This is a genomic window from Pseudomonas batumici (assembly GCF_036585405.1).
GTDB lineage: Bacteria > Pseudomonadota > Gammaproteobacteria > Pseudomonadales > Pseudomonadaceae > Aquipseudomonas > Aquipseudomonas batumici.
In genome coordinates this window covers 2,846,999-2,904,669 of the sequence record NZ_CP144470.1, presented here as the reverse complement: position 1 = coordinate 2,904,669, position 57,671 = coordinate 2,846,999, and the positions used below count along the sequence as shown (strand labels likewise).

The 57,671-nt window shown below is 60.4% G+C and carries 48 protein-coding genes and 2 tRNA genes (2 of these 50 running past the window's edge); 26 read left to right on the top strand and 24 right to left on the bottom strand.

The genetic code is table 11. From position 1 onward, the window contains the following. The 5 genes from NUH87_RS13145 to NUH87_RS13125 form a co-directional block, all read right to left on the bottom strand. Positions 1-769, bottom strand: the 5' portion of a protein-coding gene (locus NUH87_RS13145) for a TauD/TfdA family dioxygenase (protein WP_338526276.1). The gene continues 173 nt to the left of window position 1, outside the view; the window shows 769 of its 942 coding nt (coding positions 1-769); the start codon lies at positions 767-769; the stop codon falls past the left edge of the window. A 156-nt stretch (positions 770-925) separates the two neighbouring features. After that, positions 926-2,767 (bottom strand): carbamoyltransferase, encoded by a 1,842-nt coding sequence (locus NUH87_RS13140; protein WP_338526275.1) that lies wholly within the window; start codon positions 2,765-2,767, stop codon positions 926-928. Beyond that, positions 2,764-4,875 (bottom strand): iron-containing redox enzyme family protein, encoded by a 2,112-nt coding sequence (locus NUH87_RS13135; protein ID WP_338526274.1) that lies wholly within the window; start codon positions 4,873-4,875, stop codon positions 2,764-2,766. Before NUH87_RS13135 ends, NUH87_RS13140 begins: the two co-directional genes overlap by 4 nt. A gap of 111 nt (positions 4,876-4,986) precedes the next feature. Further along, complete coding sequence (locus NUH87_RS13130) at positions 4,987-6,036, bottom strand: hypothetical protein (protein WP_040070892.1); 1,050 nt, start codon at positions 6,034-6,036, stop codon at positions 4,987-4,989. A 617-nt stretch (positions 6,037-6,653) separates the two neighbouring features. Beyond that, complete coding sequence (locus NUH87_RS13125) at positions 6,654-6,983, bottom strand: DUF6124 family protein (protein ID WP_338526273.1); 330 nt, start codon at positions 6,981-6,983, stop codon at positions 6,654-6,656. A gap of 274 nt (positions 6,984-7,257) precedes the next feature. On the opposite strand from NUH87_RS13125, the gene NUH87_RS13120 reads away from it, so the two are divergent. Continuing rightward, a complete protein-coding gene (locus NUH87_RS13120; protein ID WP_338526272.1) occupies positions 7,258-7,653 on the top strand; it encodes a hypothetical protein in 396 nt (131 codons plus the stop codon). 236 nt (positions 7,654-7,889) lie between these two features. On the opposite strand, the gene NUH87_RS13115 is transcribed toward NUH87_RS13120, so the two are convergent. Continuing rightward, a tRNA-Met gene (locus NUH87_RS13115) sits at positions 7,890-7,966 on the bottom strand. A gap of 115 nt (positions 7,967-8,081) precedes the next feature. After that, entirely contained in the window at positions 8,082-9,236 is a 1,155-nt protein-coding gene (locus NUH87_RS31255) for a methyl-accepting chemotaxis protein (RefSeq protein ID WP_422393937.1), read from the bottom strand. Between the two features lie 1,399 nt (positions 9,237-10,635). Between NUH87_RS31255 and NUH87_RS13105 the strand changes: the two genes are divergently transcribed. The 6 genes from NUH87_RS13105 (at position 10,636) to NUH87_RS13080 (ending at position 17,880) form a co-directional block, all read left to right on the top strand. Further along, the gene (locus NUH87_RS13105) at positions 10,636-12,576 is read left to right on the top strand and encodes a methyl-accepting chemotaxis protein (RefSeq protein ID WP_338526270.1); all 1,941 of its coding nucleotides are present in this window, start codon (positions 10,636-10,638) and stop codon (positions 12,574-12,576) included. Between the two features lie 196 nt (positions 12,577-12,772). After that, positions 12,773-13,750 (top strand): 2-dehydro-3-deoxygalactonokinase, encoded by a 978-nt coding sequence (locus NUH87_RS13100; protein ID WP_338526269.1) that lies wholly within the window; start codon positions 12,773-12,775, stop codon positions 13,748-13,750. A gap of 31 nt (positions 13,751-13,781) precedes the next feature. After that, positions 13,782-14,402: a 2-dehydro-3-deoxy-6-phosphogalactonate aldolase gene (locus NUH87_RS13095; protein WP_338526268.1), complete on the top strand. Its 621-nt coding sequence runs from the start codon at positions 13,782-13,784 to the stop codon at positions 14,400-14,402. Between the two features lie 48 nt (positions 14,403-14,450). Further along, positions 14,451-15,599 (top strand): galactonate dehydratase, encoded by a 1,149-nt coding sequence (gene dgoD, locus NUH87_RS13090; protein WP_338526267.1) that lies wholly within the window; start codon positions 14,451-14,453, stop codon positions 15,597-15,599. Positions 15,600-15,703: 104 nt separating this feature from the next. After that, on the top strand, positions 15,704-17,014 hold the full coding sequence (locus NUH87_RS13085; protein ID WP_338526266.1) for an MFS transporter: 1,311 nt from the start codon (positions 15,704-15,706) through the stop codon (positions 17,012-17,014). A 62-nt stretch (positions 17,015-17,076) separates the two neighbouring features. Then, positions 17,077-17,880: an IclR family transcriptional regulator gene (locus tag NUH87_RS13080; protein WP_338526265.1), complete on the top strand. Its 804-nt coding sequence runs from the start codon at positions 17,077-17,079 to the stop codon at positions 17,878-17,880. Between the two features lie 12 nt (positions 17,881-17,892). Here the strand turns inward: NUH87_RS13080 and NUH87_RS13075 are convergent, their stop codons facing one another. Further along, a complete protein-coding gene (locus tag NUH87_RS13075) occupies positions 17,893-18,615 on the bottom strand; it encodes a FadR/GntR family transcriptional regulator (RefSeq protein WP_040070876.1) in 723 nt (240 codons plus the stop codon). 90 nt (positions 18,616-18,705) lie between these two features. Continuing rightward, entirely contained in the window at positions 18,706-20,442 is a 1,737-nt protein-coding gene (locus NUH87_RS13070) for an IlvD/Edd family dehydratase (protein WP_040070875.1), read from the bottom strand. A gap of 273 nt (positions 20,443-20,715) precedes the next feature. Here NUH87_RS13070 and araD1 point away from each other — a divergent pair, with 273 nt between their 5' ends. From araD1 to araH, 6 genes are all read left to right on the top strand, one after another. Then, entirely contained in the window at positions 20,716-21,708 is a 993-nt protein-coding gene (gene araD1 / locus NUH87_RS13065; RefSeq protein ID WP_338526264.1) for an AraD1 family protein, read from the top strand. Positions 21,709-21,718: 10 nt separating this feature from the next. Beyond that, positions 21,719-23,299, top strand: a complete 1,581-nt coding sequence (locus NUH87_RS13060; RefSeq protein WP_338526263.1) for an aldehyde dehydrogenase (NADP(+)) — start codon at positions 21,719-21,721, stop codon at positions 23,297-23,299. Positions 23,300-23,350: 51 nt separating this feature from the next. Beyond that, on the top strand, positions 23,351-24,226 hold the full coding sequence (locus NUH87_RS13055; RefSeq protein ID WP_338526262.1) for an SMP-30/gluconolactonase/LRE family protein: 876 nt from the start codon (positions 23,351-23,353) through the stop codon (positions 24,224-24,226). A gap of 64 nt (positions 24,227-24,290) precedes the next feature. Beyond that, a complete protein-coding gene (locus NUH87_RS13050; protein WP_040070869.1) occupies positions 24,291-25,298 on the top strand; it encodes a substrate-binding domain-containing protein in 1,008 nt (335 codons plus the stop codon). 63 nt (positions 25,299-25,361) lie between these two features. Beyond that, entirely contained in the window at positions 25,362-26,906 is a 1,545-nt protein-coding gene (gene araG / locus NUH87_RS13045; protein ID WP_338526261.1) for an L-arabinose ABC transporter ATP-binding protein AraG, read from the top strand. Between the two features lie 9 nt (positions 26,907-26,915). After that, the gene (gene araH, locus NUH87_RS13040; protein WP_338526260.1) at positions 26,916-27,884 is read left to right on the top strand and encodes an L-arabinose ABC transporter permease AraH; all 969 of its coding nucleotides are present in this window, start codon (positions 26,916-26,918) and stop codon (positions 27,882-27,884) included. A 181-nt stretch (positions 27,885-28,065) separates the two neighbouring features. On the opposite strand, the gene NUH87_RS13035 is transcribed toward araH, so the two are convergent. Beyond that, positions 28,066-29,214 carry an aldose epimerase family protein gene (locus tag NUH87_RS13035; protein WP_338526259.1) on the bottom strand — a complete coding sequence of 383 codons (1,149 nt, stop codon included), beginning with the start codon at positions 29,212-29,214 and terminating at the stop codon, positions 28,066-28,068. 210 nt (positions 29,215-29,424) lie between these two features. Between NUH87_RS13035 and NUH87_RS13030 the strand changes: the two genes are divergently transcribed. The 5 genes from NUH87_RS13030 (at position 29,425) to NUH87_RS13010 (ending at position 33,768) form a co-directional block, all read left to right on the top strand. Next, positions 29,425-30,207, top strand: coding sequence for an SDR family NAD(P)-dependent oxidoreductase (locus tag NUH87_RS13030; protein WP_338526258.1), 783 nt, complete (start codon positions 29,425-29,427; stop codon positions 30,205-30,207). A gap of 438 nt (positions 30,208-30,645) precedes the next feature. After that, a complete protein-coding gene (locus tag NUH87_RS13025) occupies positions 30,646-31,425 on the top strand; it encodes a transporter substrate-binding domain-containing protein (protein ID WP_338526257.1) in 780 nt (259 codons plus the stop codon). A gap of 56 nt (positions 31,426-31,481) precedes the next feature. Further along, positions 31,482-32,210, top strand: a complete 729-nt coding sequence (locus NUH87_RS13020; protein WP_040070861.1) for an ABC transporter permease — start codon at positions 31,482-31,484, stop codon at positions 32,208-32,210. Beyond that, a complete protein-coding gene (locus NUH87_RS13015; protein ID WP_338526256.1) occupies positions 32,207-32,917 on the top strand; it encodes an ABC transporter permease in 711 nt (236 codons plus the stop codon). The genes NUH87_RS13020 and NUH87_RS13015 overlap by 4 nt, the downstream gene beginning before the upstream one ends. An 86-nt stretch (positions 32,918-33,003) precedes the next feature. Further along, positions 33,004-33,768 (top strand): ABC transporter ATP-binding protein, encoded by a 765-nt coding sequence (locus NUH87_RS13010; RefSeq protein ID WP_338526255.1) that lies wholly within the window; start codon positions 33,004-33,006, stop codon positions 33,766-33,768. A 62-nt stretch (positions 33,769-33,830) separates the two neighbouring features. On the opposite strand, the gene NUH87_RS13005 is transcribed toward NUH87_RS13010, so the two are convergent. From NUH87_RS13005 to NUH87_RS12995, 3 genes are all read right to left on the bottom strand, one after another. Further along, positions 33,831-35,183, bottom strand: a complete 1,353-nt coding sequence (locus NUH87_RS13005; protein WP_338526254.1) for a Fic family protein — start codon at positions 35,181-35,183, stop codon at positions 33,831-33,833. A 272-nt stretch (positions 35,184-35,455) separates the two neighbouring features. Further along, on the bottom strand, positions 35,456-38,212 hold the full coding sequence (locus NUH87_RS13000) for an HD domain-containing protein (protein WP_338526253.1): 2,757 nt from the start codon (positions 38,210-38,212) through the stop codon (positions 35,456-35,458). Positions 38,213-38,681: 469 nt separating this feature from the next. After that, positions 38,682-39,236, bottom strand: a complete 555-nt coding sequence (locus NUH87_RS12995; RefSeq protein WP_338526252.1) for a S24 family peptidase — start codon at positions 39,234-39,236, stop codon at positions 38,682-38,684. 114 nt (positions 39,237-39,350) lie between these two features. Between NUH87_RS12995 and NUH87_RS12990 the strand changes: the two genes are divergently transcribed. Continuing rightward, positions 39,351-40,253, top strand: coding sequence for a hypothetical protein (locus NUH87_RS12990; protein ID WP_338526251.1), 903 nt, complete (start codon positions 39,351-39,353; stop codon positions 40,251-40,253). Positions 40,254-40,526: 273 nt separating this feature from the next. Here NUH87_RS12990 and NUH87_RS12985 read toward each other — a convergent pair whose 3' ends face one another. The 10 genes from NUH87_RS12985 to NUH87_RS12940 all read right to left on the bottom strand — a co-directional run bounded on the left by NUH87_RS12985 (position 40,527) and on the right by NUH87_RS12940 (position 48,702). Beyond that, complete coding sequence (locus NUH87_RS12985) at positions 40,527-40,940, bottom strand: VOC family protein (RefSeq protein WP_338526250.1); 414 nt, start codon at positions 40,938-40,940, stop codon at positions 40,527-40,529. A 31-nt stretch (positions 40,941-40,971) separates the two neighbouring features. Beyond that, positions 40,972-41,694 (bottom strand): HTH domain-containing protein, encoded by a 723-nt coding sequence (locus tag NUH87_RS12980; protein ID WP_040064289.1) that lies wholly within the window; start codon positions 41,692-41,694, stop codon positions 40,972-40,974. 107 nt (positions 41,695-41,801) lie between these two features. Beyond that, positions 41,802-42,902, bottom strand: a complete 1,101-nt coding sequence (gene ychF / locus NUH87_RS12975; protein WP_338526249.1) for a redox-regulated ATPase YchF — start codon at positions 42,900-42,902, stop codon at positions 41,802-41,804. Positions 42,903-42,924: 22 nt separating this feature from the next. Next, positions 42,925-43,509, bottom strand: a complete 585-nt coding sequence (gene pth, locus NUH87_RS12970; protein ID WP_040064210.1) for an aminoacyl-tRNA hydrolase — start codon at positions 43,507-43,509, stop codon at positions 42,925-42,927. 171 nt (positions 43,510-43,680) lie between these two features. Continuing rightward, entirely contained in the window at positions 43,681-44,271 is a 591-nt protein-coding gene (locus NUH87_RS12965) for a 50S ribosomal protein L25/general stress protein Ctc (RefSeq protein WP_338526248.1), read from the bottom strand. Positions 44,272-44,405: 134 nt separating this feature from the next. Further along, on the bottom strand, positions 44,406-45,347 hold the full coding sequence (locus tag NUH87_RS12960) for a ribose-phosphate pyrophosphokinase (RefSeq protein ID WP_003171603.1): 942 nt from the start codon (positions 45,345-45,347) through the stop codon (positions 44,406-44,408). Positions 45,348-45,393: 46 nt separating this feature from the next. Then, a tRNA-Gln gene (locus tag NUH87_RS12955) sits at positions 45,394-45,468 on the bottom strand. A gap of 34 nt (positions 45,469-45,502) precedes the next feature. Beyond that, positions 45,503-46,354: a 4-(cytidine 5'-diphospho)-2-C-methyl-D-erythritol kinase gene (ispE, locus tag NUH87_RS12950; RefSeq protein ID WP_040064214.1), complete on the bottom strand. Its 852-nt coding sequence runs from the start codon at positions 46,352-46,354 to the stop codon at positions 45,503-45,505. Between the two features lies 1 nt (position 46,355). Next, on the bottom strand, positions 46,356-46,973 hold the full coding sequence (gene lolB / locus NUH87_RS12945; protein ID WP_338526247.1) for a lipoprotein insertase outer membrane protein LolB: 618 nt from the start codon (positions 46,971-46,973) through the stop codon (positions 46,356-46,358). A gap of 4 nt (positions 46,974-46,977) precedes the next feature. After that, positions 46,978-48,702, bottom strand: a complete 1,725-nt coding sequence (locus NUH87_RS12940; RefSeq protein WP_338526246.1) for a tetratricopeptide repeat protein — start codon at positions 48,700-48,702, stop codon at positions 46,978-46,980. Between the two features lie 185 nt (positions 48,703-48,887). Here NUH87_RS12940 and hemA point away from each other — a divergent pair, with 185 nt between their 5' ends. The 6 genes from hemA to NUH87_RS12910 all read left to right on the top strand — a co-directional run bounded on the left by hemA (position 48,888) and on the right by NUH87_RS12910 (position 54,243). Beyond that, positions 48,888-50,177, top strand: a complete 1,290-nt coding sequence (gene hemA, locus NUH87_RS12935) for a glutamyl-tRNA reductase (protein WP_338526245.1) — start codon at positions 48,888-48,890, stop codon at positions 50,175-50,177. Beyond that, positions 50,174-51,256 (top strand): peptide chain release factor 1, encoded by a 1,083-nt coding sequence (prfA, locus tag NUH87_RS12930; RefSeq protein WP_338526244.1) that lies wholly within the window; start codon positions 50,174-50,176, stop codon positions 51,254-51,256. The genes hemA and prfA overlap by 4 nt, the downstream gene beginning before the upstream one ends. Further along, the gene (gene prmC / locus NUH87_RS12925; RefSeq protein WP_338526243.1) at positions 51,257-52,087 is read left to right on the top strand and encodes a peptide chain release factor N(5)-glutamine methyltransferase; all 831 of its coding nucleotides are present in this window, start codon (positions 51,257-51,259) and stop codon (positions 52,085-52,087) included. Further along, positions 52,081-52,836: a molybdopterin-synthase adenylyltransferase MoeB gene (locus NUH87_RS12920; protein ID WP_338526242.1), complete on the top strand. Its 756-nt coding sequence runs from the start codon at positions 52,081-52,083 to the stop codon at positions 52,834-52,836. Before prmC ends, NUH87_RS12920 begins: the two co-directional genes overlap by 7 nt. Further along, positions 52,829-53,620 carry a glutamate racemase gene (gene murI / locus NUH87_RS12915; RefSeq protein ID WP_338526241.1) on the top strand — a complete coding sequence of 264 codons (792 nt, stop codon included), beginning with the start codon at positions 52,829-52,831 and terminating at the stop codon, positions 53,618-53,620. Before NUH87_RS12920 ends, murI begins: the two co-directional genes overlap by 8 nt. A 107-nt stretch (positions 53,621-53,727) precedes the next feature. Beyond that, a complete protein-coding gene (locus NUH87_RS12910) occupies positions 53,728-54,243 on the top strand; it encodes an acyloxyacyl hydrolase (RefSeq protein WP_338526240.1) in 516 nt (171 codons plus the stop codon). A gap of 25 nt (positions 54,244-54,268) precedes the next feature. Here NUH87_RS12910 and NUH87_RS12905 read toward each other — a convergent pair whose 3' ends face one another. Then, complete coding sequence (locus NUH87_RS12905; protein WP_040064227.1) at positions 54,269-54,574, bottom strand: YkgJ family cysteine cluster protein; 306 nt, start codon at positions 54,572-54,574, stop codon at positions 54,269-54,271. Positions 54,575-54,798: 224 nt separating this feature from the next. Between NUH87_RS12905 and NUH87_RS12900 the strand changes: the two genes are divergently transcribed. Then, positions 54,799-57,671, top strand: the 5' portion of a protein-coding gene (locus NUH87_RS12900; protein WP_338526239.1) for a dermonecrotic toxin domain-containing protein. It continues 2,008 nt past the right edge of the window; only the first 2,873 of its 4,881 coding nucleotides appear in the window; its start codon is at positions 54,799-54,801; its stop codon lies off the right edge, out of view.

Sequence of the window (57,671 nt, the reverse complement as noted above, 5' to 3'; positions counted from 1 at the left end):
CTTTGCTGTCCGGGTCGAGCGCCGCCACGATGCCGTCGTCGAAGCGCAGGCGATAACCGCTATCGCCCTGCTCCAGGATCGGCAGCACCTTCTGCTGGCCATCGAAGCCCTCGTTGGAAGCGGGGGCACCGAAGGTGTAGGCCGGTCGCTGCAGCTGGACAATCGCCCAGGCGGGCAGCTGCGAGACGATGTGGTCCACACAGACGATGTCGGTGGAGGCGCGTTCGAGGTTGCGCACGGCGGTAAAGGCCAGGAAGTTCGGCACGGATGCCGTGACATCCTGGCTCTGGTCGTCGAAGGGCCAGTTGGGATTGTCGGTGTGCCAGAAAAACTCCACGTCCGCGCCCCAGGAGCTCGTGGTACCCGCAGCCTCCGGCACCGGCACCACGTTCCTGACCAGCTTGCCGTGGTTCTCGTACTCGACCGCATGCGGCTTGACCCCCAGCAGTCGCAGCATGCCGAACTGCAGCAGGTCGAAGTCCAGGACGCACTGGGCATTGGGCAGGAAGCCATTGCACGGCGTCGCGACCTCCGTGGAGAGCGCGATGCCCCGCAGCAGCAGTGCCTTGTACGGGCTGGCGGGGAACGCCCGGATCGCCTCGACGATGTCGTTGCCCAGCACGCTGCCCAGCCAATCCCCGCCGACTTCTCCCACGCTGTCGGCACAGTGCGGCGTGTCGGCCAGCCTCGCGCGACAACCTTCCAGGCCGGTCAGGTCGGGCTCGTGGATGACCATGACCTGGACCATCGAAGCCTGCTGAACATCCATGGCCATGACGCTCATGATTTGCGGTTCAGGTATGAGCTGACCTTGGGGTCCGGTCGGTGGGCGAACGCGGTGGTTCGGCGGATAAACATCCCCAGTGGCAAGATCAGGTAGAGCAGAACGTAATTCATGGTGCACCTTCCCTAGTGAATGAAATGATCAGTCCAGCGGCACGGTCTCGCGCCAGTCCACCGCCTCCTCGAACTGCGGTTGTTCCGACTTGTCCAGGTAGAAATCGCCGATCGCCAGCACATCGATGTTGGTGCGCATGAAGCAGCGATAGGCCTCGAACGGCGTGTTCACGATGGGTTCGCCACGCACGTTGAACGAGGTGTTGACCAGTACGGGACACCCCGAACGCTGGTGGAAGCGCTCAAGCAGCGCGCGGAACCGCGGGTTGCGCTCCCGGTCCACGGTTTGCACCCTGGCCGAGAAGTCCACGTGGGTAATCGCCGGCAGCGTGCTGCGCGCCACCTTGAGCAGGTCGATGCCGGTCAGTTGCGCCTGTTCCTTCGGGATCACCTTGCGAATGGCCTCGGCCACTGGCGAGACCACCAGCATGTAGGGGCTTTCCTCGACGATGTCGAAGTACTCCGCCGCTTCTTCCTCAAGCACCACGGGCGCGAAGGGGCGGAAGGATTCGCGAAACTTGATGCGCAGGTTCATGGTCGTCTGGGTATCCGCGCGGCGTGGATCGCCGAGGATCGAACGGGCGCCCAGCGAGCGTGGACCGAACTCCATCCGCCCCTGGAACCAGCCGATGACCCCGCCGTTCTCGATGCTGGTGATTACCCGCTGGTCGACCTCCTCCGGCGAGAGCCTGTGGAAAACCGCGCCGCAGGCTTCCAGCTCGTCCCTGATCTGCTCCTCACTGTATTGCGGGCCGAGCAAGGCGCCGCTCATACCGTCGAGGACGCCAGTGGGCAGCTCGCGGCGGGTTATCCGGCGGTGTTTGCGGTCGGTCAGCAGCGCGGCGCCTAGCGAGCCACCCGCATCGCCCGCCGCGGGTTGCACCCACAGCCTGTCGAAGGTTCGCTCGCGGGAGATCACGCCATTGGCCACGCAGTTGAGGGCAACGCCGCCGGCCATGCACAGCGATGTCTCGCCGGTGAGCTCACGAGCCGTCTTGGCCAGGCGCGACACGATGATTTCCGTGACCTTCTGTACCGATGCCGCCAGGTCGAACTCGCGTTCGGTCAGTGGCGCCTCGGGCAAGCGCCGGGGCCCACCGAACAGCTGCTCGAAGGCCTCGCCCGTCATCACTTCGCCGTTGATGAACTCGAATCGGGTCCAGTCGAGCCTGAAGCTGCCATCGGGCTTCACGTCGATCAGGTTCGACAGGATCTTGTCGACGTAGGTCGTCTTGCCATAGGGCGCGAGTCCCATGAGCTTGTATTCGCCGGAGTCCACCTTGAAGCCGCAGAAATAGGTGAACGCCGAGTAGAGCAGGCCCAGCGAATGAGGGAAGGACAGCTCCGCCACCAGCTTGATGCCGTCTGCCTTGCCGTGCCATAGGGTGGTCGTCGCCCATTCGCCGACGCTGTCGATGCACAGGATCGCGGCGCTCTCGAACGGACTGGGGAAGAACGCCGACGCGGCGTGGGACGCGTGGTGGCCATGCACTTCGATCCGGCGACCGTCCCGGTCTCCCATCGCTTTCAGGTGACGCACGACCTCACGGTCCATCCGTCGCTTGGTCGACAGCCAGTCGCCAAGCGCCGGCGCATAGGTACGCACGGCCGAAAGCCCGGCCACGACGGCGGTCGAAAGCACACGGCGGAACTTGAGCGCCGGGTCTTCGTAATAGGCGACATGGTCGACGTCGGCCAGCTTGAGGCCCGCGTGCGCCAGGACGTACTCGATGGCCAGGCGTGGAAAGCCCGGGTCATGGCGGATCCGGCTGAAGCGCTCTTCCTGGGCGGCGGCAACGATCTTTCCGTCCACCACCAAGGTGGCCGCACTGTCGTGATAGAAGGCAGAGATGCCCAGCGTGCACGTCATAGCAGCGCCCTCACTTTCTTGCGAAATTTATCCAGCATTGTTTGCTCCCTGGGTGGATTGAGCGCGACGAATCCGGTACGGACCCGCGCCCACATGGCGTCACGGTCACTTCGAGGAAATGCGCTGAGGTAGGCATCCAGGCTGGCGGCAGCCCATGCCGTATGGCCGGTGGAAATGTTGTCGATGGAGTTGTGCAGGTCCACGAACATCGTCGGATAGCCATAGGCGACCAAGGCCTTGTGGGTCCGCCGATAGCCGCCACCGACACCGGAGAGTTCCATCGCCAGGTTCAGCCCGAGGATCTCCGCGCAGTAGGTTTGCGAATACCGCCTGATCGATAACCAGAACACTGGAAGTTCGAAGTCGTCGTCGTTGAAACAGGCCGCATTGGCGTATCCAGGGTCGGCGGTGGCCGGTAACTCGCCCTGTATCGCCTTGAGCAGATGGCGGTAGATGATGGGATGGTTCTGAGCCTCGATGCCGTTGCCCAGCTCATCGAAAAGCGTTTCGAACAGTCGGCTGCCGTACGCCGTGGAGGCCACCGCCGGATGGGCGAACCCGGCCAGCCAGGCACCGTCGATCATCGTCAGTGGCGCCAGGGACAGGATATCGGCCACCACGTCCTCGCGGGACGGCAGCTCTTCGTCCTGTTCCAGTGCCTGGTTGGACGCCACGTGCTGGCCCTGCAACCACTGGCGCAGAACACCGGGCGCCCATTGCTCCGGCAATGGGCAACGTCCGTCGGCGACGCCACGTGCGGCCCTGGCAAGCCAGCGCGTCACGTAGTGTCCGCTGTAGTGTTCCTCGGCCGGCGTGAGTTCCACCCGCAGCAGGCGCGGGTAGGCCTGTCGCGGGCTGAGGCTGGCCGCCAGGACCGGCGCCTCGATGTCCTCCCGGATGGCCCCTACGAGCCGGCCGTCGTCCTTCCACATCTGGCAGGCCGCGGCTTGCAGGGGCGCATCGGCATAGGGCAAGCCGGCGATCCAGCGATGAAGAATGGCGATGTCGTCGCGACTGAAGATGCGGAACATCTTTCCCCGCGGCGAAATCAGGCTGGTGAGCAGCGGACTCGACTCCGGCTGGCCCGCCCTCACGTAGGTGCTGGCGGCGAGGTGGTCGAGGAACGCCAAGGCATCGTCGACCTCCAGCAAGGGCTTCATCGGCACCTTGTTCAGTCGCGTTTTCTCATGGTACTGGCAAGCATCCAGCCGGCGACGGCTGATCAGGTGACGCGCCGCCTCCCTCGGATCGAGCCAGCGCTCAAGCACATGGAGCAGCGCCTCGCTCATCGCCTCGGTCTGCCAGCGCGCCCACAGGTAACCCTGGCGTACACCCTCGTGGCCGGAGTACCCCGCGTGCACGAGGAATTCGCGCACGGCCGTTTCAGCGAGCGCGGCGAGGTCATCGCTGCCACCGGCGGGGTCGCGACGCAGATCGAGGAATTGGCCGGCGGACGGCTCATCGTGAGTGATGAACTCGAACGAAGGCAGCAACCCGCAATGACGCAGGTACAGGTTGGCACCCAGGACCTGAGCCATCAGCGACTCCGGGAAATACCCCAACAGGACCAGAGTCGAAGCAAAGTTGAAGGCCCCATCCGAGATCCTCGGGTCAGCCCCTGCCCGCAAGAGGTCTTCGCCGGCATCCGCCAGCCCATGCTGACGCAGCAACTCCTGATAGCGCTGGATGCGACTGGCCGCCGGCTGACCGACACCCACATCCGCCGCATGGATTCTCAGCGCTGCCATTGCGTAGCGCGCTTCGTTGTTCCAGCTGCCACACAGCCCATGAATCAGGTATTGGCTGCCGATCAGCAAGGGGGCCGACTCCAGCGCCGCTTTGGCACGCAGCGCCCGGGCATCCGCTTCGTCAGCCTTGAGCGCCTGCGTCAACCTGCCAAATCCTTCGCGCACGGGGCGCAGCCGTTCGAATGCAACGCCTGGCAGCCCGGCCAGGATCGTCTCGTTGGTGAAGTCGAGGTCTGCCTGGTCTGCTCCGGGCACCGCATCGAGGCAGGTGCGCAGGGAAGCCGACGTAAACAGACGCCTGGCTTCTTCCCCGGCCTGGGCCCCGAGGAAGCTGGAAAAGATCTGCCGATTAGTCTTCATCAGTACATTGGATAAATAGAGGAATTGTTTTTCTTCTTGGCTTTTTTCTTTCTCTTGAACAGCCCGCCAAGTGCCTTGCGAATTCGCTTTAACATAAAGCCTCCTCAATCCTTATTGCAGGTTTCGATGAATGGCGCGTGCTACGACATCACTGCCAAGGTCGGTATAGTGCGCGCGGTCGACAAATAACCATTCATCGCTCGGGCGTTGACGTAAATCATCGACCAGATTACAGAATCGAATACCCCGCGCATGACAACCGCTGGCCAGGTTATCGGCGTAATGGTCCGCGACGGCGGGATCCGATATATCGCCATACAAGTTTTGCCACGTGCCAAATCGGGAAATCTGGTCAAGTTCATCGAACAGCTTCTGCTCTTCGGTGCAGGGCTTTCTTACCCAGGTCGCGAGGGGCTGCATGAGAAATGACAGTTCCGCGCCGAGGGAGTCCGCAAGCCGTTTCCACGTGGTCAGACAATTAAGCGTGTCTTCGCCGGCGCGTGCCACCGTGTGTGCAATCGGTGGTACCGCGGTTGTTTCGGTCGGCCACTTTGGAAGTTTGACAGGTGGCAGTTCGCCGCCATTTTCCTCGGCAATTTCATCGAACTTTTCATAGTAATCGCCGCAGAAGTGGTACGGCGGCAGGTCACCGCGAATGAACTCGGGAAGACGGGCCATGACCAGTGTGTTGAAGCCGCCCAGGACCACGATCTTGCGCACTTTGGGCAAGCGGTGGAGATGAAGCACGAACAACATCAGTTCCTGGGTCGAATTGAAGCAGTGTCCGGCGAAATTCAGCCATGGCGTACCGTCGGGATCCTGCGCGGCAAGGCGGCTCGCCACCGAGGCGGCATCGCTGGAGGCCCCGTATCCCAAGGCTGACGAGGCCCCGACCAGCAGATTGACGGCCTTCGGTGCGTGCGTCCCCAGGCTAGCGGCACTGATCGGTTGGCCTTGCGCATCATGGGCGATCCGAAAGCCGAGCCGATCGGTATTGATCGATGGCGAACGGTAGTCGGCGGCATTGAAGCCCATGACATAGGGCAAGTACTGGGAACGACCACGACTGGCGAATCGATCGTAGTCGAGCATCTGCGGTGTCAACTTCACACGTTCCAGACTGGGATCATCAAGTGCGATGCGCTTGCGACTTTTGAACATGGCCAAGCCACTCCTTGAGTAAGAACAGGAATTCCATTTGATCAGAACTGCTTTTTTAGAGCGAACGCCGCCCTATAACTAACGAAGTTATAATTTCGAAAATTGCGAACAGGCTAACAACGGCCAGCGGCAGGCCGGATAGCATGAATGTCAGTTATTGCGAACTAGCACTTTCTAAGGTGTGAAAGTCGAAATTAATTCAGGTGAGATGGGGGCAATGGAAGTCGCACCGCGAGGCGGTGAGAAAGAAGTGTGATGAGCGGATATTGTTGTCAGGAGGAATAATTTTGGAATATTGCATATTACAATACGGTGCTGCCGAGAGTTTTCACGCATCGGTGTATTCCTTTACTTTATTCCCTCCAGATCCCTCCAGAGGCTCATTTGTAGCATCGATTCTAGGCGTTAAATTCTGGCTGTCAATGTGTAACAAGGTGTATTTCATCGGCGAATACGAAAATTTTCGTATTTTGCTAATTGTGGACGATCGTTTCACTAACAGCGTGACTGGTTTCTAAACTTTAACGCATCGGTCAGGATATTGTTTCTTCTTCGGTCTTTTACCCCGTAGCTGCTTGGCTTTCGTCAGGATTCGATGCGCGCTGTGCAACCGCCGATCAGGCGATCAAACAGCGCGTCGACACCTGCCGCTGTGCCAGCTCGATCAGATGCACGATGCCCATCGCCACCTTGCGGTTGGCGCCCGTGAGGTTGTCGGCATTTTCATAGGTGGTGGCGGCCGCGGAGTCGAGGATTGAGCTGGCGTTGACCAGGGCGTCTTCGCGGCTTTGGGAGGTTGGTGGGTGTTTGTGCGGTGTTGTGGGGCTGGGCGGTTTTGGCGCGTGGCCTTTTGGCTGCAAGTAGTGAGACAGGGCGCGGTCGACAGCTTGTGGATCGATGCTTTCGACAGCGGATGAAACGGGTGGACTAGGCGGTACCTTGAACATGAAGAATCTCCAACGTGCGCCAATCGACTCTGGGCTGCTAAACCCGATCACTGATTTGGCAGTGACGACTCAAGGCTAGCCAGCGAAATCGGCAGGTGCAACAGGGTGGAAGATTCTAGGAAATTTCGGACGAGGGAAAGGGAGATGTCTTGCTGGTCGAGGAAAAGCACCGGGAGATAAGGTACGCATTTGGTTGGGTGGGAGCCGTCTCTTGCTGGTGCTCGGGAGACATTCACTCAGGACGACCACACGAGGAAAAATTGATACTGGGCCTATGACAGACACTCGCGACGAATTGACTTCACCCTTATTCGCCATCGAAGAGCGGATGGATAAGCGCGTTGAACGTATGGAGAGGGAAACAGATCGACGCTCTGATGAATTTCGAAAAGAGATCGGTTTGCGCGACGAGATAATTCGACGTGAGCTTGACCTGCAACGCGAGTCGTTCCTTGCTGAGCAGGCGACTCGCGATAAGGCCTGGGATGAGAAGTTTTCTGGGTTTCTTGCCGCTCAGTCAGAGCGCGACCAAAGGCTCGATGAGTCTGTAGCGAATATCAGAGACGATATATCGCACCTTGGCAGCTTGAAGCTGAACATCTGGCGCGCAATGCTGACTGCGGTCGGCATAGGCATAGCGGTTGCCGCTCTGTGTGTCACCTTCTATTAGACAGGAAAGGTGGATAAGCCCACTCCACCGCCAGCCGCGATCACGACGCCTGCAAAATAGCGATATCGGTAGAGTGGTATTGGTAGCCCGGCCTCGCGCCGGGCTTTGCGTTCTTGTCCTTCCTTGATCGCTGAAAATCACGAGACAAAACGAAAGCGTCTGTTGCGGCCCGTCCCAACCACTTTTCTCTAGGCATAAAAAAACGGCCTACCTTGCGGTAAGCCGTTTTTAGTACTTGGTGGCTACACAGGGACTTGAACCCCGGACCCCAGCATTATGAATGCTATGCTCTAACCAACTGAGCTATGTAGCCAAGTGGCGCGCATTATTCGCTGGGAACGACGTTGTGTCAAGCAAATATCTGAAAATTTTCTCTACGCTATCAAAAGCTTAAGGCCCGACGGCGAAAACCGTGGGCCAACGCCGCTTCAACTCAGGCGGAAGCGCCCGGTATTGTCGCTCAGGGCCTTGCTGCCTTCGCTCAGGCTGTCCGCCGCACGGTTGACCGCGCGGGCCCCCTCCAGCAGCCGTACCGCCGCCTGATCGATCTGCTGGATATTGCCGCTGACCTCGTCCGCCGTGCTGGCCTGCTCATCCACCGCCGTGGCGATCTGCGCCAGGGTGTCGGTGACGGTCTGCACGGCGCCGGCGATTTCCACCAGCCGCTGGCCCAGCCCGGTCACCGATTGGGCATCGGTCTCGGCCTGGAGACAGGCGGCCTCCATCAAGGTCACCGCCTGGCTGACCGTGGCCCGCAGACTGTCGACAGTGCTGGCGATCTGGGCGGTCGAACTCTGGGTGCGCTGCGACAGGCTGCGCACCTCATCCGCCACCACCGCAAAGCCACGCCCTTGCTCGCCGGCCCGCGCCGCTTCGATGGCGGCGTTCAGGGCCAGCAGGTTGGTCTGCTCGGCCACGCCGCGAATGGTGTCGACCACCAACTGGATCTGCTGTCCCTGTTCGCTGACCCGACCCAGGGCCGCGGCCGTTTCGTTCAGGCGCTGGTTCAGCTGCTGGATGCTGGCGGTGGTGCGCTGGCTGTCGCGGCTGCTGTCCGAGGCGATGCGCTGGGTGTTCTGCGCGCTGCCGGACGCCTGTTCGCAACTCTGCGCCACGCCCTGGGAAGTGGCCGCCAGTTGCGTGGCCGCCGCAGCGATCTGGCTGATCTGCGCCTGTTGTGTCTCGACCTCGCTGAGGGCACCGCTGGAATGGCTGTTGAGGGTACGCACGGCCGCGCTCAGTTGCAGCGTCTCGTGGTCCACGCCCTGCAGGCTGCTGCGCAGTTGCACCACCGCGACGTTCAGCGCGGTACTGATGGCCGCGAGCTCGTCACGCCCCTCCACCGGCACTTGCAGGCAGAGGTTGCCGTCACGCAGGGATTCGGCCAGCAGGGTGATGCCGCTGGCGCTGCGGCGGATCGAGGCTTGCAGGCAGATGAACAGGTACAGCGCCGCCAGCAGCAGGCAACCGAAGATCCCCGCCAACAGGCTGAACTGGCGGATGGCCGCACCGTGGTAATAGTCCAGGCGGCTGTCGAGGGAGGTGAGGGAGTCCTGGCGCAAGCTGGCGAGTTCACCGAGCATCTTGTCCAGGGTCTGCTCGAAACCATCGGTCTTGAGGGTGATGCTGCCGCCGAACATGCCGTCGTCGAGCGCCTTGAGGCCGTCGTCCAGGTGTTGGAGGCTGGCATGGTAGCGCTCGGCCCAGTTTTGCAGCTCGGGTGGCAGGCGGCTTTCCAGCAGGTTGCCGGTCTTGGTCAACTGGTCACGGGCATCGCCGATACGACCGCGCAGATCCTTCAATTGCAGACGGCTTTGCAGGCTGAACTGGCCGGAGACCACGGACGCCTGGCCGACACTGGCCAGGCGGCCGACCCGCTCGATCAGGTCAGGCGCGTGCTGGGTGGCGATTTGCGTGAGCAGGTAGGTTTCCATCCAAGGCGCGAGGATCAGGCGGCTGTCCATGGCGACCTGTTCGCGCAGTGCTTGCAGCGCGCTCAGGGCGGCGGTGAAGCGATCGTAGCCGTCCGGCCACCAGCCGACCTTGCTCAGGCTGGCGGAGTCGAGGCCTTCGAGGGCGGCTTGCAGGATCTGGTAGCGTTTCAGGGTGTCGGCACCGGCTCCTTCGCTTTGCAGGGTTTGGCCCAGGGTGTCGAGTGTCTGGTTGATTTCCGGTTGGGCCTTGTCCAGCGCGGCCATGGCCGCGAGGGTGGCCGGGGTCGCCTGGCGATTGGTTTCCGTGGCGCGCCAGCGGGCGGCACGGTCACGCTGGGCGGTCAGCAGGTTGTCCAGTGAGTCGAGGACCAGCAGTTGATTGACGCCGGCATGCTCTTCGGCAATCAGTGCCAGCTTGCTGCGGTAATCCTGGCCGATCAGGTACAGGCTGCCCATCAGCGGCACGATGAACAGCAGGAACAGTACCTGAAACTTGCGGGCGAACCCGAAATGGCCCAGCAGTCGAATCCCCGGTGATAGAAAAGCGTGCATGGTCGACCACTCCTTTAGGGCGCTGCGCACGATTTTGGTGCAATCGTGGCGGTTGCCATCGTTAGAAACCCCGGGAAGTTCGCCGGTGAGGCGTTGTAGGTGAACCGTTGTAGCGAAACTTCCCATTCTCGGTCCCCTTTGTAAGGGGGCGTGCTGTAAGCGCTTTAAGTACGCAAGATTCAGACCAATGGCTTTGCGCTATCAGTCATTCCGTCGGCAAAAAACCGATTGTTAGCTCTATAAGTATCCGGTCGGAGTGCACCGAAAAAAGGCACATTGCTGCACCTGCAACTGTGCAGCCATCCGTATCACGGAATCACTTCATGGATTCGGCCTTGGGTTGGTGCTGATTATCGGAACAATATTTTAATTTTTTGTATGCAAAATCATGGCGAACATTTTGCTTGATCGGCCGAGGCAGGCTTGGTAGCAAATCGCTATTTGCCCGTGTAGTCTGGCCATTCGCACCTCATTTCCGCGGATGGTGATTGTCACAATGAAAATTAAAAACAAGCTTGTCCTTGCCTTTGTATTGGTCGCTTTCATCCCGGTAAGCCTGGTGGCAGTGATATCGGTGCTGAATATACGGACCCAGGCGGTCGATCAGTTTATCGATGGCAGCACCCGTGAAATTCGCCAGATCGACGGCAACATCCGGCAGTTTTTCGACGGCACGCAGCAGAACGTCGATCAAATGGCCACTGATCCTGTATACACATCGGTCGCCAGCCTAAAGCACTATGAGACCGCCGGTGCCGCCAGCCAGCCTCTGCCAGCGGCCGCCCGCCAGGTCATCGATCTGTTCGCGCGTTATGGCGCGACGCATCCGGCGGCCGCCATCCTTTCCATCGGCCTGGAAGACGGCAGCTACGCCAAATGGCCGGATGACCCGCAACTGGCGAACTACGACCCGCGTGTGCGCCCCTGGTACAAGGCCGCCATGGCCAGCCCCGGCAAAGCAGTGCGAACCCCCGCTTACTACTACGACAAGGACAACGTGGCGCTGGTTGGTAGCGCCCGGGCACTGCTCGACGACGCGGGCAAGGCCAAGGGTGTGTTTGTCGTCAGCGTTTCGCTGAAAAACCTCACCGAGCTGGTCAAAAGCATCAAGCTCGGCGAAAGCGGCTACGTGATGCTGATCGAGGACGGCACCGTGCTGGTCGATCCCCGCGACGCCGGGCACAACTTCAAGCCGCTCAAGGACCTGGGCGAGCCCTACGCCAAGCTGGCCGCCACCGCGCAAGGGTCCACCGAGGTGCAAATCAACGGGGTCCGGTACATGGCCAATATCTGGACCTCACCCGGCCTGGGTTGGCGCTACGTCGGTTTGATCGAGTACAGCGAAGTCATGGGCGCGGCCACCCGCATGACCTACCTGACGGCGGTTATCGTGGTCGTGCTGGTGCTGTGCTTCGCGCTGCTCGCCGCGGCGTTCGCCAAGGTCATCGTCAAGCCGATCGGCCAGGTCAGCACGGGGTTGCAGTCGATCGCCGAGGGTGAGGGCGATCTGCGCCGCGATCTCAACGTGCAGGGCAAGGACGAAACCGCGGAACTGGCCGGCTGGTTCAACAAGTTTCTCGCTGCGATACGCCAGTTGATCCAGCGTATCGGCGCCGCCTCGACCAACCTGCAGGATGCCTCGCGGGTCAACAGCGAGGTGGCCAACAACATGAACCAGGCGGCCGGTCGTCAGCGTGAAGCGGTGGAGCTGGTGTCCACGGCCTTCAACGAAATGGTCGCGACCGCCAACGAAGTGGCCCGTTCCTGCAGCACGGCAGCCGACTCCGCCGAGAACGGGCACCAGCGTGTGGCCGAAGGCAAACAGCAGATCGAGTTGACCACCGAGAACGTCAGCCGCCTGGGGCGTCGCTTGAGCGAGTCTTCCCAGGCCATGGTAGAGCTGGAGGAGGGCAGCCGCAGCATCAACCAGATTCTCGGCACCATCCGCGCCATCGCCGAGCAGACCAATCTGCTGGCGCTGAACGCGGCGATCGAGGCGGCCAGGGCGGGTGACCAGGGGCGGGGTTTTGCCGTGGTCGCGGATGAGGTCAGGGCGCTGGCCAAGCGCACGTCCGACTCCACCGGGGAAATCGACCAGTTGCTCAACACCGTCGGCAGCAAGACCCAGGAAGTGTCGCAGAAGATGGAAAGTTGCCTGGAGCTGTCGCGTGCCAGTGTGTCCTCGATCGAGAGCGCCCGTGACAGCTTTGAAGGCATCCAGTTGTCGGTCAATGAGATCAGGGATCAGAACCTGCAGATATCGGCGGCGGCGGAAGAGCAGCACAGCGTGGCCGAGGAGATCAATCGGCATATCCAGCAGATCTACGACGAGGCGCGGCTGGTGGAAAGCCTGGCCAGCTCCGCGCAAGAGGACTCGGGCCGGCTTTCGCACCTCTCGGATGAGCTGAACGGGCTGGTGGGGCGCTTCAAGTCGTAGAGGTATTGGACGGCTCGAATCAGCTCACAATCAGCTCACTCATGAGCTGATTGTGAGCTGATTCAGGAGTTCTGCTTATAAAATCCCTATATATGGGATGATTATTTATATATTGAGATTTGCCGCGCGCCAGGTTTATAGTCCCCTGCATCAGCTCTACGCACTCACTGCCCAACAATAAATTCCAGGTGAAGCGATGCAGGCGCAATTGATCGCGCTCGATTGGGGGACCACCTCACTTCGGGCCTACAAACTCGCGGCTGGCGGCCAGGTGCTCGAACAGCGTTCGCTGTCGTCGGGCATCATGCAGTTGCCCAGCGTGCCGAGGATGATCGCGGGCCGGATGTGCGCCGACGGTTTCGAATTGGCCTTCGATGAGGCCTGCGGTGACTGGCTCGATGCCCAGCCCGAGCTGGCGGTGATCGCCTGCGGCATGGTCGGCAGCGCCCAGGGTTGGCGCGAGGCCGCTTACTGCGACACCCCGGCGAATGTTGCCAATCTGGGCACCTCCTTGAACCGCGTACGCAGCCTGCGCGGCGTTGATGTGCACATCGTGCCCGGCGTGATCCAGCGCTCGCGGTTGCCGAACGTGATGCGCGGCGAAGAGACCCAGGTCCTCGGCGTGCTGCAAAGCCTGCCGGCAAGCGCGGGCGACAACCTGCTGATCGGCCTGCCGGGCAGCCATTCGAAATGGGTCGAAGTGGCCGACGGCTGCATCATCCACTTCGACACCTTCATGACCGGCGAGCTGTTCGCCGTGCTCAGTGAACACAGCATCCTGGGGCGCACCCAACAGCGCGGCGCGGCCTTCGATAGCGATGCGTTCGACCGCGGCGTGCAGGTGGCGCTGTCCACCGATGGCGACATCGGTCCCCTGTCGACCGTGTTCAGTGCGCGCAGCCTCGGTCTGACGGGCGAGCTGAGCCCGACCGAACAAACCGACTATCTCTCGGGCTTGTTGATTGGCCATGAACTCGTGGCCCTCGCCGGTGTGCAGCTCCGTCGACGCAACGGCGCCACCTTGCCGTCGATCATTCTGATCGGCAATTCCCAACTCTGTGCCCGCTACCGCCGGGCGCTCGATGCCTGCGGTTTTGAGCGGGTGAGCCTGGCCGAACAGGCCACCGAACGCGGGTTATGGCACCTGGCCGAAGCGGCCGGGCTGCTCGGCTGAGCGCCTGCGTTCACCTACCAGGAGGTCTGACATGCTCAAGCAAGCACTGGCGAAAAACGGTCTGATCGCGATCCTTCGCGGCCTGAGTCCGCAAGAGGCGGCAGCCATCGGCGAGGTGTTGTACCAGGCCGGTTTTCGCGTCATTGAAGTGCCACTCAATTCTCCTGAACCGTACGAAAGTATCCGCATCCTGCGCAGCTGTTTGCCCGCTGATTGCCTGATCGGTGCCGGTACGGTGTTGACCGCGGAACAGGTCGCACAGGTGAAGGCGGCGGGCGGGCAGGTGATCGTCATGCCCCACAGCGACCCCAAGGTCTTGCGCGCGGCGAAGGCGGCGGGCCTATCCCTGTCGCCGGGTGTCGCCACGCCGACCGAGGCCTTTGCCGCGCTGGCCGAAGGCGCCGATGTGTTGAAGATGTTCCCGGCCGAGCAAATGGGCCCGGCGGTGGTCAAGGCGTGGTTGGCGGTGCTGCCGGCAGGCACGTTGCTGATTCCGGTAGGCGGGATTACGCCGGACAACATGCAGGGGTTCGTCGAGGCGGGCGTCAGTGGTTTCGGCCTGGGTTCCGGGCTGTTCAAGCCGGGGCTGGCACCTGACGAAGTAGCGGTCCGCGCCAAAGCTTATGTGCAGGCATGGAGCGCGTTGCGTTAAGACTTTCTGGCGCCCTGTGCGCTGCATCTGAACAAGAGGGACAACAAGATGAAAATCACCAAGCTGACGACCTTTATCGTTCCACCGCGCTGGCTGTTCCTCAAGGTCGAAACCGATGAAGGCGTGACCGGCTGGGGCGAGCCCGTGGTCGAAGGCCGGGCCCACACGGTTGCGGCGGCGGTTGATGAACTGTCGGATTACTTGATCGGCAAGGATCCGCGCAACATCGAGGATATCTGGACCGTGCTCTATCGTGGCGGTTTCTACCGTGGCGGCGCGGTGCACATGAGCGCCCTGGCCGGGATCGACCAGGCGCTGTGGGACATCAAGGGCAAGGCCCTGGGGGTGTCGGTCAGCGATCTGCTGGGCGGTCAGGTCCGCGACAGGATTCGGGTGTACTCGTGGATCGGCGGCGATCGTCCGGCCGACACCGCCCGGGCGGCCAGGGACGCCGTCGAGCGTGGTTTCACCGCGGTGAAAATGAACGGTACCGAAGAGCTGCAATTCGTCGACAGCTTCGAAAAAGTCGATCTGGCGCTGGCCAACGTGGCCGCCGTGCGTGATGCGGTGGGGCCGAATATCGGCATCGGTGTGGACTTCCATGGCCGGGTTCACAAGCCCATGGCCAAGGTGCTGATGAAGGAGCTCGACGCCTACAAACTGATGTTCATCGAAGAGCCGGTGCTCAGCGAGAACTATGAGGCGTTGAAAGAACTGGCGCCGCTGACCAGCACGCCGATCGCGCTGGGGGAGCGCTTGTTTTCCCGCTGGGATTTCAAACGGGTGCTCAGCGAAGGTTACGTCGACATCATCCAGCCGGATGCCTCCCATGCCGGCGGCATCACCGAAACCCGCAAGATCGCCAACATGGCCGAAGCCTACGACGTGGCGCTGGCGCTGCATTGCCCGCTGGGCCCGATTGCCCTGGCGGCGTGCCTGCAACTGGACGCGGTTTGCTACAACGCTTTTATCCAGGAGCAGAGCCTGGGCATCCATTACAACGAAAGCAATGACCTGCTGGACTACGTCAAGGATCCGCGGGTGTTCGACTATGACCAGGGCTTCGTGAAGATCCCCAACGGCCCGGGCCTGGGCATCGAGATCAATGAGGAATATGTGGCTGAGCGCGCCGCCATCGGCCACCGCTGGCGCAACCCGATCTGGCGCCATGCCGATGGCAGTTTTGCCGAGTGGTAATCCCCGGCTGATTCAACACCCGTCAACGGTGGGAAAGGCAGTGCTCGGCCAGCCGCATTTTTGCGGAGCAACGCCCTCAATAATCATAAGAAGAGGCACTCCCCATGCAACCGGAAGTCTTTACCGGGCAGGCGTCGTTGCTGACGCCGAGCCGCAAGCGTTTTTTCATCATGGTGCTGCTGTTCATCACCGTGGTGATCAACTACCTGGACCGCAGCAACCTGTCGATCGCGGCCCCGGCGCTGACCAGCGAACTGGGTATCGATCCGATCCATGTCGGGCTGATCTTCTCGGCGTTCGGCTGGACCTACGCCGCCATGCAGATCCCCGGTGGCTGGCTGGTGGACCGGGTGCCGCCGCGCCTCCTCTACAGCGTCGCGCTGCTGCTGTGGTCGGCGGCCACGGTGATGCTCGGTTTCGCCGCCAGCTTCATCGCGCTGTTCGTCCTGCGCATGGCCGTGGGTGCGCTGGAAGCGCCTGCCTATCCGATCAACAGCCGGGTGGTGACCACCTGGTTTCCCGAGCGTGAGCGCGCCACCGCCATCGGTTTCTACACCTCCGGGCAGTTCGTCGGACTGGCCTTTCTGACGCCCGTATTGGCCTGGCTGCAACATCAATACGGCTGGCACATGGTGTTCGTCAGCACCGGTGCGGTGGGGATTCTCTGGGCGGTCGTGTGGTACGCGGTGTATCGCGAGCCTCGGGATTTCAAGGGGGCCAATCTGGCGGAAATCGAGCTTATCCGTGAGGGCGGCGGGCTGGTGGATATCCAGGCCGAGACGAGTCGGCGCAAGGCGCCCTTCAGTTGGACGGACCTGGGCATCGTGTTGAGCCAGCGCAAGTTGTGGGGCATCTACCTCGGACAGTTCTGCCTCAATTCGACGTTGTGGTTTTTCCTGACCTGGTTTCCGACCTATCTGGTGAAATATCGCGGCATGGATTTCATCAAGTCCGGCCTGCTGGCGTCGCTGCCGTTTCTCGCGGCCTTCATTGGCGTGCTCTGCTCGGGGTTCTTCTCCGACTGGCTGATCCGCCGCGGCGCGACGGTCGGCTTTGCCCGTAAGTTGCCGATCATTGGCGGGTTGCTGATTTCCACCGCGATCATCGGCGCCAACTTTGTCGAATCGACGTCGTGGGTGATTGCCTTCCTGGCACTGGCGTTTTTCGGCAACGGGTTGGCCTCGATCAGTTGGTCGCTGGTCTCGACCCTGGCGCCGGCACGCCTGTTGGGGCTGACGGGTGGCGTGTTCAACTGCATCGGCAATCTGGCGGCGATCGCCACGCCGATCGTGATCGGCTTTCTCGCCAGCGGCGACTCCTTCGCCCCGGCGATCACCTATATAGCCGGGCTGGCGTTGATCGGTGCGCTGTCCTACGTGTTGCTGGTGGGCAAAGTGGCGCGGATCGAGCTCTAGCAAGCGCAAGACCGGGCGACCATAATGCCGCCGGTTCCCTCGCTCATTGTTGAAGGCCGGATATGCAGGAAGACGTCGCAAAAAACGCCAAGGACGCCGCGCCGACGGGTACCCAGACGCTGCTACGCGGTCTGGGGGTGGTTCAGGCCGTGGCCAGCGGTGCCCGCGACCTCAAGGAAATTGCCCGGCTGATCGGCACCACCCGCAGCACCACCCACCGACTGGCCAGTTGCCTGGTGGAGGAGCGCTATCTGCGGGTCGTGCCGCAAATCGGTTATCTGCTCGGGCCCAAGCTGATCGAGCTGGGGTTCCAGGCGCGCGAAGCGCTGCCGCTGGTGACCCTCGCCGGACCGTATCTGGACGAGTTGTCGGCGTTGACCGGCGATACCATTCACCTGGCGATTCGTGAAGACGACGACGTGCTGTACCTGCACAAGAATCCCGGGCGCAATGGTCCGGAAATGCGTTCGCGGGTCGGGCATCGCATGCCCTTGGCGCGCACCGGGATCGGCAAGGCGCTGATACTCGATTGCTCGCCAGAGGAGTGGCAGCGCCTGTATCGGATCAGCTTGCCGGCGGGCGGGCAAAACCTCTCATGGCCGCAACGCCCGGAGCCATCCTGGGAGCAATTTCAGCAACGCATGCTGGAGTACGTGGCGGGCGGCTACGCCTTTGACCTGGAAGACAACGAACCGTCGATCCGCTGTGTCGCGGCGCCGGTACGCGATGCCAGTCGGCAAATCGTCGCCGGGATCAGCATCGCCAGCACCGTACCCTATATGCCGCTGGAGAAAATGGCCGAGCTGATCCCGTTGATCAAACAGGCCGCTGCCCGGCTTTCCGCGGAGTTGGGGGCCAAGGCCTGAGCCGGGCCTGCGTTACAGCGGGGTGAGCACATTCATCACGGTATCCAGGGCGACACGGGTATCGTCAAGTTGCACCAGCGAGGCATGCCGGGCACCGAGGGCGTCACGGTTCTTGATGGCGGTCAGTATCGCCTTGTGCCGGGGCAGGCTGAGCCTTTGGATGTCGGGGCGTTGGTTGGTGATGCTGATTGACTCGCGCAGCGGCAGCGAAAGCATATTGCACATGTAGGCGAGCAGGTCGTTGCGGGTCGCGTCGGCAATGGCATGGTGAAAATCCAGGTCCGCCTGCAAGAGCTTCTCGTGGGTCTGTGCCGCTTCCATGGCCTGGTAGGCTTTTTCGATGACCGCGATGTCGGCGTCGGTGGCCGTGGTGGCGGCCATGGCGGCGATTTCCGGCTCAAGGATTCGGCGCACGCCCGACAAGGTGTTGAAGAACTCGCTGTGAGGCGTCGACTGCATCAGCCAGGACAGCACGTCGGGATCCAGCAGGTGCCATTTCGAACGTGGACGCACGACCGCGCCGACCCGTGGCTTGGAGTACACCAGCCCCTTGGCGCTCAGCACCCGGGTGGCTTCGCGCAGCACCGACCGGCTGACCTGATAGGTCTCGCACAGCGTTGCTTCCTGGGGCAATCGTTCTTCCGGCTTGAGGCGTCCGGAGACAATGTGCATGCCCAGTTCCTGGACGATCTGGGCATGCCGGCTCTTGCGTGGCTTGGGGGACTGCTGATCCATGACAGGGACGCTGCTCTGACGAAATACGCGGCATCATAACATCGCTGCCGTCTCTATCAGGCGCTCCTGCACGCCTGAACCGATTCACTCTCAGTGTGAATGACGCGGCACCTCGGCGCCGCGGCAACCCACCAGAAAGTCGAAGTCGCAGCCCTGGTCCGCCTGTAGCACGTGGTCGATGTACAGCTGGCGATAGCCGCCCACGATCAGGTTCTGTGGCGCTTGCAGGTCGGCCATGCGCGCCGCCAGTTCGGCGTCCGGGATGTCCAGGTGCAGACGCCCATTGGCACAATCGAGTTCGATCCAGTCGCCTTCCTTCACGGCGGCCAACGGTCCGCCGGCAGCCGCTTCCGGGGCGACGTGCAAGACCACGGTGCCGTACGCTGTGCCGCTCATGCGCGCGTCGGAAATCCGCACCATGTCGGTGACACCCTGGGCCAGCAATTTGGCCGGCAAGCCCATGTTGCCCACTTCCGCCATGCCGGGATAACCCTTGGGACCGCAGTTTTTCATCACCAGGATCGAGTGGGCATCGACGTCCAGTTCCGGGTCATTGATCCGCGCCTTGTACATGTCGAAGTTCTCGAACACCACCGCGCGGCCGCGATGTTGCATCAGTTCGGCGCTGGCGGCGGAAGGCTTGAGCACGGCGCCGAGAGGGGCCAGGTTGCCCCGCAGCACGCAGATGCCACCGTCCGCGCGGATCGGGTTGGAGAGCGTGCGGATCACTTCGTCCTGGCCGTAGATTGGTGCCTCTCGGGTGTTCTCGCCGATCGACTTGCCATTGACGGTCAAAGCGTCGGGGTGGGGAATCAGGTTGGCTTCGCCGAGGCGGCGCAGCACGGCCGGCAGGCCGCCGGCATAGTAGAACTCTTCCATCAGGAAACGCCCGGACGGTTGCAGGTCGACTATGGTCGGCATGCCGCGACCGATGCGGGTCCAGTCATCCAGCTCAAGCTCGACGCCAATACGCCCGGCGATGGCTTTCAAGTGAATCACCGCATTGGTTGAGCCACCGATGGCGGCGTTGACGCGAATGGCATTTTCGAAGGCCTCCTTGGTGAGGATCTTCGACAGTTTCAAGTCTTCGCGAACCATCTCCACCGCGCGCATCCCGGACATGTGCGCCAGGACATAACGGCGCGCATCCACCGCCGGGATCGCCGCGTTGTGGGGCAGGGAGGTGCCCAGGGCCTCGGCCATGCAGGCCATCGTGGAGGCGGTGCCCATGGTGTTGCAGGTCCCCGCCGAGCGAGACATGCCGCCCTCGGCGGCGAGGAAGTCGTCGAGGCTGATGGTGCCCGCCTTGACCTGTTCGCTGAGTTGCCACACCACGGTGCCCGAGCCGATGTCCTGGCCCTTGTGCTTGCCATTGAGCATCGGCCCGCCGGTGACGACGATGGCGGGGACGTCGCAACTGGCGGCACCCATCAGCAGCGCCGGCGTGGTCTTGTCGCAGCCGGTCAGCAGCACCACGCCGTCGATCGGGTTGCCGCGAATGGCTTCCTCGACGTCCATGCTCGCCAGGTTGCGGGTGAGCATGGCGGTGGGGCGCAGGTTCGACTCGCCGTTGGAGAACACCGGGAACTCCACGGGAAAGCCGCCGGCCTCGATCACCCCGCGTTTGACATGCTCGGCAATCTGGCGGAAGTGTGCGTTGCACGGGGTCAGCTCCGACCAGGTGTTGCAGATCCCGATGATGGGTTTGCCATGGAACTGATGGTCGGCAATGCCCTGGTTCTTCATCCAGCTGCGGTACATGAAACCGTTCTTGTCGGCGGTACCAAACCACTGGGCGGAGCGCAGGTCGGGTTTTTTATCAGACATGGCTAGATCTCTTATTGTAAGACTATATTGTTCTTTTCTGGCCTTAACATAAGCGCAAAATCTCAGGTTTGGAAGTCTTGTTGGGTAAATAGTAATACTATATAGTCGTTTGCAACTGAGGTATGACCCTGGCGGTTTTCCGCGAGAGGCGTCCCCCGAGCTTCTATAAAAACAACAATCGGAGATCGATCCCATGGGTCAGGAGCTGCGACCGATTCGTCGCATCACGCTGAAACCAAAGCTTTTCCTGAGCCCGCAATCAGGAGAAGGTGCATGCGTTTAGTTCAGTTCGAATTGAGTAACGGCGAGCGCCGGGTCGGCGTGGTCGAGGACGGTCTGGTCCGTGAAGTGCAATCCGCGCGCACGGTACGCGAGCTGGCGCTGGCCGCCATCGAGGCAGGCGTCGATCTGCGGCAGCAGGTCCAACGCCTCGGTCTGGGGGGCAGTCACGATTATGCGCAATTGCTGGCCGAACTCAGGATACTGGTGCCACTGGATCACCCGGACCCGGCGCATATGCTGGTCAGCGGCACCGGTCTGACCCACCTGGGCAGTGCGGCGGCGCGGGACAAGATGCATCAGCAGGCCGGTGACGACAGCGCGATGACCGACACCATGCGGATCTTCAAGTGGGGCGTGGAAGGCGGTAAACCCGCCGCCGGTCAGGTCGGTGTGCAACCGGAATGGTTCTACAAGGGCGACGGCAGCACGGTCGTGCGTCCGGGTCAGGCATTCGTGCTGCCGCCATTCGCCGAAGACGCCGGCGAAGAGCCGGAAATCGGTGGCCTGTATGTCATCGGCCACGACGGCAAGCCTTATCGCCTGGGGTTTGCCGTGGGCAACGAGTTCTCCGATCACGTGATGGAGCGCAGGAATTACCTGTACCTGGCCCACTCCAAATTACGCAATTGCAGCTATGGTCCTGAATTGCGGGTCGGTGAACTGCCCCGGCACCTGGCCGGCAGCAGTCGCATTTTGCGTGATGGCAAGGTCGTGTGGCAGAACGAATTCCTCAGTGGCGAAGCCAATATGTGCCACAGCCTGGAAAACCTTGAATACCACCACTTCAAATACCGTCAGTTCCTGCGGCCGGGGGATGTACACATTCACTTCTTCGGCACCGCGACCCTGTCTTTCGCGGACGGTATCCGGACGCAGCCGGGCGATGTGTTCGAAATCAGCCAGGCGGAGTTCGGCGCGCCCTTGATCAACGGCATCGCCAGCGGCGACGCGGAGCTGGCCCCCGGTCAGGTCGGCAGCCTTTAAGGAGACAGGCATGACTCGGATTCTTGGTCACAACTACATCGGCGGCCGGCGCAGTGCGACCGGCACCGTGACCCTCCAGAGCTTCGACGCGCAGACTGGCGAAGCATTGCCCCATGCTTTCCACCAGGCGACAGCGCAGGAGGTCGATGCCGCCGCCCATGCTGCCGCGACGGCCTACCCGGCCTATCGCGCCCTGAGTGCGCAGCGTCGCGCGCATTTCCTGGAGTCGGTGGCCGATGAACTGGATGCGCTGGACGATGAGTTCATCGCCCTGGTTTGCCGTGAAACCGCGTTGCCCGCTGCACGCATCCAGGGCGAGCGCAAGCGTACCAGTGGCCAGATGCGCCTGTTCGCCGACGTGCTGCGTCGTGGCGATTTCTACGGGGCGCGCATCGATCGGGCGCTGCCTGATCGCCAACCGTTGCCGCGCCCGGATCTGCGTCAGTACCGCATTGGCCTGGGGCCGGTGGCGGTGTTTGGCGCGAGCAATTTTCCGCTGGCGTTTTCCACTGCCGGCGGCGACACGGCGGCGGCGCTGGCGGCCGGTTGTCCCGTGGTCTTCAAGGCGCACAGCGGGCACATGGCGACCGCCGAACGGGTCGCCGATGCGATCATCCGGGCGGCCGAAGCCAGCAGGATGCCCGCCGGCGTATTCAACATGATCTATGGCGCCGGGGTCGGTGAGGCGTTGGTCAAGCATCCGGCCATCCAGGCGGTCGGTTTCACCGGCTCGCTCAAGGGCGGTCGAGCGCTGTGCGACATGGCGGCGGCACGCCCGCAACCGATCCCGGTGTTCGCCGAGATGTCGAGCATCAACCCGGTGATCGTGCTACCCCAGGCGCTGCAAGCGCGGGCAGACACAATCGCCCGCGACCTGACCGCCTCGGTGGTGCAAGGCTGCGGCCAGTTCTGTACCAACCCGGGCCTGGTGATCGGCGTCGGTTCGCCGCAGTTCACTGCGTTCACTCGGCAGGTCGCACAACTGATCGGCGACCAGCCCGCCCAGACCATGCTCAACACCGGCACCTTGAGCAGTTATGGCAAAGGCTTGCAAAGGCTCCTCGCGCACCCTGGCATCGAGCACCTGGCCGGCCATCCACAAGCGGGTAATCAGGCGCAGCCACAGCTGTTCAAGGCTGATGCGAGTTTGCTGGTCAATGGCGATGAAGTGCTGCAGGAAGAAGTGTTCGGTCCGACCACCGTGTTCGTTGAAGTGGCCGATCAGGCACAACTCAGCGCCGCATTGCACGGCATGCATGGCCAACTGACGGCGACGATCATTGGCGAAACCACGGACTTCGCGCAGTTCAGCGAACTGACGGCGTTGCTGGAGCAGAAGGTCGGTCGCATCCTGGTCAACGGTTATCCGACCGGTGTCGAGGTCTGTGACTCGATGGTGCATGGCGGGCCTTTCCCGGCGACCTCGGATGCCCGTGGCACGTCGGTGGGGACCCTGGCCATCGACCGTTTCCTGCGCCCGGTGTGCTTTCAGAACTACCCCGACAGCTTGCTCCCGGATGCATTGAAAAATGCCAACCCGTTGCACATTCAACGTCTGGTGGATGGACTGCCATCGCGTGAGCGGCTGTAACGCGAGCAAGCTCGTCAGCACCTTAAAAACAGTAATTATCCAGGAGGCTACATGGCGTGGACCGCAGTGACCGAGCACCGTGCGCAACTGGGCGAGGGGCCGTTCTGGGACGCGCCCGGCCAGGCCCTGTATTGGGTCGATATTGCCGGTCAGCAGGCATTACGCCTGAGTGGCGAACATCTGCAGGTCTGGCAACTGCCGGAGCCTGTGTCGGCGTTCATTCCCTGCGAAAGCGGCGATGCGCTGGTGACCCTGAGCAGCGGCGTGTATCGCCTTGACCTGGGCTCCACGCAAACGGCGCCGCGCCTGACCTTGCTCTGCGTCGCCGATCCGCAACCGGGCAATCGTCCCAACGAGGCCCGTTGCGATGCCAGGGGCAGGCTCTGGCTGGGCAGCATGCAGAACAACATCGGCGAGCAGGGCGAAGACCTGCCGGTCCTGCGGCGTTCCGGTGGCTTGTTCCGTATCGACGCCGATGCGCGAGTCACGCCTCTACTGAGTGGCCTGGGTATCCCCAATACCTTGCTGTGGAGCGAGGACGCTACGCAGGTGTATTTCGGAGACAGCCTGGACGGCACGCTGTATCGGTATTCGATCGCTATCGACGGCCAGCTCGGTCCTCCCCGGAAGTGGTTCGGGCCGCATCCGCGCGGCGTCCCGGACGGTTCGGCCATGGACGCCGAAGGCTATGTCTGGAACGCCCGCTGGGACGGCGGTTGCCTGCTCAGGTTGGCACCCGACGGCGAGGTCGACCGCGTGATCGAGCTTCCGGTCAGCCGCCCCACCAGTTGCGTGTTCGGTGGCAAGGATCTGCGCACCTTGTACATCACCAGTGCCGCCAGCCCGCTCAATCATCCGCTGGACGGGGCGGTGCTGGCCATCGAGGTCGATATCGCCGGGAAAACCTGTCACCGATTTGCAGGATAAATTTCAAGCATCAGGCTGCACTGGTTCACAACTCGCACTCACAACAACAAGAAGGAGTCACCTTATGAATCGTCGTCGTCGCGTCATCCGTTCCCTGTGCTGTATTGCCCTGGCGGCATCGGCCGTCAGCCTGAGCAGCCTGTTGCTGGCCGCCGAGCCCGCGAAGATCGGGTTTCTGGTCAAGCAAGCGGAGGAGCCCTGGTTCCAGACCGAATGGGCCTTCGCTGAAAAGGCCGGTAAGGACAAGGGCTTTACCGTGATCAAGATCGCCGTACCGGACGGCGAGAAAACCCTCTCGGCCATCGACAGCCTCGCCGCCAACGGCGCCAAGGGCTTTGTGATTTGTGCGCCGGATGTGTCCCTGGGCCCGGCGATCGTGGCCAAGGCCAAGGCCAATGATTTGAAAGTGATTGCGGTGGATGACCGCTTCGTCGATGCCGGCGGCAAGTTCATGGAGGACGTGCCCTACCTCGGTATGGCCGCCTTCGAAGTGGGCCAGCAGCAGGGCGCCGCCATGGCCGGCGAAGCGAAGAAGCGCGGTTGGGACTGGAAAGACACCTATGCGGTGATCACTACCTACAATGAGCTCGACACCGGCAAGAAGCGTACCGATGGGTCAGTCAAATCCCTTGAAGAGGCCGGCCTGCCGAAAGACCACATCCTGTTTGCGCCGCTCAAGACCCTCGACGTGCCGGGCAGCATGGACGCCACCAACTCGGCACTGGTGAAGCTGCCGGGCGCGGCGAAAAAACTGATCGTCGGCGGCATGAACGACAACAGCGTACTGGGCGCTGTGCGCGCTACCGAAAGCGCCGGTTTTGCCGCAGCCAATGTCATTGGTATCGGCATCAATGGCACCGACGCCATCGGCGAATTGAAGAAGCCCAACAGTGGCTTCTTCGGCTCGATGCTGCCCAGCCCGCACCTTGAGGGCTACAACACCGCGAGCATGATGTTCGAGTGGGTCACCACCGGCAAGGAACCCGCGAAATACACCGCGATGGACAAGGTGACGCTGATCACGCGCGACAACTTCAAGCAGGAACTGGAAAAGATCGGTCTGTGGAACTGAGGTCGGTTGCTTTCCTCGGCGGCCTTGGCAACAAGGCTGCCTGATCGGTGTGATGAGGTGGTTATGCATGCGCAATTGAACAAACAACAGCACAGTGCTGGCGCCAGTCTGTGCTTCAACGGCATTGGCAAAACCTTTCCCGGGGTCAAGGCGCTGGACGCTATCAGCTTTACTGCCCACCCGGGGCAGGTGCATGCCCTGATGGGCGAAAACGGCGCCGGCAAGTCGACCTTGCTCAAGGTCCTCGGCGGCGCCTACAGCCCCAGCAGCGGCAGCCTGCAGATCGGTGAGCAGACGATGGTCTTCAAGTGCGCCGCCGACAGCATTGCCAGCGGAGTGGCCGTCATCCACCAGGAATTGCACCTGGTGCCGGAAATGACCGTGGCGGAAAATCTGTTTCTCGGGCATTTGCCGACCCGTTTCGGTGTGATCAACCGCCGTGCTTTGCGCGAGCAGGCACTGGCCTGTCTCAAGGGCCTGGCCGATGAAATCGATCCGCTGGAAAAGCTCGGCCGCCTGTCCCTGGGGCAACGACAGTTGGTGGAGATCGCCAAGGCGTTGTCCCGTGGTGCCCATGTGATTGCCTTCGACGAACCCACCAGCAGCCTGTCGGCCCGGGAAATCGAGCGCTTGATGACGATCATCGGGCGCCTGCGGGATGAGGGCAAAGTGGTGCTGTACGTTTCCCATCGCATGGAGGAAGTGTTCCGGATCTGCGATGCGGTGACCGTGTTCAAGGACGGTCGTTACGTGCGCACGTTCGAGGACATGAGCCAGCTGACCCATGATCAGTTGGTCACCTGCATGGTCGGTCGCGACATTCAGGACATCTACGATTACCGCCCTCGTCAGCGGGGCGAGGTGGCGCTCAAGGTCGAGGGTCTATTGGGGCCTGGCTTGCGCTCACCGGTGAGTTTCGAGGTGTATCAAGGCGAGATTCTGGGCCTGTTCGGGCTGGTCGGCGCCGGGCGCACCGAGCTGCTGCGCCTGCTGGGCGGTCTTGAGCGCAGCACGGCCGGAAGCCTGCGGCTGTGCGGTGAGGAACTGAAGCTGCGCTCGCCGCGCGATGCCATTGCCGCCGGTGTCCTGCTGTGTCCCGAGGACCGCAAGAAGGAAGGCATCGTGCCGCTTTCCAGCGTGGCCGAGAACATCAACATCAGTGCACGCAGCGCTCATTCCCGGTTTGGTTGGCTGTTGCGCGACGGTTGGGAGAAGAGCAACGCCGACAAGCAGATCAAGGCGTTGAAAGTGAAAACGCCCCATGCGGCGCAGAAAATCATGTACCTGTCGGGGGGCAATCAGCAGAAGGCCATTCTGGGTCGCTGGCTGTCGATGCCGATGAAGGTGCTGCTGCTCGACGAGCCGACGCGGGGTATCGATATCGGCGCGAAAGCCGAGATTTACCAGATTATCCATAACCTGGCCGCCAGCGGGATTGCGGTGATCGTGGTGTCCAGCGACCTGATGGAAGTGATGGGCGTCTCCGACCGCGTCCTGGTGCTTTGCGAAGGCGTGATGCGGGGCGAGAAGAGCCGCGAACAGGCCAATGAATCCAACTTGCTGCAACTGGCCTTGCCGCGCCAACGCGCTGACGGCCAGGTGAACTGAGAGGTGACTATGACAACCCAAAACAACGCGTTGCCGACGACGCACAAACCCCTGGATGTGCGCGCCCTGCTCGATAATTGGGCGATGCTGTTGGCGGCGCTGGGGATCTTTGTGCTCTGCACCCTGCTCATCGACAACTTCCTCTCGCCCCTGAACATGCGCGGTCTGGGGCTGGCGATTTCCACCACCGGCATCGCCGCGTGCACCATGTTGTATTGCCTGGCGTCCGGACATTTCGACTTGTCGGTGGGCTCGGTGATTGCCTGTGCCGGGGTCGTTGCCGCGGTGGTGATGCGCGACACCGACAGCGTGTTGCTCGGTATCGGCGCGGCGCTGCTGCTGGGGCTGCTTGTCGGGCTGATCAACGGGATCGTGATTGCCAAGCTGCGGATCAACGCGCTGATCACCACGTTGGCGACCATGCAGATCGTGCGTGGCCTGGCCTATATCTTTGCCAACGGCAAGGCCGTCGGCGTGTCCCAGGACCAGTTCTTCATCTATGGCAATGGCCAGTTGTTCGGCGTGCCGGTGCCGATCCTGATCACCCTTGGCTGTTTCCTGTTTTTTGGCTGGCTGCTCAACTACACCACCTACGGGCGCAACACCATGGCCATTGGCGGCAACCAGGAAGCGGCGCTGCTGGCCGGGGTCAACGTCGACCGGACCAAGATCATCATCTTCGCCGTGCACGGGGTTGTCGGAGCCTTGGCCGGGGTGATCCTGGCTTCGCGCATGACCTCCGGCCAGCCGATGATCGGCCAGGGGTTCGAATTGACGGTGATTTCCGCCTGCGTGCTGGGTGGGGTGTCGTTGAGCGGCGGGATCGGCATGATTCGGCACGTGATTGCCGGGGTGTTGATTCTGGCGATCATCGAGAACGCGATGAACCTGAAAAACATCGACACGTTTTACCAGTACGTGATCCGGGGTTCCATCCTGCTGTTGGCCGTGGTGATCGACCGCCTGAAACAACGCTGATCGCGGTTGTTCAATGTGGGATGTGCAATGCGTTCCATGTGTTCAATGTAGGAGATGTCGAGCCTTGGCGAGGCTGCGATAGCGGTGGCTCAGACAACATCGATGTTGACTGTACCGCCGTCATCGCAGCCTCGCCAAGGCTCGACAGCTCCTACAGGTCCAGGGGCGTTCTGGGTCAGGCTCAGCCGGCGGAGAACTTCAGGACAGTGCTCTGGGTATAGGTCTGGCCGGGATCCAGCCGCGTGCTGGGAAAGCCCGGCTGGTTCGGCGAGTCGGGGTAGTGCTGGGTTTCCAGGGTGAATGCGCTCCAGTGTCCGTAGGCCTTGCCAGCCTTGCCCTTGACCGAGCCGTCGAGGAAGTTGCTGGTGTAGAACTGCACCCCGGGTTCGCTGGTGTAGAGCTGCAAGCGGCGGCCGGATTGCGGGTCACGCACGTCGGCGGCGAGTTGGCTGACATCACCCTGGGTATCCAGAACCCAGTTGAAGTCAAAGCCGCCCTGTTTCGGCTCGGCGAATTTGAGTTGCGGATGATCGTCCTTGATGCGCTGGCCGATGGCGGTCGGTTGCCGAAAGTCCATCGGCGTGCCGGCTACCGGGGCCAGTTCACCGGTGGGAATCAAGGTGCCGTTGACCGGTGTGTAATGGCTGGCGTGCAAGGTGGCGAGCTGTTTGAGCACATCCCCGTTACCGGCCCCGGCGAGGTTGAAGTAACTGTGGTTGGTGAGGTTCAGCACCGTGGATTTGTCGGTGGAGGCCTTGTACTCGATGCGCAGCTCGTTGTTGTCGTTGAGGCTGTAGGTGACCTCGACCTTCAGGTTGCCGGGAAAACCCATCTCACCGTCTGGCGACAGGTAGCTCAAGGTCACGCCGACCGAGTCCTTGGTTTTGACCGGTTGTGCTTTCCAGACGCGCTTGTCGAAACCCAGCGCACCACCGTGCAGCGAGTTGGGGCCATCGTTGAGCGGCATCTGGTAACGCTTGCCGTCCAGTTCGAAGGCACCCTGGGCCAGGCGATTGCCGTAGCGTCCGATGGTGGCGCCGAAGAACGCCTTGCCGCTCTGATAGCCCTGGACGTCGTCAAAACCCAGTACCACGTCGTCGAACTTGCCGTTCTTGTCCGGCACTTTCAACGATTGCAAGACGCCGCCGTAGGTAATGACCGTGGCTTGCAGGCCATGGCTGTTGCGCAACACATATTGCTCGATGGCGGTTCCATCATGGGTCTTGCCAAACGCCTTGTGTTCGCTGGACAGGCCACTGGCCTGGACGCCGAGGCTGGCCATCATCAGGGAAAGACCGAGGCCGGAAAGCAGATGTCGGGATTGCAGCATGGTTGAACTCCCTTTTGTTGTTTTGAGTGAAATAGTTCTACTAATTTGCAGTGTTTTGCCGATACGGCCATAAATTTATAGCCTTAAATGCCGATTTTGCAATATAAAGTAAGACTAATTTGGTGTCTGGTCGGAATGTCCCATCAGTGTCCGAGCACACCTTGAGTCCAACTGCTTGAATCGAAGTGCCTACTGTGGAGTAACCGTCATATGAGTCATGAGACAGGCGCCGGCGTGCCAGGCGTGTACACCGACCTCAAAAACAAAACCGTATTGATTTCCGGCGGCGCTTCGGGGATTGGCGAAGCCATGGTCTGCGCTTTTGCCCGGCAGGGAGCCAAGGTGGCGTTCGTGGACATGGCCAAAAACCAAGGTGAACGGCTGGCGGCCCAATTGTCGGCTGAGGGTCATAGGGTCGAGTTCGCTCACTGCGATATCACTGACGAGAGCGCTTACAAAGAGGCGATCGGGCGCTTTGCGCAAACCCTGGGACCTGTGACTGTCCTGGTGAACAATGCCGCCAATGATGTCAGGCACACCTTGGATGAAGTGGATTCGGAGACATTCGACAAGCTGATTTCCGTCAATCTGAAGCATGCTTTTTTTGCCAGCCGAGCGGTGGTCCCCATGATGAAGGCCACCGGGGAGGGCGCGATCATCAATCTGGGGTCCATTGGCTGGATGATGGCCTCCAGTGGATACCCGGTCTACGCGGCCAGTAAAGCGGCCACCCACGGCATGACCAGGGCGTTGGCACGGGAGTTGGGGCCATGGCGCATCAGGGTCAACACGCTGGTTCCTGGATGGGTGATGACAGAAAAGCAGCTCGCGCTCTGGGTTGACGATGCCGCCAGGGAGCTGATCAGCCGCAGCCAATGCCTGCCCGGTAGCGTGGAACCTTTCCATATAGCCAACATGGCGCTTTTCCTGGCCTCCGAGGCGTCCTCCATGTGTTCGGCACAAAACTTCATTGTCGATGGTGGTTGGGTATAGGCGTCGGGGCCGCCCCGCCAGCCAGTTCGCTATTCGAATCACGCACTCCCTCCGCGGTGGCCGCCCCCACTGCGGGGTATTTCCACACGTCATGCCCCCTCAAAAATTGTTACCGGATGCATCAATACGACGCAAAGCGCGGCTCAGGTAACAGCCTCGAGTGCGGCCAGACACTCCTCGAAACTTTCCCGGTCATTCCCCAAAGCCCCGTTCCAGAGGCCTTCATTTTTCTTTGAAGGGTTTCTTCAGCTCCCGTTCAATGAGTTGGCTGGTTGATTGCATATGCTTGTATGTACAGGCATGTGTATGTGCGTAAGAGACCTGTGAGGGGCTGGCGTACAGCATGGCCTTGTGGTCCGGATTCACCGCGTCACACGTCTTCCAGTAACAGCATCCATGCGCCGCAAGCGCCCGTAGTGGTTTTAGGAATTGATAATAATGAAAAGAACATTGCTGACCCTTTCTGCCTTGACTCTGTGCGTGGCCGCCGGCGTAGCCACGGCCAAGGAATACAAGGAGCTGCGTTTTGGCGTTGACCCCTCCTACGCGCCGTTCGAGTCCAAGGCGGCCGACGGTAGCCTGGTGGGCTTCGACATCGACCTGGGCAACGCGATCTGCGCCGAGCTGAAGGTCAAGTGCAAATGGGTCGAAAGCGATTTCGACGGCATGATCCCGGGCCTGAAGGCCAACAAGTTCGACGGCGTGATCTCCTCCATGACCGTGACGCCGGTCCGCGAAAAAGCCATCGACTTCTCCAGCGAGCTGTTCTCCGGCCCGACCGCGCTGGTCTACAAGAAAGGCTCCGGCGTTTCTGACGTGGCCTCGCTCAAGGGCAAGAAAGTCGGCTACGAGCAGGGCACCATCCAGGAAGCCTACGCCAAGGCCGTGCTGGACAAGGCCGGGGTGGAAACCAAGGCCTATGCCAACCAGGACCAGGTTTACGCGGACTTGCTGTCCGGTCGCCTCGACGCCACGATCCAGGACATGCTGCAAGCCAAACTGAGCTTCTTGAAGTCGGCGCAAGGGGCTGATTTCGAGGTCAGCCAGCCGGTCGACAGCGAGCTGCTGCCCGCTAAGACAGCGGTGGGTCTCGCCAAGGGCAACGCACAGCTCAAGGCCCTTCTCGATAAAGGCATCAAGGCGCTACACGATGACGGTACCTACGACTCGATCCAGAAGAAACACTTCGGTGATATGAGTCTCTACAGCGGCAAGTAAGGCCCCGGTGCCCGTCCCCGGGACGGGCGCTTTTTTATCGCTATAGGTCCTGAATCATGTTCGAAGCACTGTTACAGACACTCGGGCTTTCCACGTTCGGCTTGAAGGGGTTTGGCCCTCTGTTGCTGGAAGGCTTCTGGATGACCGTCAAACTATCGATACTGTCGCTGTTGTTGAGCGTTCTGCTCGGCCTGGTCGGCGCCAGTGCCAAGCTCTCCAGCGTCAAACTGTTGCGGATTCCGGCCCAGCTCTACACCACGCTGATTCGCGGGGTGCCGGACCTGGTGCTGATGCTGCTGATTTTCTACAGCCTGCAGACCTGGTTGACCAGTTTCACCGAGGCGCTGGACTGGGACTACATCGAGATCGATCCGTTCGGTGCCGGGGTCATCACCCTGGGCTTCATCTACGGCGCGTACTTCACCGAGACCTTCCGTGGCGCGATCCTCGCCGTACCTCGCGGACAGCTCGAAGCCGCCACCGCCTATGGCCTGACCCGCGCCCAGCGTTTCCGCTTCGTGATCTTTCCGCAAATGATGCGCTTCGCCCTGCCGGGCATCGGCAATAACTGGATGGTGATCCTCAAGGCTACCGCGCTGGTGTCGATCATCGGCCTGGCGGATTTGGTCAAGGCCGCTCAGGACGCCGGTAAAAGCACCTATCAACTGTTCTACTTCCTGGTACTCGCCGCCTTGATCTACCTGGTGATTACCAGCGCTTCGAACTACGTCCTGCGCTGGCTCGAACGGCATTACGCGGCAGGTTCCCGGGAGGCTGTACGATGATCGAACTACTGCAGGAATACTGGAAGCCCTTCCTCTATAGCGACGGCTACCACACCACCGGCCTGGCCATGACGCTGTGGCTGCTCAGCGCCTCGATTTTCTTCGGTTTCCTGGTGTCGGTCCCCCTGTCGATTGCTCGGGTTTCACCCAGGTTCTACGTGCGCTGGCCGGTGCAGTTCTACACTTACCTGTTTCGTGGCACGCCGCTGTATATACAGCTGCTGATCTGCTACACCGGGATCTACAGCCTGGCCGCGGTCCGTGCGCAACCGATGCTCGATGCGTTCTTTCGCGATGCGATGAACTGCACCATCCTCGCCTTCGCCCTGAACACCTGCGCCTACACCACGGAGATTTTCGCCGGGGCGATCCGCAGCATGAACCACGGCGAAGTCGAAGCCGCGAAGGCCTACGGTCTGACGGGCTGGAAGCTCTACGCCTACGTGATCATGCCCTCGGCCCTGCGTCGCTCGTTGCCCTACTACAGCAACGAAGTGATCCTGATGCTGCACTCGACCACCGTGGCCTTCACCGCCACCGTCCCGGATATCCTGAAAATCGCCCGGGACGCCAACGCGGCGACCTTTATGACCTTTCAGACGTTTGCCGTGACCGCGCTGATCTACCTGATGGTCACCTTTGCGTTGGTGGGGCTGTTCCGCGTTGCCGAACGTCGTTGGCTGGCTTTTCTGGGCCCGGCCCACTAGGACTTAGCGCCCCGCCGTGGGCTTTGTCGCCGCTTGTGACGTCTACGCAGCGGCGACCCATTTTCCCTTAGAGGATGCTTGCGCACATGTATAAATTGACTGTTGAAGAACTGCATAAGAGTTACGGTAGCCACGAAGTGCTCAAGGGAGTTTCACTGAAAGCCAAGACCGGTGACGTGATCAGCCTGATCGGCGCCAGCGGCTCGGGCAAAAGCACCTTTTTGCGTTGCATCAACTTTCTCGAAACCCCCAATGACGGCGCCATGAGCCTGGACGGCAAGCAGATTCGCATGGTCAAGGACCACCATGGCATGCACGTGGCCGACGATGCCGAGCTGCAACGCCTGCGCACCCGTCTGGCGATGGTGTTCCAGCACTTCAACCTGTGGGGCCACATGACCGTGCTGGAAAACATCACCATGGCCCCGCGCCGGGTGCTGGGTGTCGCCAGGAAGGAGGCCGAGGACCGGGCTCGACGTTACCTGGACAAGGTTGGCCTGCCGGCCCGCGTGGCGGATCAGTACCCGGCGTTCCTGTCGGGCGGTCAGCAGCAGCGTGTCGCCATTGCCCGCGCCTTGGCGATGGAGCCGGAAGTCATGCTCTTCGACGAACCAACCTCGGCGCTCGACCCGGAGTTGGTGGGTGAAGTGCTCAAGGTGATCCAGGGCTTGGCCGAAGAAGGCCGGACCATGATCATGGTGACCCACGAAATGAGCTTTGCCCGCAAAGTCTCGAATCAGGTGCTGTTCCTGCATCAGGGGCGAGTGGAGGAGGAGGGCGCACCTGAAGCGGTGCTGGGCAATCCGAAGAGCGAGCGTTTGCAGCAGTTCCTCAGCGGCAACCTGAAGTAAGCGTTGCCGCGGTACTTCGGCGTTGAGCGACTTGGCCGTTGCTCAAGGCCGAAGGCACGGAGCTACGAAGGGCGGCCGGCCTCGATCCAGCGTTGGGTGTGCATCATCGTCAGCCGATAACGCGCACAGTTGAAAACCTCCAGCAACTTGAGTTCGTCCAGCAGCAAGGGGCGTAGCAGTTGTGCCTGATCGGGGGGCAGCGACAAGTCGGCTATGGCCTCTTCACAGGTCTTGCCATCACGCACAATGGCGCCAATGGACTCATTCAGCGCTTCCCTGAATTGCACCCGAACGGGATCTGGCTTGCCCATGGCTTCGAGGGTCACTTCGTACTTTCTGATCGAGCGGCGATAGGCCCATTCGAACAGGTCCGCGGCCAGCGACACATCCAGGTGTTCATAGACTCCCATCATGGCGTGCGCATAATCCTGTACATCCACATCCAGAAAGGACAGCGGCGCGCTGTTGTACAGCATCAAGGGAATGTTGGCTGCCAGGCGACTCGTGCGTTTGTTGCCGTCGTCGAACGGTTGCAGGTAGGCCAGGTTGATCCACAGGAAGAAGGCGGACTCGACCGGGTTCTTGACCTGCCTGGCCTTCTCCAGGATGCATTCGAGCATTTCGCCCAGCAGGGAAGGGACCTGGCTGGGCAGGTAGGTGGTATCGCTGATGTTGACGACTTTCTGGCGAATAGTGCCCAGGCCGCCCGGGTCGGCCAGTAGATCCTGCATCAGGAGTGCGTGCAGGTTCTGGATCACGGGAGTGGTCAGGCCATAGGTGGGGACGGCGTCGACCATGAACTCGATGGCCGCCTTGTGGTTGAGCAGCATCACCGCATCCAGGTCTCCGCCGCTGGCGCCACTCTTGAACAGTTCCTCGGTGGCGAGCAAGGAGTAGCGGTTACCTTCCAGGCGCGAAGAGGACCAGGACAGGTCAATGAGCAGGGGCTCCAGTACCTTGCGTGCATAAGTGCCGGCAGGTTGTTGGCCGCGCATTCGTCCTTCTTCCATCAGGGTCTTGGCGAGTGATGTTGGCAGTAGCGAGGTCTGGTTGGGGACGTAGCTGTCCACGAAGGTGCGTTGGTAGGTGACTGCGTTGCGCGTGCCCAGAGGTTGCAGCAGAGCCTTGCGCAATGCCTGACTTTCAGTTGACCAGACAGGGCCTGTCTCTGATGTGGAGGCCGTACTAGTGTTGGGTAGCTGGACGGCGTTGCTGTCGGCCAGCCGATAGCGAGTGGCGCGTGCTTTACCTTCCCGAATGACTTCGCCCGAACTGACCAGGTCGTCCAGATGGCGCTTGATCGTGGACCAACTGATATTCACTTCGCTCAGCAGTTCGCTTGAGCTGATCCAGGGATTGCTGCCTTGGGCTCGGCGTTGAAGAGCCGCGATGAGATCGTGGGGGGTACTGGCCATGTGGGAAGGTCTGATATCAGCTCATAATGAGCTCATTATGGCTCAAATCAGCTCAGTTGTGAGCTGATTTGAGCTGATACGCGAATTAGCTCAATAAGCTCACCAAAGCTACGACGTGAAGAACTTCGCGGGCAAGTACCGCTCCCACAGTGAGGTGGCGTTTCAATGTCCTATTTCTTAAATAAATCCGTCCTGTTTTCGGCCCTTCGAGTTCAGCGGGTGCTGAACTCGATCCGCTGAAGCACGAGGTTGGGCACTATTCAATACTTACGTTAGTGGGGTCGCTGCAGAAGAGTTGGCGAACGGACCTTCTGATTCCATACTTCCGAAAATACAGACGGGTGTGATTGAGTTACTTCCTTCTCGCTAGCATCAATATCAAAGTAAAGGAGGGTGATACCAAATGCTTCCGAGCGATCAAGATCTGCGCATACTGTAGCTAGGTCAAGTGTCAGCGTGGGAAGGACCCCCGAAGACCAAAGGCCCCATTCTCCAAGATCGCTCTCTAGAGTCAATTTATTCCATAGGTTTCGTGGCACATTTCTAGATGTAACGAGCTCCGCGACATCTGTTTTACGAACGAGTATTCGGCGCCCTATTACTCCTAATTTCGAAAAAAAGCCATCATGTCCAGTCCCTCCGATCGAATCGCGTAGAAAGTTAGTTCGGCTAACTTTAGTCCGGGTAATACCGTCTACAGCGACATAATGTTGTGCCCATGATGTGAATGATGGCGACGTGAATGCCCCCTGCTTAGTAGATATGTTGACTGCATCGATGGCGATGCTTTTTATCTTCGAGGCCCTAAGAAGGTCAGCGTCAACCGGAGTTACTCCTATTTTTGATAGAAGCATAAAGGCAACATCATTGCGGTGTTCAAACTCCTGCCCTAGACCCTGAATTTTAGGGTTGATGGAAAGAAGTACGTTTTCTGGCGTGATTCCTGGATTAAGGCTCTCAAATGTCCGAATTAAGCGGGTGGCAAAATAGTCTGAAATATCAAGGGTAAGTTCTTTTTCAAATCCGGTGTGACCTGAGGCGAGCTCGTTGCGCTGTAGGTTAATAGGGAGTCGTCCATCGGGATCAAAAATAACTAGGCTGGGCTGTAATGCGCAAATAACACCTAGCTCATTCGAAACTTTATGTGATAATTTGTAACTTCTCTGGCATAACCATATTCCATTGCAAATGATTGAGGTGTCGGTTTGCCCCCACCGTTCAAGTGCTTCATAGCTCCAGATTATATCGTCATATCCTTCTGCGTTGATACGGCGCCACTTAGTGCTGTCGAGACTGGAATCACATTCTGGAACTGTATACATCTGCCTGAGATCGCGATGGCTGTCAGTGGCGAAAACTCGTTTTACACTCGGGGTTAGAAGGCAATACCAGTCCCATAACTCGTTATCTCTAGTGAGCTTGGCTACTATTTCATCTGATAGTGGGATTTCAATTCTGGTTCCTACGTGAAACTTACAAGGCGTGACTTCGATCGACTCTGAGCCCTGTAGGCACGAAAATGTAATTGCATCATCTTCCTCGCTGTATATGGAGCGAGTTGTCACTCTTATTTCGGGGCCAAGTAGGAACGCCGCGAGCAATCCTATTCCAAAACGACCTGTTCGATGAACTGTAGAGTGCCCATTGGATTCGTGATTTTTTCTCCATATGTCGCTGCTTCGGAATGAGGCACCAATATTTAGAAGATATTTATCGACTACATCTGGAGTCATGCCAACACCGAAGTCCTCAATAACTAGGCTTGCGCTCTCGCCCTCAGGCTTGTTTATGGTGACGATTACATCTTCACTGGTTTTTAACGCAGAGCTCACAAGATCCTTCGTTATCAGATCATTCCTCTCTCGACAAGCATCTACAGCATTTTGAACTAGCTCGCGAATACCGATTTCTGGCTTGTCACCATAAAGTGGCATCACTAGTAAATCCATAAGCTCAGCACTGGCAGTCTTGAATCTAAAATCGCGTGGAAGATACGACGGGCGTCGTTTTTTCCAAAAAAGATTCGGATCGTCTAGGTTAGATCTGATACGCCTGATTGTAATTCCAAGAGAGCTGAGAGGGGGAAGTAATCCATAAACTTCGCCGAGTACCGCCCAGCTGTTATCTAGTTCGGCCTGAATATCGCGTAACAAGCTCCGCATCCCTAAGAATGTTGCTGCGCTTTCTGGCTCGCAATCTACAAATATAGCTTCCGGATCGTCGTGTGCTTGGTGGATCTCTCTGACCGACATATGTTTTCGCCATTCTCCGCGTGAAACCGGGCTAACGAGCGATTTAAGTCGGAGTAGCTGTCCAGGCGCTCGCGAGGAGTGAATCTGAAGGTAGTCTGCTATACGAAGCACCATCATCACAAATGGAGCTCGACAGTTGTGATGAATACGCCGTTGATTTGGTTCGAGGACATCTACCGCAGAGCGAATTGATGAGTTGTGGCTCCTTGCCACGTATCCTGAAAGATCCATCAGATCCTTAAACTCAATGTCTGCGAGAACAACTGGGGAGTTAGGTCCAGGTATTCCTGAAATTGCTATTTCGTGTGCAAGTCTCGCGTGATGCCGTCGGAGGAACTCTCCAATAAGCAATCGATGCTTGAATGTCAGATTAAGCTTATTTGATGGTATATCTTGAACTGGTTCGGAGCTTCCGAATAGTGCATGCAGCTTGCGCTGATCAAAACGGCGAGCCTCTGTAAGGAACTGATCCCAAAGAGCTGGCCATGCTGTTTCTCCTTGAATATAGCGAGATGGTGCAGGTTGATAGTTACCGTTTATCAAGGAAAAAAAGCCGTCCTCAGAAATATGAAGGGCACAGTCATGCAGGAGCACAGACAGTATAATGACTGCCCCGTCCTCAGCTGTTAGGTTCGGCCACGACTTGTCAGATATAAGTCCTTCGGCTGTGAGTAAAACCTCTGCTAAGTGTTTTAAGCTATGGTCGGTGTACTCGTGAAAGAAAACGGTTCTATTATCAAGCGTCCATGGCTCAACAATGGAAAGTGCTTTAAGCACTACGGCATTCAGCGCATGGTCTCGGCTTATGAGTTCTTTGATTAGCGGTGGCAGGTGCATTGGGCTTTTCTCTGCGTAAAGAAAAATTAGTGAATTTTTAAGAGTGCTCTATGGCGCACGGTATTCGCGAAGGAAGCGTGAGGTGTAGGTCCGTTACGCACCATGCCGACAAGTCCCTTTGCATATGTTGTTCGGAGATCGTGGAGCATAGCGTTTAGCCGAAACGAAAAACAACCCGAAGACGTAGACTTAGTTTACTGCAGTGGCTGAGAGCTTATTTTTAGAGAAGGAAATGGGACGCGTTTATTTTTTCGGGTGTGAGTCCTTCCTGAGGTAAATCCTATATTGATGGCTCAGCTACGAGAGCTCGCGCTGCTAAGACCCGCTCGCACGTAAGTTTTCCTAAGCTTGAAGCTGGTCAAGGCAATACTCGATTTTCCGCAGTGAGATACGAGAGACTCCATTCCGATCAGTGAAATTTCTGCATCGCCTGAACCACCACACCAATAATCCGGCCGCTCTCGCCAAACGACTCAACCGGGTAATCCTGATTGAGCGGTTTCAGATACAGCTTTCCACCATCACTCACAAGCATCCTGAAGGTGGTTTCATTACTGTCTGGAAATTTCGCCACTACCAGTCTGCCTGGGGCGGCTTCAATCGCAGTATCCACCAGAATCGAGGTGCCTTCGTTGATACTCATGCCAGAGGGAGAGGCCATCGAATCGCCTCTCACCTGTAGCCAGAACGCAGGGCCGGTGGAGTCGTATTCAGACGTTTGGTAAGTGCCTGAGTCGTCTGTTGGAAGGGATTCGGCCGTTTCAGCAGCCCCTGCGGCTACCCAAGTGATAACAGGATAACGGAAGGCCTCGACAGGCTGAGTCGCCTCACCGAGGTTCGAGGCGTTCGACCTGGAGATCTCTTTGATCTGTTGTGCCAAGCGCTTACTGAAAGCGGAAACCGGCACCTCAAGGTAGCGAGCAAATACCGCTGCCGACTCGATATTCAGGGCGTTTCTTCCCATCGGCCAGCAGGTCCTGCATCAGGAGCGTGGCGAGTGAGGTTTGCAGCCTTTATCCGCTTGCCCTGTCCAGCATACACTGGCGTCCAATGGATCAGGGCAACCCTAGGAAGCCGCATGTTTCTCTCTCTTTGCCCTAAACGCATCCGGCCTATGCGCCGGTGTGCCGCGTGGCTTTTGTGTCTTGCGGTGAGCCAGGTCTGGGCTGTGGAAGCCGAGCCCAAGAAGCTGATCAGTTCAACCGTCGGCGATACGAGCATTCAGGTGTCCGAACTGGAGCCGGAGTCCGAGTCGGATTACGCCGAAGAAATCGTGACCTTGACGCGAGAAGGTTCCCAGCCGATCACGCTCCGCGACGTCCACTTCTACGTGCTCTATACCGACCCGGATCCCACCCATGCACCGAACATGATCGTGCAAGGCTTCAGTGGTGGCGCTAATTGTTGCGATACATTGCACGTCATCAGTTTTTCGCCAACGCTGCATATGCAAGATATCGAGGCTCTCAATTCGGATCAGATCGATCTGCAAGCGCTCGCTCATGGCGGGCCGACATTGGGCTTCTACGATTTCAGTTTCGCATCCTGGCATCACTCATTCGCAGGCAGTCCAGCGCCGCCGATCTCGCTCAACTGGGATGCCATGCAAGGACGCTATGTATTGGACGTCGATGGCATGCGCAAACCGGCGCCATCGTATGTCGAGTTGGAGGAGGATGCGCAGGAGCTCTTGAAGGAAGAGGTCGATAGCTGGCCTCCCACCCTGTTATGGCGCGACATGCTGATGTACATCTATTCCGGCAACAGTGCGTCGGCCCGAACCTTGATGGATACGGCGTGGCAGCCGACATGGGGCGACAAGGAGCGATTTTTTACCTGCTTCAGCCGGCAACTGCATGCAGGCTGGCTCTGGGGTCACATGGACATCGGTCACTTGATGAAGGCCGATGCTGACTTTCCCAAACCGATAAGCCAGCCGGAGCCTGTGCAGCGAGCTGAGTATCTGAACTGCCTCCGATGAGTCACCGATGGCGAGGGCCTCTCCGGTTGTAAGTCATATCGGAGCGCCCACAAAAAAGCCGCGTATCTACGCGGCTTCTTCGATTCCGACAACGCTTATACGTTAAACGAGAAATAGCCCCAATTTATCCAGCATTCATGCGGCAGTTCCACTCGGTAAACCTAATGTTACCCGGTTCCATACCCGGTCGCCTATCCGATGCATTCGCGCAATATATTAGGTGCAACGCAATCGAGTTGGATGTCGGCAGCCGCCCCGTCGCAGACCTTTGCGTCACCCAGGGGTCACCAAATTACCTGGAAAGTTCACGGACTGATTGGTGGGGCGGGAGAATATATTTACGAGATTGCCATCTGGATCGCGTAACAGCAGCGAGCGGTTCCCCCATGGCATTGTCGTTGTCGGCATGACGACATTGACGCCGTTATCAGCTATCCGTTCGAGTACTGCATCCACGTCCGTTACTTCAAACTCCAGTATCGCTGATTGATTGGCTGCTGCTTTTGCGGCCCCTGCATTGAACAGGGTAATCAGGCGTTCAGAGGAAAGGGCTAGTACTGCCCCGTTGAAGTGGATTTCTGCAAAACCTTCTGCCGGGCGGTTTGCCGTGATGCCGGAAAGGTGCTGGTAAAAGGTGATCATGTTTTCGAGACCCTGCGTGACCACACGTACCGATGCGAATTTCATCTTGAGCTCCTGATTTGAAAGAGGGCTCAGTTTAAGATCCAATCCTGTCAGATTCTGGCAGTATAGTTTTACTCGCTTCCTGGTGGGCTTTGCGCCACTCGCGTAGCAAAGCGGCTCTCCGCTTGGGGTAGCGCTCATTGGTCTCGTCCGTTACCAATATGCGGTCAGTACGAAAATTTCGGAAGCCGTTTCTCAGCTCGCACCAGCACATCAACACTCTGGACTGGTCAAAATAGACCAAGGCAAACGGCCATACCACGCGCTGCGTCTGAATGCCGTCACCATCCATGTAAGTGATTCGCAGCTTCAGTTCAGAACGTACAGCGCTGCGCAGGATGTCATGAGACGGCGGATTATTTGGTCTCTGCAAGGGAGCGCCGACAAGCAGTGCCGATTCTTCCAGCTCCCGCCGCAATTCGGAAGGCAATACTGACGAAACCTTGGCCAATACATTCAGTGCACCCTCGGCCAGGGTGCGATCACAACGGTCCGCCACCCAGCGCATGCCCAAGACCAAGGCTTCAAGTTCTTCTGAGCCAAACATCAAGGGTGGCAGCATGAAGCCCGGCTTCATGACGTACCCAATACGCGGCTCGCCTTCTATCATGGCCCCCTGGGCTTGCAGGCTAGCGATATCCCGATACAAGGTACGGATACTGATGCCAAGCTCGTTTGCCAGTACCTGGCCGCTCACTGGGCGGCGATAGCGCCGCAAAACTTGCAAAAGATGGAGCAGGCGTTCTGAACGTGACATTAATAGCGACCACATCTGACACGCCCTGAAACAAAGAAGCCCTGTATCTACAGGGCTTCTTCAGAATACCGGGCCAAATTGGACCGTCGTGAGTTAATACGGATCAGTTAGACGTTGAAGCGGAAGTGCATCACATCACCGTCCTTGACGATGTAGTCCTTGCCTTCCAGGCGCCATTTGCCGGCTTCCTTGGTCCCGGCTTCGCCCTTGTACTGGATGAAGTCGTTGTAGGCGATCACTTCGGCGCGGATGAAGCCTTTTTCGAAGTCGGTGTGGATCACACCGGCAGCCTGTGGTGCGGTCGCACCGACACGCACGGTCCAGGCGCGGACTTCCTCGACACCGGCGGTGAAGTAGGTCTGCAGGTGGAGCATTTCGTAGCCGGCACGGATCACGCGGTTCAGGCCGGGTTCTTCAAGGCCCAGGGCTTCGAGGAACATGTCCTTCTCTTCACCGTCGTCCAGCTCGGCGATTTCCGCTTCGATCTTGTTGCACACCGGCACTACCACCGCGCCTTCTTCCTCGGCGATGGCCATGACCACGTCCAGCAGCGGGTTGTTCTCGAAGCCGTCTTCGGCGACGTTGGCGATGTACATCACCGGCTTGGTGGTCAGCAGGTGGAAGCCGCGGATCACTGCCTTCTCGTCGGCACCCATGTTCTTCATCAGGCTGCGCGCCGGCTTGCCTTCGGTGAAGTGGGCGATCAACTGCTCCAGCAGGCCCTTTTGCACCACGGCGTCCTTGTCACCGCCCTTGGCGTTACGGGTGACTTTCTGCAGTTGCTTCTCGCAGCTGTCGAGGTCGGCGAAGATCAGTTCCAGGTCGATGATCTCGATGTCGCGCTTGGGGTCGACGCTGTTGGAGACGTGAATCACGTTCTCGTCTTCGAAGCAGCGGACCACGTGGGCGATGGCATCGGTTTCACGGATGTTGGCGAGGAACTTGTTGCCCAGGCCTTCACCTTTCGAGGCACCGGCCACCAGGCCCGCGATGTCGACGAACTCCATGGTGGTCGGCAGGATGCGCTTGGGCTTGACGATCTCGGCCAGGGCCTGCAGGCGCGGGTCGGGCATCGGCACGATACCGCTGTTCGGTTCGATGGTGCAGAAGGGGAAGTTCTCCGCCGCGATACCGGATTTGGTCAGGGCGTTGAACAGGGTGGATTTGCCGACGTTGGGCAGGCCGACGATGCCGCAATTGAATCCCATGGTGTTTCCCCTCGGATAAGAGTCAGGCCTTCTGGCTGTGCAGGTTTTTCATCGCTCGGTTCCATTCCCCGGCGAGGATATCCGGCAGCACGCCGAGGGCAAAATCGATGCTGGCATCGAGCTTTTCCTGTTCGGCGCGTGGCGCACGACCCAGGACAAAATTTGAAACCATACTGGCAACGCCCGGGTGGCCAATGCCAAGCCGCAGGCGGTGAAAGGTATTCTGGTTGCCGAGCTGCGCGATGATGTCGCGCAGGCCGTTGTGCCCGCCGTGTCCGCCGCCCTGTTTGAGCTTGGCGACACCGGGGGGCAAGTCCAGCTCGTCGTGGGCCACCAGGATTTCTTCGGGCGTGATGCGGAAGAATCCAGCCAATGCCGCCACGGCCTGGCCGCTGCGGTTCATGTAGGTGGTGGGGATCAACAGACGAACATCCTGACCCTGGTGACTGAAGCGCCCGGTCAGGCCGAAATATTTGCGATCGGCCACCAGGTTGACACCTTGGGCGTGGGCGATGCGCTCAACAAAAAGGGCCCCCGCGTTATGCCGGGTCTGTTCGTATTCGGTGCCTGGATTTCCCAGGCCAACGATCAGTTTGATGGCAGTCACGACAGGGGCCCTTCCTCGGAGTTGTGGATAACATCGCGGCTATTCGGCGTAGCGGCGAAGGTGGACGAAACGTGCTCATTTACATGATGCAAACTTCGCGATCCCGCCCGCTTTACTCGCTACTTGCCAGCTCGCGATGTTTCCATGACTCCGACGTTGCGGAGTAAACGATTACTCGGCAGCGGCTTCTGGTGCAACACGTGGCGCGTGAACGTTGGCAACAGCCAGGTCGTTACCGTGAGCCAGTGCGACGAACTCAACGCCTTTTGGAGCCTTGAGGTTCGACAGGTGGATGATCGAACCCACTTCGGCGTCAGCCAGGTCGACTTCGATGAACTCAGGCAGGTCCTTGGCTTCGCAAGACACTTCGATCTCGTTCACAACGTGGGAGATCTCGCCGCCTTTCTTCACTGGAGCTGCTTCGTTGACGAAGTGCACAGGAACGGTAGCAGTCAGTTTCTTGCCGGCAACAACGCGAACGAAGTCGGCGTGCATGATGAACTGCTTGGCTGGGTGACGCTGCAGGGCTTTAACGATCACGCTCTGCTTGGTGCCGCCGACGTTCAGTTCGATCACGTGGCTGAAAGCAGCCTCGTCTTCGAACAGCTTGGCCACTTCTTTGGCCAGCATCATGATGGACTCAGGAGCCTTGTCGCCACCGTAGACAACGGCAGGAACCTGGTTGGCGAGACGACGCAGGCGGCGGCTCGCACCTTTCCCCAGGTCGTTACGCGCTTCGGCGTTCAGGATGAAATCAGTCATTTTGTATCTCCAAAATAGCCATGTCCCGTCACGTCTGCGACCGACGTGAGCGGTATGGGCAAAAAAGCCCCGCCCCAACATGGGTGTTGGGGCGGGGCGCTTTACGTCAACGAGGTGTCTGCCGGGCAGGGCCCTTAGCGGAACATCGCGCTGATCGATTCTTCGTTGCTGATGCGGCGAACCGCTTCGGCGACTACCGGTGCGATATCCAGTTGACGGATACGTGCACAGGCTTGTGCGGCGGCGGACAGCGGGATGGTGTTGGTCACCACCAGCTCGTCCAGCACGGAATTTTCAATGTTCTCGATCGCACGACCCGACAGCACAGGGTGTGTGCAGTAGGCAAAGACCTTGGCAGCGCCATGTTCCTTGAGGGCTTTCGCCGCGTGGCACAGGGTGCCTGCGGTGTCGACCATGTCATCGACGAGAATACAGGTGCGGCCTTCGACGTCACCGATGATGTGCATCACTTCGGAGTGGTTGGCCTTCTCACGACGTTTGTCGATGATGCCCAGATCCACGCCCAGCGACTTGGCAACAGCCCGTGCACGCACGACGCCGCCAATGTCCGGAGACACGATCATCAGGTTTTCGAAGCGTTGATCTTCGATGTCATCCACCAGAACGGGGGAGCCGTAGATGTTATCTACCGGAATATCGAAGAAACCCTGGATCTGGTCTGCGTGCAGGTCAACCGTGAGAACACGGTCGATGCCGACGACGGTGAGCATGTCAGCGACGACTTTCGCGCTGATTGCCACGCGCGCGGAACGCGGACGGCGATCCTGACGGGCATAACCAAAGTAAGGGATCACCGCAGTGATTCGAGTGGCTGAGGAACGGCGGAAGGCATCAGCCATCACGACGAGTTCCATCAGGTTATCGTTGGTCGGAGCGCAAGTCGGCTGAATGATGAAGACGTCTTTACCGCGGACGTTTTCATTGATCTCAGCGGTGATTTCGCCGTCGGAGAACTTACCGACAGAAATGTCACCGAGTGGGATATGCAGCTGACGTACGACACGCCGAGCCAGATCGGGGTTGGCATTCCCCGTAAAGACCATCATCTTGGACACGCGCAGTACCTGAAGGCTGAGGGTAACCTGGATGAGTATAGGAAAATGGCAGGGGCGGCTGGATTCGAACCAACGCATGGCAGGATCAAAACCTGCTGCCTTACCGCTTGGCGACGCCCCTGTATCTGTTGCAACGAGTACCCTGTACTCGATTCCTAGAGCAGACTTTGCAGCTTGCGATGCAACATCGAAACGTTGCTTCCCTTTGCCACAAACCCTGTTTGGGTCTCTGTAAGAAGGGCCGAGACTTTATCAGCTTCAGCTTTGTTTGGGAAGGCCCCAAACACACAACTTCCAGTGCCGGTTAATTTTGCTTCGGTAAACTTACCTAACAAATTCAAAGCGTTACGTACCTCTGGATAACGCCTTGCAACAACCGGCAAGCAGTCATTTCGACTGTTTCCCTTGGGAACGGGGCGCACTTTAATGGGCGCGGAGTCACGTGTCAACAGCGGATCTGAAAAAATTTCTGCTGTACTTACAGAGACTTGCGGAACGAGCACGACATACCAGGGTTCGTCGGGGTCTACCGGGGTGAGTTTTTCCCCCACGCCCTCGGCGAAAGCCGCGTGCCCGCGGACGAAAACCGGGACGTCGGCGCCCAGTGTCAGGCCCAGGCCGGCCAGGCGATCCTCGTCCCAGCCCAGTTGCCAGAGATGATTGAGGCCGAGCAGGGTGGTCGCGGCATTCGAGCTGCCGCCACCGATGCCGCCGCCCATGGGCAGGATCTTCTCGATCCAGATATCCACGCCCAGGGCGCTGCCGGATTGTTCCTGGAGTTTTTTCGCGGCGCGCACGATCAGGTTGCTGTCGTGGGGCACGCCGTCGAACTCGGTGTGCAGCCGGATCACGCCGTCGTCACGGACAGCGAAACTCAGTTCGTCGCCGTAGTCGAGAAACTGAAACAGGGTCTGCAATTCGTGATAGCCGTCCGCACGGCGACCGAGGATGTGCAGCATCAGGTTGAGCTTGGCCGGCGCGGGCAGGGTCAGGCGGGCAGCGCTCATGTCACTGTCCCAGCTGGCGCGGCTGCCAGTCCTTGATCACCAGGGTGACGTCGAGGTCGCGACCGTGCAGCTTGACGCGCTCGGGCAACCAGTAGCCGTTCTGCTGGCTGTAGCTCAGGTACTCGACCTGCCAGCCATCCTGTTCCAGGGTGGCCAGGCGGCTGTCGCTGTCCAGGCTCAGGCGGCTTTTGCTGTCCGGCGCAGGCAGGCCACGGACCCACCAGACCAGATGGGACACCGGCAACTCCCAGCCCAGTTGCTCCTGGAGCAGGGCTTCGGGGCTGTTCGCGGCGTAGCGACCCTGGTTGGCGACCTCCAGGCTCACCTGGCCGGGACGTCCGGTCAGGCGCGCGGCGCCACGTCCGAGCGGGCCGGACAGGCGGATATCGTAGTAATCCTGGCGTTGCAGCCAGAACAGGGTACCGCTGCCGGAATCCTTCGGTGCGCGGATACCGACCTTGCCATTGATCTGCCAGCCGTCGAGGCTGCTCAATTGCTGCTTGTGTTTGGTCCACAGGGCAGGATCGCCGTGGCCTTCGACGGACTCACGGGCACCGAAGCCCGCGCAACCGGCGAGCAGGGCGATCAGGCTGAAAACAACGAGGTGGCGCAGGAACATAGATTTAAAGAGTCTCGGAACCGGTCAGGCGCTTGATGGTGCTGCGCAGGAGTGGGCTGTCGGGTTGGTCCTTGAGGAACTTGCCCCAGATTTGCCGGGCTTCGCGTTGCTTGCCGTTGCTCCACAGGACTTCGCCCAGGTGCGCGGCGACTTCCTGGTCGGGGAACCGCTCCAGGGCCTGGCGCAGCAGGCGCTCGGCTTCGTCGAGGTTGCCCAGGCGGAAATTCACCCAGCCGAGGCTGTCGAGTACCGCCGGATCTTCCGGATTCAACTGGTGAGCCTTCTCGATCAGCTCCTTGGCCTCGGCATAGCGGGTCGTACGGTCCGACAGGGTGTAGCCGAGGGCATTCAGCGCCATGGCATTGTCGGGTTCGCGCTTGAGGATGGCGCGCAGGTCTTTCTCCATCTGCGCCAGGTCGTTGCGCTTTTCCGCCTGCATGGCCCGGGTATAAAGCAGGTTCAGGTCATCCGGGTACTGCAGCAGGGCCTGTTGCAGGACGCTCCAGGCGCGATCGCCCTGATGGTTGGCGGAGAGGATCTCGGCCTCGATCAGGTAGAGCTGGATCGCGTAGTCCGGCTGCTCGTCGCGGGCGCTCTTGAGTTTGCTCGACGCCTCGGCGCCACGCCCGGTAGTGACCAGGATATCGGTCTGGCGCAGTTGCGCCGGCAGGTAGTCGTTGCCCGGCCTGACCTGCCCGTATTCGTCCAGGGCGGTCTGCAGGTCGTTGTGTTCTTCGGCGATGCGGCCCAGGTTCAGGTGTGCCGAGTCGACATGGCTTTCGCGGACGATCAGTTGTTCCAGGTAGCCCTTGGCCTCGTCCCAGGCCTTGGCTTCGAGGCAGACCAGCGCCAGGGAGAAACGCAATTCGTCGTCTTCCGGATACTGCTGCACGAGGTTGGAGAACTGGGTCTTGGCGTCGGCCATGCGGTCCTGTTCCACCAGCATGCGCGCATAGGTCAGGCGCAGGCGCTTGTCATCCGGGTATTTCTTGATGTTTTTTTCCAGGATCGGCAAGGCTTCCTTGCCGCGGCTGAGCGCTTGCAGCAAGCGGGCGCGCAGCAGGATCGGGGCGATTTCGCCTTCTTCCGGCGGGTTTTTCTCCAGCAGCGTCAAGGCGCCCTGGGTGTCGCCATCCTGTTGCAGCAGCAGGGCCTTGCCGAAAATCAGCTGGCTGTTTTTCGGATGCTTGACCAGCAGGCGGTCAAAGCTCTTCATCAGGCCGTTGCGGGTGTCCTGGTCGGTGTCGGCGGCCGACAGGGCGAGAAAGTCGAAATGGGTGTCGCCCTTGCCTTGCAGGACCTTCTCCATATAGACCATGGCGTCGTCGTAGCGCCCGCCGCGTGCCAGCTGGATGGCCGCCGCGCGTTGCGCCTCGAGGTCGTTCGGGGCGTTTTTTGCCCAGATCAGCGAGGTGTCGAGGGCGGCCTGGTCGGCGCCCAGGTATTCGGCGATACGGAAGGCTCGCTCGGAAACGCCCGGGTCCTGGGTATTGATCGCCTGGGTCACGTAGTTATCCAGGGCGATATCGAAACGATTTCGCTGCCCGGCCAGCTCCGCGCTCAACAGGCTGAACACCGTATCCTCGGTGAACGAGCTGTAGACCTTGGGCTTTTCCGGGGCCGGGGTGGTCTCCTCGACCGCCGGCGTACGGCCCGGCGCCACGGGTGCCAAGGCCTGGCAGCCGCTGAGGAAGACAAAAGCGAGGAGCAACGCGGAGGATCTATTCATATTGGGAGAAGGACAACTTACCTGCGGGTCAGGTCATCATGACACAAGCAGCGGGCAGAACCATACCTGTGACGCTCAGCGGACATTTATAGCAAGGTTACATCAGGACAATAGTCGGCAATGGTTGTCCTGAATCAGTCGAAGGTGGACAATTGTCGGCTTATCGACATCATCAGCGACCCTGAATGGCCTTCCTCGCACTCGGCATCAACCACAAGACGGCGTCCGTAGACGTGCGCGAGCGCGTGGCTTTTACCCCCGAGCAGTTGGTGGAGGCCCTGCAGCAACTGTGCCGCCTCACCGACAGCCGTGAAGCCGCGATCCTCTCCACCTGCAACCGCAGTGAACTGTATATCGAGCAGGACCACATCGCGGCGGACACGGTATTGCGCTGGCTGGCGGATTATCACCACCTGAGTCTCGACGAACTGCGCGCCAGTGCCTACGTGCACGAAGACGATGCCGCCGTTCGTCATATGATGCGCGTGGCCTCGGGGCTGGATTCGCTGGTGCTGGGCGAACCGCAGATTCTCGGCCAGATGAAGTCCGCCTATGCCGTGGCACGGGAGGCGGGGACCATCGGTCCGTTGCTCGGGCGCCTGTTCCAGGCCACGTTCAGCGCTGCCAAGCAGGTGCGCACCGACACCGCCATCGGCGAGAACCCGGTGTCGGTGGCCTTTGCCGCCGTCAGCCTGGCCAAACAGATTTTCAGCGACCTGCAGCGCAGCAGCGCCCTGCTGATCGGTGCCGGCGAAACCATCACCCTGGTCGCCCGCCATCTGCACGAGCAGGGCGTCAAGCGGATCGTGGTGGCCAACCGGACCCTGGAGCGCGCCAAGACCCTGGCCGAGGAGTTCGGTGCCCATGCGGTGCTGCTGGCCGACATCCCCCAGGAGCTGGTGCACAGCGACATCGTCATCAGTTCCACCGCCAGCCAGTTGCCGATCCTCGGCAAGGGCGCGGTGGAAAGTGCCTTGAAGCTGCGCAAGCACAAGCCGATCTTCATGGTGGACATCGCCGTACCCCGGGATATCGAGCCGGAAGTCGGCGAGTTGGACGACGTTTACCTCTATAGTGTCGACGATCTCCACGAAGTGGTCGCCGAGAACCTCAAGAGCCGCCAGGGCGCCGCGCAGGCCGCCGAAGCACTGGTGAGCAGTGGGGTCGACGATTTCATGGCGCGCCTGCGCGAGTTGGCCGCGGTGGACGTGTTGCGCGCCTACCGCCAGCAGAGCGAACGCCTGCGTGACGAAGAATTGCACAAGGCCCAGCGTCTGCTGGCCAACGGCAGCAGCGCCGAAGAGGTACTGATGCAACTGGCCCGTGGCCTGACCAACAAGTTGATGCATGCGCCCAGCGTGCAACTGAAAAAGTTGTCCGCCGAAGGCCGCCTCGATGCGCTGGCCATGGCCCAGGAACTCTTTGCCCTCGGTGAGGGCTCATCGGATAGCTTTTCGGATAAGAAACCGCAATGAAAGCGTCACTGCTCAATAAGCTGGACATCCTCCAGGACCGTTTCGAGGAACTGACCGCCTTGCTCGGCGATGGCGAAGTCATTTCCGATCAGACCAAGTTCCGCGCCTATTCCAAGGAATACGCCGAAGTCGAACCGATTGTCGCGGCCTACCAGCAGGTGCTGAAGGTGCAGTCCGACCTCGAAGGCGCCCAGGCGCTGCTCAAGGACAGCGACCCGGACATGCGTGAAATGGCCGTCGAGGAAGTCCGCGAAGCCAAGGAACAGTTGGTCGAACTGGAGGGCAATCTGCAGCGCATGTTGCTGCCCAAGGATCCCAACGACGGCCGCAACGTGTTTCTCGAAATCCGCGCCGGCACCGGCGGCGACGAGGCGGCGATCTTCTCCGGCGACCTGTTCCGCATGTACTCGCGGTATGCCGAGAAACGTGGCTGGCGGGTGGAAATCCTCTCGGAAAACGAGGGTGAGCACGGTGGCTACAAGGAAGTCATTGCCCGGGTCGAAGGCGACAACGTCTACGGCAAGCTGAAGTTCGAGTCCGGTGCCCACCGCGTCCAGCGCGTGCCGGCCACCGAATCCCAGGGGCGCATCCACACCTCGGCGTGCACGGTCGCGGTGTTGCCCGAGCCGGACGAACAGGAGGCCATCGAGATCAACCCGGCGGACCTGCGCATCGACACCTACCGCTCCTCCGGCGCCGGTGGCCAGCACGTCAACAAGACCGACTCGGCGATCCGCATCACCCACTTGCCTTCGGGGATCGTGGTCGAATGCCAGGAAGAGCGTTCCCAGCACAAGAACCGGGCGCGCGCCATGTCCTGGCTGTCGGCCAAGCTCAACGACCAGCAGACCACGGCCGCGGCCAATGCCATCGCCAGCGAGCGCAAGCTGCTGGTGGGCTCGGGCGACCGCTCCGAGCGCATCCGTACCTACAACTTTCCCCAGGGCCGGGTGACCGACCATCGCGTCAACCTGACCCTGTACTCCCTGGATGAAGTGCTGGCCGGTGGCGTGGAAGCCGTCATCGAACCGCTGTTGGCCGAATACCAGGCCGATCAACTGGCCGCCTTGGGTGATTGAATGACCATTATTGCCAGCCTGCTGCGCACCGCCGAGCTGCCTGATTCGCCGACCGCGCGCCTGGACGCCGAACTGCTGTTGGCGGCGGCCCTGGGCAAATCCCGCAGCTACCTGCACACCTGGCCGGAAAAGATCGTCAGCAGCGAAGCCGCGCAGGCCTTTGCCGACTTCCTGCAACGTCGTCGTGGCGGCGAGCCGGTGGCCTATATCCTGGGCCAGCAGGGGTTCTGGAAGCTGGACCTGGAAGTCGCGCCGCATACCCTGATTCCCCGCCCGGACACCGAACTGCTGGTGGAAGCGGCCCTTGAGTTGCTGCCACAGGCGTCGGCGTCAGTGCTCGACCTGGGCACCGGCAGCGGCGCGATTGCCCTGGCCCTGGCCAGCGAGCGTCCGAGCTGGCGGGTGACGGCGGTGGACCGCGTGCCGGAAGCCGTGGCCCTGGCCGAACGCAATCGCCAGCGCCTGGGCCTGGACAACGCCACGGTGTTGAGCAGTCATTGGTTCAGCGCCCTGGAAGGCCGGCGTTTTCAACTGATCATCAGCAACCCGCCGTACATTGCCTCGACCGATCCGCATCTGGCGCAGGGCGATGTGCGCTTCGAGCCCGCCAGCGCGCTGGTGGCCGGCACCGATGGCCTGGACGATCTGCGCCTGATCATCGCCCAAGCGCCCGCGCACCTGGAGGCCGATGGCTGGTTGATGCTCGAACACGGTTACGACCAGGCCGAAGCCGTGCGCGAATTGCTCTCGGCCCAAGGGTTCAGCGAGGTTCACAGCCGTACCGACCTGGGCGGCCATCAACGCATCAGTCTGGGGCGCCTATCGTGCTGAGTGATCAGGAGCTGTTGCGCTATAGCCGGCAGATCCTGTTGCAACAGGTCGATATCGACGGCCAGTTGCGTCTGAAAAACAGCCGGGTACTGATTGTCGGCCTTGGCGGCCTCGGCGCCCCGGTGGCGCTTTACCTGGCGGCGGCGGGGGTCGGCGAACTGCACCTGGCGGACTTCGACACGGTCGAGCTGACCAACCTGCAACGCCAGATCATCCACGACACCGACAGCATCGGTTCGACCAAGGTCGATTCGGCGCTGCGCAGGCTCGCGGCCATCAATCCCGAGGTCAGCCTGGTCGCCCATCGCCAGGCCCTGGACGCCGATTCTCTCGGCGTCGCGGTGGCGGCGGTGGACCTGGTGCTCGATTGCTGCGACAACTTCGCCACCCGCGAGGCGGTGAACGCGGCCTGTGTGGCCGCCGGCAAGCCGCTGGTGAGCGGCGCGGCGATCCGCCTCGAAGGCCAACTCTCGGTGTTCGATCCGCGTCGCCCGGAAAGCCCCTGCTACCACTGCCTGTACGGGCACGGCAGCGAAGCCGAACTGACCTGCAGCGAAGCCGGCGTCATCGGTCCGCTGGTGGGGCTGGTCGGCAGCCTGCAAGCCCTGGAAGCCTTGAAGCTGCTGGCCGGTTTTGGCGAGCCGCTGGTGGGACGCTTGCTGCTGGTCGATGCCCTGGGCACGAAATTCCGCGAGCTGCGGGTCAAGCGCGATCCGCAGTGCAGCGTGTGTGGTGGCGGCCATGCGTGATGCTCCGGTCGCTGTGTTTGACTCCGGCGTCGGCGGCTTGTCGGTGCTCAAGGAAATCCAGGCCCTGTTGCCCAACGAGTCGATACTGTATTTCGCTGACTGTGGGCATATCCCCTACGGTGAGAAAAGCCCGGCGTACATTCGCCGGCGTTGTGAAGTGATCGCCGGTTTCTTGCGCGAGCAAGGCGCCAAGGCGCTTGTGATCGCCTGCAATACCGCCACGGTGGCCGGTGCCGCCGACTTGCGCCAGCTTTACCCGGACTGGCCGCTGGTGGCCATGGAGCCGGCGGTCAAACCCGCCGCGGCGGCCACCCGCAGCGGTGTGGTCGGTGTGCTGGCCACCACCGGGACCTTGCAAAGCGCCAAGTTCGCCGCCTTGCTCGACCGCTTTGCCAACGATGTGCGAGTGATCACTCAACCCTGTCCTGGCCTGGTGGAGATGATCGAAGACGGCGACTTGCACAGCGATGCCTTGCGCCAGCTGCTGCGTAGCTATGTCGAGCCTTTGCTGGAGGCGGGCTGCGACACCCTTATCCTCGGCTGCACCCACTATCCCTTCCTCAAGCCGATGTTGCTGGAGATGATTCCTGCCTCCATCAGCCTGATCGACACCGGTGCCGCCGTGGCCCGGCAACTCCAGCGCCTGTTGGAGGCCCGCGACCTGTTGTCGCGCGGGCCGGCTCGCGAGGCGCAGTTCTGGACCACTGCGAATCCGTACCACCTTGGAAATATTCTTCCCGTGCTCTGGAATAAGTCCGGCGTTGTGCAAAGCTTCACAGGGTAAAACGTCGACATAGAGCGGCGAATTCCCGTGATCTTTTGCTTGGCGTCGGGGGCTGTTACGGGGCTGTTCCGCTGCACCTGAAATGCACTGGGGATAGGATATTTATCATGAAGCGACTGTTCTGCTTGGCCGCGCTTGCGGCCACCTTGGGGTATGGCGTTACGGTACAAGCGGCCGGTGTCGAGTTCTCGGTCGGCGAGACCAGCGATTCGACCCAGACGTTGCGTCTGGGCCTGCAATCGAACTGGGACAAAAGCTGGTGGCAAAGCGATGTGGGGCGCCTGACCGGCTACTGGAACGGGGCCTACACCTATTGGGACGGCAACAAGAGTCCCAACAATCACAGCCTGTCGTTTTCCCCGGTGTTCGTGTACGAGTTTTCCGGAGCATCGATCAAGCCGTATATCGAGGCGGGGATCGGTGTTGCACTGTTTGCCCACTCCGAAGTGGAGGGCAACAAGCTGGGCGGGACCTTCCTGTTCGAAGACCGCATCGGTGTCGGCCTGCGTTTCGCCGGTGGGCATGAAGTGGGGATTCGCGCCACCCACTATTCCAACGCGGGTATCCACCAGCCGAACGAGGGCATCGAAAGCTACGCCCTGCACTACACAATGCCGTTGTAACCGCTGTTCAGCGCCTTCTTTCGACTCACCGATACGCCGTGGCGATCCCACGGCGTTCTTCCAGGCAGTCCGCCGAGCCGGTTTCGAACTCCCGGCAGATCAACGGACGTTTCTCGTAGATCGTGCAGCGCATGCTGTCGCGATCCAGCGCCGCGCACCAGCCATCGTCCAGACGCAACATCACCTCGCCGCCCCAATCGTCGATGTCGATGTAGCGCTCGGGAACACCGGTATCGGTGATCAACATAACCTCCAGTCGACAGCAGCAGGCCGCGCAGGAAGAGCAGGTGATCGCGGGTTCCGTGAGGTCGGTCAGTGGGATCTTGGTCATGGGCGCCAGTGTATGCCAGTGCCACGCTGCTGTATGCCCGAGGTTCAAGGGTCGAGCCGTTCGAGCTGGCTTGTCCGACGGAGGGTCTACGGAACATTTCCACGATAAGCGAATACCGCATGGGCTTGGTGTGTCAGGCATCTACTTCCCCTGCACCTGTGTTGGGTGCCGGGCATGGCGCTTGAACCCAAGCCTGTCGGATCTGTTTGAAGGGAATAGTCTGTATGAATGATGCAGCCACACTGCCGGGCCTGTCGCTTGAGCACGAGATCGAGGCGGCCAAGGCGCTTTTTGCCCTCCCGCCGACTTTGCGGGAAGTGGCCTTGTCGGCCATCCAGGGGTATTTTTTTTCCAGCTGGAACCCGCAGCGCAATGCCTCGCATCTGTATGTCGGCAAACTGCAATGGCTGGAACGCGATGGAAAAAGGTTTTCGGGTGGCTATCAATACCGTGCCGTGATCGACCTTGTGCTCGAGCATTTCACGACCGGGGTCGCGCCGATCTTCAGCGCCGAGCATGTGCTGGAGATCAAGCTCGACAGTTTGCCCGGCGACCGGCTTGTGGTGGATGCACCGGCCATCCAGGCCGTCCTTGGGTCGTGGGGCGATATCCTGCTGCAACTCTATCAACAGGCCCAGGTCGACTACTGGAACGCGGAGGATGAGCGAGGCTACAGCCGCTTTGACCGTCTTGGCAGGATACTGGGGCGGATTTTGTCCGCCGGTCGTGAACAGCATCGTGCCTTTCTGTCGATCAATCTGGAAAGGCCCGAGGAGCAATTTGCCCTCTATGGCGTACAGGCGGTGAGCAAGGACACCTGGGGCGGCGCTTATCCTGAAGCCTTGCCCGTGCTGGTGGCCCGCCGCAAGGAAGGGGGAGTCGAGCAGAACCCGCTGGTGCTCAGTCTGGCCAAAGGTCTCTTCAGGGCCGGCACCACGGATCTCGGACAGCTGGTGCCCTTGTTCATGAGTGCCAGGGCCAATGGTCGGAATATCGAGTATCGCGAGCATCGGCTCTGGCGGCAGGGCGACCCGGATATGCAACTGGTGCAGGCCCTCGCCAGCCTTGCCGAAACCCTGCTGGAAAACCAGCTTCAGGCAATTTCGCTGATCGGGCTCGATAGCGAGTGGACGCTCGAGGACTACCAGCGCCGGCTTGACCTGATCACCCGTCCCGATGACTGGTTTTTCACGCCGGTGCAGGCAGAGCCCCATGCGCTGGTCGAGTTGCCCGACGAGCTGGCGGCGCTCAGTGACGGCTTGCCGCATTGGTTGCTGGGGGCGTCGAGCGAAGACATCAGCACCTACCGCACCCTGCTGGAAAAGCTGGCCGATGTGCAGCGCGCCTCGGGCGGCAAGGCCTTTCTGGATGACATCGGTGATCTGCCGGGCTTCGCCGTCAAGGCGCTGCTCAAGAAGATGGGCGAGGACCATCCGCAAACCGCCGATATCGCCAACCCCGATGATATTCGTCTGGAACTCGACAAGGTCATCGCGGTAGCCGTTGCCGGGGGCGCGGGAGGGGCGCTGGGGGAGGTGGAAAAGGTGCGGATGAGCCTGACCGAGTTTGCCCTGGAGAATCTCGGGGGCTTTCGGCATGCGAAGATGAAGATCAGTATCCGCCAGTGTGGCGTGGAAAAACCGCTGCCCGAATGGCTGACCCCGGACTACGTCAAGGGACTGGTCACTTTTGTCGATATCGGGCGAACCTACCTCGACGCGCTCAAGGCCCGGCTGATCGATGATGCCGATGAGGCGCGGCGTCGGGAGGGCCTGTTCAGTGAGCAACTGCGGGTGCAATTGCCCATGACGGCGCTGGAGCTGAAGATTCGCGGCGAAGCGGGCTTCGACGAATCGGGATACCGCCATGTCGAAGCGGTATTGCAGCCCGAAGCGGCGAAGCGCCAGGTGGCGGGCCGGGAGATCGTCCTGCGTCCCCTGGCCTTCAAGGCCGAAACCGATGCGACAGCGGATATCGTGGCGTCCATGTTCATCATCGGCCCGCGGGACACGCGTCACGGTCCGTTCATTCTCTATCGTCCCCTGCTCGCCAAGGCCGGCCCACAGGCGTCGGCCTTCCAGACGTTCCAGTCGGCACCGGGCAAGGCTTTTTGTCCTCACGACAATGACGCCCGCCCCACGCCTCCCGTCGAGCCGCTCCTGCAATACCCGACGTGGGCGGCCCTGTTCGAGGCGCTCAAACAACCCGGTGCGGTGCAGGACAGCATTCTGACCTGGTTGAGCGATCAGGCCCGGCGCACCTATGCCAATGGCGGCTTTGTCGAGCCCCATCTGCGGCGCTCGTTCGAGGACGATTTTGCCGCGCTGTTGCCGGTGGCGCCGGCCACCCTCGATGACGCGGTGGTCCGGGGCGACTACCTGCATCACCTGTTCGGCTCGATGGCCTGGACCCTGATCGCCCTGGCGGACCGGCAATCGGTGTCCAATGCCGAATTGCGCTGGAATACCTTGAAGGAAGGCGGCTGGCAACTGTTCAACGTGGCGCTGATGTTTATCCGCGGCCCGGCGGCGGTGGCCGGCTGGATTTTCGCCGTGGTCGCCAGTGTCGATGCCGACTTTCGACGACTGCAGGAAAAGGACCCCGGGGCCAAGGCCAGTGCCTGGGCCGATGTACTGGTGAATATTGCCTTTATTCTCGGGCATCGGCTGGCCCATCGGCAGGCGCACGCCAAGACACCGCAGCAGATCCCGATAGAAGAGGGCCATCGCCCCCCGCAGCACCGGGCAACGATCAGCGAGGGACCGGACAGGCCGCTGCCGATGAAACTGGACAACCCCGTGGCCCCCGGCACGCTGTCCGCGCGTCCGAGTGTCAGTTCGTTCACCTTGAAGATTTACCCGTATCCCTGGCCCGAGCCCAAGACCCTGGGGGAAGTCATTGTGTCCGGCGATCTGAAGGGGCTGATCCGATTGAAGGAATCAAACCGGCTGGCGGCCTACTTCGGTGGCTGGCTGTTTGCCGTGAAGACGGATACCGAGGGCAACGTCCAGGTGGTCGCGCCGGACGGTCGTAGCGAAGGGTTCTATTTGAAAAGCGATGGCGCGGGAACATGGACACCGGACTTGAAACTGCGTCT

Bases quoted from the DNA above. Each gene is read 5' to 3' on its own strand.
- NUH87_RS13140 (WP_338526275.1), bottom strand. From the start codon at position 2,767: ATGACGTGCACGCTGGGCATCTCTGCCTTCTATCACGACAGTGCGGCC.
- NUH87_RS13135 (WP_338526274.1), bottom strand. From the start codon at position 4,875: ATGAAGACTAATCGGCAGATCTTTTCCAGCTTCCTCGGGGCCCAGGCC.
- NUH87_RS13130 (WP_040070892.1), bottom strand. From the start codon at position 6,036: ATGTTCAAAAGTCGCAAGCGCATCGCACTTGATGATCCCAGTCTGGAA.
- NUH87_RS13125 (WP_338526273.1), bottom strand. From the start codon at position 6,983: ATGTTCAAGGTACCGCCTAGTCCACCCGTTTCATCCGCTGTCGAAAGC.
- NUH87_RS13120 (WP_338526272.1), top strand. From the start codon at position 7,258: ATGACAGACACTCGCGACGAATTGACTTCACCCTTATTCGCCATCGAA.
- NUH87_RS31255 (WP_422393937.1), bottom strand. From the start codon at position 9,236: ATGCTCGGTGAACTCGCCAGCTTGCGCCAGGACTCCCTCACCTCCCTC.
- NUH87_RS13105 (WP_338526270.1), top strand. From the start codon at position 10,636: ATGAAAATTAAAAACAAGCTTGTCCTTGCCTTTGTATTGGTCGCTTTC.
- NUH87_RS13100 (WP_338526269.1), top strand. From the start codon at position 12,773: ATGCAGGCGCAATTGATCGCGCTCGATTGGGGGACCACCTCACTTCGG.
- NUH87_RS13095 (WP_338526268.1), top strand. From the start codon at position 13,782: ATGCTCAAGCAAGCACTGGCGAAAAACGGTCTGATCGCGATCCTTCGC.
- dgoD (WP_338526267.1), top strand. From the start codon at position 14,451: ATGAAAATCACCAAGCTGACGACCTTTATCGTTCCACCGCGCTGGCTG.
- NUH87_RS13085 (WP_338526266.1), top strand. From the start codon at position 15,704: ATGCAACCGGAAGTCTTTACCGGGCAGGCGTCGTTGCTGACGCCGAGC.
- NUH87_RS13080 (WP_338526265.1), top strand. From the start codon at position 17,077: ATGCAGGAAGACGTCGCAAAAAACGCCAAGGACGCCGCGCCGACGGGT.
- NUH87_RS13075 (WP_040070876.1), bottom strand. From the start codon at position 18,615: ATGGATCAGCAGTCCCCCAAGCCACGCAAGAGCCGGCATGCCCAGATC.
- NUH87_RS13070 (WP_040070875.1), bottom strand. From the start codon at position 20,442: ATGTCTGATAAAAAACCCGACCTGCGCTCCGCCCAGTGGTTTGGTACC.
- araD1 (WP_338526264.1), top strand. From the start codon at position 20,716: ATGCGTTTAGTTCAGTTCGAATTGAGTAACGGCGAGCGCCGGGTCGGC.
- NUH87_RS13060 (WP_338526263.1), top strand. From the start codon at position 21,719: ATGACTCGGATTCTTGGTCACAACTACATCGGCGGCCGGCGCAGTGCG.
- NUH87_RS13055 (WP_338526262.1), top strand. From the start codon at position 23,351: ATGGCGTGGACCGCAGTGACCGAGCACCGTGCGCAACTGGGCGAGGGG.
- NUH87_RS13050 (WP_040070869.1), top strand. From the start codon at position 24,291: ATGAATCGTCGTCGTCGCGTCATCCGTTCCCTGTGCTGTATTGCCCTG.
- araG (WP_338526261.1), top strand. From the start codon at position 25,362: ATGCATGCGCAATTGAACAAACAACAGCACAGTGCTGGCGCCAGTCTG.
- araH (WP_338526260.1), top strand. From the start codon at position 26,916: ATGACAACCCAAAACAACGCGTTGCCGACGACGCACAAACCCCTGGAT.
- NUH87_RS13035 (WP_338526259.1), bottom strand. From the start codon at position 29,214: ATGCTGCAATCCCGACATCTGCTTTCCGGCCTCGGTCTTTCCCTGATG.
- NUH87_RS13030 (WP_338526258.1), top strand. From the start codon at position 29,425: ATGAGTCATGAGACAGGCGCCGGCGTGCCAGGCGTGTACACCGACCTC.
- NUH87_RS13025 (WP_338526257.1), top strand. From the start codon at position 30,646: ATGAAAAGAACATTGCTGACCCTTTCTGCCTTGACTCTGTGCGTGGCC.
- NUH87_RS13020 (WP_040070861.1), top strand. From the start codon at position 31,482: ATGTTCGAAGCACTGTTACAGACACTCGGGCTTTCCACGTTCGGCTTG.
- NUH87_RS13015 (WP_338526256.1), top strand. From the start codon at position 32,207: ATGATCGAACTACTGCAGGAATACTGGAAGCCCTTCCTCTATAGCGAC.
- NUH87_RS13010 (WP_338526255.1), top strand. From the start codon at position 33,004: ATGTATAAATTGACTGTTGAAGAACTGCATAAGAGTTACGGTAGCCAC.
- NUH87_RS13005 (WP_338526254.1), bottom strand. From the start codon at position 35,183: ATGGCCAGTACCCCCCACGATCTCATCGCGGCTCTTCAACGCCGAGCC.
- NUH87_RS12995 (WP_338526252.1), bottom strand. From the start codon at position 39,236: ATGGGAAGAAACGCCCTGAATATCGAGTCGGCAGCGGTATTTGCTCGC.
- NUH87_RS12990 (WP_338526251.1), top strand. From the start codon at position 39,351: ATGTTTCTCTCTCTTTGCCCTAAACGCATCCGGCCTATGCGCCGGTGT.
- NUH87_RS12985 (WP_338526250.1), bottom strand. From the start codon at position 40,940: ATGAAATTCGCATCGGTACGTGTGGTCACGCAGGGTCTCGAAAACATG.
- NUH87_RS12980 (WP_040064289.1), bottom strand. From the start codon at position 41,694: ATGTCACGTTCAGAACGCCTGCTCCATCTTTTGCAAGTTTTGCGGCGC.
- ychF (WP_338526249.1), bottom strand. From the start codon at position 42,902: ATGGGATTCAATTGCGGCATCGTCGGCCTGCCCAACGTCGGCAAATCC.
- NUH87_RS12965 (WP_338526248.1), bottom strand. From the start codon at position 44,271: ATGACTGATTTCATCCTGAACGCCGAAGCGCGTAACGACCTGGGGAAA.
- ispE (WP_040064214.1), bottom strand. From the start codon at position 46,354: ATGAGCGCTGCCCGCCTGACCCTGCCCGCGCCGGCCAAGCTCAACCTG.
- lolB (WP_338526247.1), bottom strand. From the start codon at position 46,973: ATGTTCCTGCGCCACCTCGTTGTTTTCAGCCTGATCGCCCTGCTCGCC.
- NUH87_RS12940 (WP_338526246.1), bottom strand. From the start codon at position 48,702: ATGAATAGATCCTCCGCGTTGCTCCTCGCTTTTGTCTTCCTCAGCGGC.
- hemA (WP_338526245.1), top strand. From the start codon at position 48,888: ATGGCCTTCCTCGCACTCGGCATCAACCACAAGACGGCGTCCGTAGAC.
- prfA (WP_338526244.1), top strand. From the start codon at position 50,174: ATGAAAGCGTCACTGCTCAATAAGCTGGACATCCTCCAGGACCGTTTC.
- prmC (WP_338526243.1), top strand. From the start codon at position 51,257: ATGACCATTATTGCCAGCCTGCTGCGCACCGCCGAGCTGCCTGATTCG.
- murI (WP_338526241.1), top strand. From the start codon at position 52,829: ATGCGTGATGCTCCGGTCGCTGTGTTTGACTCCGGCGTCGGCGGCTTG.
- NUH87_RS12910 (WP_338526240.1), top strand. From the start codon at position 53,728: ATGAAGCGACTGTTCTGCTTGGCCGCGCTTGCGGCCACCTTGGGGTAT.
- NUH87_RS12905 (WP_040064227.1), bottom strand. From the start codon at position 54,574: ATGACCAAGATCCCACTGACCGACCTCACGGAACCCGCGATCACCTGC.